This window comes from Streptomyces sp. NPDC052101 (assembly GCF_040680235.1).
GTDB lineage: Bacteria > Actinomycetota > Actinomycetes > Streptomycetales > Streptomycetaceae > Streptomyces.
This window is the reverse complement of record NZ_JBFAWH010000012.1, coordinates 1-54,642: the sequence shown is the minus strand read 5'-3', so window position 1 is coordinate 54,642 and position 54,642 is coordinate 1. Positions and strand designations below refer to the sequence as shown.

General features: G+C 67.4%; 64 protein-coding genes, 1 tRNA gene and 1 pseudogene (1 of these 66 only partly in view). 59 read left to right on the top strand and 7 right to left on the bottom strand.

Annotated elements, in window-relative coordinates; genetic code table 11:
- From AB0L75_RS21935 to AB0L75_RS21925, 3 genes are all read left to right on the top strand, one after another.
- Window positions 1-549 carry the final stretch of an MFS transporter gene (locus AB0L75_RS21935; RefSeq protein WP_365183240.1) on the top strand. Its footprint begins 1,035 nt before the window's first position, so 549 of the gene's 1,584 nt are visible here — the last part of the coding sequence; its start codon lies beyond the left edge, outside the window; its stop codon occupies window positions 547-549.
- A 75-nt stretch (window positions 550-624) separates the two neighbouring features.
- The gene (locus AB0L75_RS21930) at window positions 625-1,005 is read left to right on the top strand and encodes a DUF3291 domain-containing protein (protein WP_365183719.1); all 381 of its coding nucleotides are present in this window, start codon (window positions 625-627) and stop codon (window positions 1,003-1,005) included.
- Window positions 1,006-1,220: 215 nt separating this feature from the next.
- On the top strand, window positions 1,221-2,276 hold the full coding sequence (locus AB0L75_RS21925; protein ID WP_365183238.1) for a UDP-N-acetylmuramate dehydrogenase: 1,056 nt from the start codon (window positions 1,221-1,223) through the stop codon (window positions 2,274-2,276).
- 38 nt (window positions 2,277-2,314) lie between these two features.
- Here AB0L75_RS21925 and AB0L75_RS21920 read toward each other — a convergent pair whose 3' ends face one another.
- Window positions 2,315-2,947 (bottom strand): NAD(P)H-binding protein, encoded by a 633-nt coding sequence (locus tag AB0L75_RS21920; protein WP_365183236.1) that lies wholly within the window; start codon window positions 2,945-2,947, stop codon window positions 2,315-2,317.
- A 104-nt stretch (window positions 2,948-3,051) separates the two neighbouring features.
- Between AB0L75_RS21920 and AB0L75_RS21915 the strand changes: the two genes are divergently transcribed.
- Entirely contained in the window at window positions 3,052-3,663 is a 612-nt protein-coding gene (locus AB0L75_RS21915; protein ID WP_365183234.1) for a helix-turn-helix domain-containing protein, read from the top strand.
- A gap of 45 nt (window positions 3,664-3,708) precedes the next feature.
- Window positions 3,709-4,419, top strand: a complete 711-nt coding sequence (locus AB0L75_RS21910) for a hypothetical protein (RefSeq protein ID WP_365183232.1) — start codon at window positions 3,709-3,711, stop codon at window positions 4,417-4,419.
- Here AB0L75_RS21910 and AB0L75_RS21905 read toward each other — a convergent pair.
- Window positions 4,364-5,404, bottom strand: a complete 1,041-nt coding sequence (locus AB0L75_RS21905; protein WP_365183230.1) for an adenosine deaminase — start codon at window positions 5,402-5,404, stop codon at window positions 4,364-4,366. The genes AB0L75_RS21910 and AB0L75_RS21905 overlap by 56 nt on opposite strands.
- Window positions 5,405-5,539: 135 nt before the next feature.
- Window positions 5,540-6,766 (bottom strand): pyridoxal phosphate-dependent aminotransferase, encoded by a 1,227-nt coding sequence (locus tag AB0L75_RS21900; RefSeq protein ID WP_365183227.1) that lies wholly within the window; start codon window positions 6,764-6,766, stop codon window positions 5,540-5,542.
- 262 nt (window positions 6,767-7,028) lie between these two features.
- On the opposite strand from AB0L75_RS21900, the gene AB0L75_RS21895 reads away from it, so the two are divergent.
- From AB0L75_RS21895 to tuf, 15 genes are all read left to right on the top strand, one after another.
- A tRNA-Trp gene (locus AB0L75_RS21895) sits at window positions 7,029-7,101 on the top strand.
- A gap of 107 nt (window positions 7,102-7,208) precedes the next feature.
- Window positions 7,209-7,490, top strand: a complete 282-nt coding sequence (gene secE / locus AB0L75_RS21890) for a preprotein translocase subunit SecE (protein WP_365183224.1) — start codon at window positions 7,209-7,211, stop codon at window positions 7,488-7,490.
- Window positions 7,491-7,570: 80 nt separating this feature from the next.
- A complete protein-coding gene (nusG, locus tag AB0L75_RS21885; RefSeq protein ID WP_365183221.1) occupies window positions 7,571-8,446 on the top strand; it encodes a transcription termination/antitermination protein NusG in 876 nt (291 codons plus the stop codon).
- 170 nt (window positions 8,447-8,616) lie between these two features.
- Entirely contained in the window at window positions 8,617-9,051 is a 435-nt protein-coding gene (gene rplK / locus AB0L75_RS21880) for a 50S ribosomal protein L11 (RefSeq protein WP_037858373.1), read from the top strand.
- A gap of 103 nt (window positions 9,052-9,154) precedes the next feature.
- On the top strand, window positions 9,155-9,880 hold the full coding sequence (gene rplA / locus AB0L75_RS21875; protein ID WP_365183218.1) for a 50S ribosomal protein L1: 726 nt from the start codon (window positions 9,155-9,157) through the stop codon (window positions 9,878-9,880).
- Window positions 9,881-10,043: 163 nt separating this feature from the next.
- On the top strand, window positions 10,044-10,997 hold the full coding sequence (locus AB0L75_RS21870) for a hypothetical protein (protein ID WP_365183215.1): 954 nt from the start codon (window positions 10,044-10,046) through the stop codon (window positions 10,995-10,997).
- A gap of 299 nt (window positions 10,998-11,296) precedes the next feature.
- Window positions 11,297-11,827 carry a 50S ribosomal protein L10 gene (gene rplJ / locus AB0L75_RS21865; RefSeq protein ID WP_030641169.1) on the top strand — a complete coding sequence of 177 codons (531 nt, stop codon included), beginning with the start codon at window positions 11,297-11,299 and terminating at the stop codon, window positions 11,825-11,827.
- Window positions 11,828-11,938: 111 nt separating this feature from the next.
- Entirely contained in the window at window positions 11,939-12,328 is a 390-nt protein-coding gene (gene rplL, locus AB0L75_RS21860; protein ID WP_365183213.1) for a 50S ribosomal protein L7/L12, read from the top strand.
- A gap of 616 nt (window positions 12,329-12,944) precedes the next feature.
- Window positions 12,945-16,433, top strand: a complete 3,489-nt coding sequence (gene rpoB / locus AB0L75_RS21855) for a DNA-directed RNA polymerase subunit beta (protein ID WP_365183210.1) — start codon at window positions 12,945-12,947, stop codon at window positions 16,431-16,433.
- A gap of 96 nt (window positions 16,434-16,529) precedes the next feature.
- Entirely contained in the window at window positions 16,530-20,429 is a 3,900-nt protein-coding gene (locus AB0L75_RS21850) for a DNA-directed RNA polymerase subunit beta' (protein WP_365183208.1), read from the top strand.
- A 259-nt stretch (window positions 20,430-20,688) separates the two neighbouring features.
- Complete coding sequence (locus tag AB0L75_RS21845) at window positions 20,689-21,192, top strand: DUF1707 and DUF4190 domain-containing protein (protein ID WP_365183717.1); 504 nt, start codon at window positions 20,689-20,691, stop codon at window positions 21,190-21,192.
- A gap of 332 nt (window positions 21,193-21,524) precedes the next feature.
- Window positions 21,525-21,896, top strand: coding sequence for a 30S ribosomal protein S12 (rpsL, locus tag AB0L75_RS21840; RefSeq protein ID WP_003948652.1), 372 nt, complete (start codon window positions 21,525-21,527; stop codon window positions 21,894-21,896).
- 2 nt (window positions 21,897-21,898) lie between these two features.
- Window positions 21,899-22,369: a 30S ribosomal protein S7 gene (gene rpsG / locus AB0L75_RS21835; protein ID WP_003992340.1), complete on the top strand. Its 471-nt coding sequence runs from the start codon at window positions 21,899-21,901 to the stop codon at window positions 22,367-22,369.
- A gap of 39 nt (window positions 22,370-22,408) precedes the next feature.
- Entirely contained in the window at window positions 22,409-24,535 is a 2,127-nt protein-coding gene (fusA, locus tag AB0L75_RS21830) for an elongation factor G (protein ID WP_365183205.1), read from the top strand.
- Window positions 24,536-24,691: 156 nt separating this feature from the next.
- Window positions 24,692-25,885 carry an elongation factor Tu gene (gene tuf, locus AB0L75_RS21825; RefSeq protein ID WP_365183202.1) on the top strand — a complete coding sequence of 398 codons (1,194 nt, stop codon included), beginning with the start codon at window positions 24,692-24,694 and terminating at the stop codon, window positions 25,883-25,885.
- 108 nt (window positions 25,886-25,993) lie between these two features.
- Here tuf and AB0L75_RS21820 read toward each other — a convergent pair whose 3' ends face one another.
- The 3 genes from AB0L75_RS21820 to AB0L75_RS21810 form a co-directional block, all read right to left on the bottom strand.
- Window positions 25,994-26,914: a hypothetical protein gene (locus AB0L75_RS21820; protein WP_365183199.1), complete on the bottom strand. Its 921-nt coding sequence runs from the start codon at window positions 26,912-26,914 to the stop codon at window positions 25,994-25,996.
- Window positions 26,915-27,103: 189 nt separating this feature from the next.
- On the bottom strand, window positions 27,104-27,982 hold the full coding sequence (locus AB0L75_RS21815) for a helix-turn-helix domain-containing protein (RefSeq protein WP_365183196.1): 879 nt from the start codon (window positions 27,980-27,982) through the stop codon (window positions 27,104-27,106).
- 200 nt (window positions 27,983-28,182) lie between these two features.
- Entirely contained in the window at window positions 28,183-28,674 is a 492-nt protein-coding gene (locus tag AB0L75_RS21810; RefSeq protein WP_365183193.1) for an ATP-binding protein, read from the bottom strand.
- Window positions 28,675-28,812: 138 nt separating this feature from the next.
- Between AB0L75_RS21810 and AB0L75_RS21805 the strand changes: the two genes are divergently transcribed.
- The 10 genes from AB0L75_RS21805 to AB0L75_RS21760 all read left to right on the top strand — a co-directional run bounded on the left by AB0L75_RS21805 (window position 28,813) and on the right by AB0L75_RS21760 (window position 39,146).
- Entirely contained in the window at window positions 28,813-29,664 is an 852-nt protein-coding gene (locus AB0L75_RS21805) for a helix-turn-helix transcriptional regulator (protein WP_365183191.1), read from the top strand.
- Window positions 29,661-29,921 carry a DUF397 domain-containing protein gene (locus AB0L75_RS21800; RefSeq protein ID WP_365183188.1) on the top strand — a complete coding sequence of 87 codons (261 nt, stop codon included), beginning with the start codon at window positions 29,661-29,663 and terminating at the stop codon, window positions 29,919-29,921. Before AB0L75_RS21805 ends, AB0L75_RS21800 begins: the two co-directional genes overlap by 4 nt.
- 207 nt (window positions 29,922-30,128) lie before the next feature.
- Window positions 30,129-30,620 (top strand): hypothetical protein, encoded by a 492-nt coding sequence (locus AB0L75_RS21795; protein WP_365183185.1) that lies wholly within the window; start codon window positions 30,129-30,131, stop codon window positions 30,618-30,620.
- A 32-nt stretch (window positions 30,621-30,652) separates the two neighbouring features.
- A complete protein-coding gene (locus AB0L75_RS21790; RefSeq protein WP_365183182.1) occupies window positions 30,653-32,146 on the top strand; it encodes a translation initiation factor IF-2 in 1,494 nt (497 codons plus the stop codon).
- Between the two features lie 121 nt (window positions 32,147-32,267).
- A complete protein-coding gene (mycP, locus tag AB0L75_RS21785; protein ID WP_365183180.1) occupies window positions 32,268-33,410 on the top strand; it encodes a type VII secretion-associated serine protease mycosin in 1,143 nt (380 codons plus the stop codon).
- 125 nt (window positions 33,411-33,535) lie between these two features.
- The gene (locus AB0L75_RS21780) at window positions 33,536-33,925 is read left to right on the top strand and encodes a hypothetical protein (RefSeq protein WP_365183714.1); all 390 of its coding nucleotides are present in this window, start codon (window positions 33,536-33,538) and stop codon (window positions 33,923-33,925) included.
- A gap of 55 nt (window positions 33,926-33,980) precedes the next feature.
- Entirely contained in the window at window positions 33,981-36,263 is a 2,283-nt protein-coding gene (locus AB0L75_RS21775; protein WP_365183177.1) for a DUF6571 family protein, read from the top strand.
- 27 nt (window positions 36,264-36,290) lie between these two features.
- Complete coding sequence (locus tag AB0L75_RS21770) at window positions 36,291-37,292, top strand: hypothetical protein (protein WP_365183174.1); 1,002 nt, start codon at window positions 36,291-36,293, stop codon at window positions 37,290-37,292.
- Between the two features lie 124 nt (window positions 37,293-37,416).
- Window positions 37,417-38,007, top strand: a complete 591-nt coding sequence (locus AB0L75_RS21765; protein WP_365183172.1) for a hypothetical protein — start codon at window positions 37,417-37,419, stop codon at window positions 38,005-38,007.
- A gap of 290 nt (window positions 38,008-38,297) precedes the next feature.
- Window positions 38,298-39,146, top strand: a complete 849-nt coding sequence (locus AB0L75_RS21760; protein ID WP_365183169.1) for a hypothetical protein — start codon at window positions 38,298-38,300, stop codon at window positions 39,144-39,146.
- Here AB0L75_RS21760 and AB0L75_RS21755 read toward each other — a convergent pair.
- Window positions 39,143-39,307 carry a hypothetical protein gene (locus tag AB0L75_RS21755; protein WP_365183166.1) on the bottom strand — a complete coding sequence of 55 codons (165 nt, stop codon included), beginning with the start codon at window positions 39,305-39,307 and terminating at the stop codon, window positions 39,143-39,145. The two genes, AB0L75_RS21760 and AB0L75_RS21755, sit on opposite strands and share 4 nt — an antisense overlap.
- Window positions 39,308-39,793: 486 nt before the next feature.
- Between AB0L75_RS21755 and rpsJ the strand changes: the two genes are divergently transcribed.
- The 29 genes and pseudogenes from rpsJ to AB0L75_RS21610 form a co-directional block, all read left to right on the top strand.
- A complete protein-coding gene (gene rpsJ / locus AB0L75_RS21750) occupies window positions 39,794-40,102 on the top strand; it encodes a 30S ribosomal protein S10 (protein WP_003948644.1) in 309 nt (102 codons plus the stop codon).
- Window positions 40,103-40,118: 16 nt separating this feature from the next.
- Window positions 40,119-40,763 carry a 50S ribosomal protein L3 gene (gene rplC, locus AB0L75_RS21745; protein ID WP_014674369.1) on the top strand — a complete coding sequence of 215 codons (645 nt, stop codon included), beginning with the start codon at window positions 40,119-40,121 and terminating at the stop codon, window positions 40,761-40,763.
- Window positions 40,764-40,771: 8 nt separating this feature from the next.
- A complete protein-coding gene (gene rplD / locus AB0L75_RS21740) occupies window positions 40,772-41,428 on the top strand; it encodes a 50S ribosomal protein L4 (RefSeq protein WP_365183163.1) in 657 nt (218 codons plus the stop codon).
- A complete protein-coding gene (gene rplW, locus AB0L75_RS21735) occupies window positions 41,428-41,847 on the top strand; it encodes a 50S ribosomal protein L23 (protein ID WP_365183160.1) in 420 nt (139 codons plus the stop codon). Before rplD ends, rplW begins: the two co-directional genes overlap by 1 nt.
- A gap of 40 nt (window positions 41,848-41,887) precedes the next feature.
- Window positions 41,888-42,724, top strand: coding sequence for a 50S ribosomal protein L2 (gene rplB, locus AB0L75_RS21730; RefSeq protein WP_365183157.1), 837 nt, complete (start codon window positions 41,888-41,890; stop codon window positions 42,722-42,724).
- 12 nt (window positions 42,725-42,736) lie between these two features.
- Window positions 42,737-43,018 carry a 30S ribosomal protein S19 gene (rpsS, locus tag AB0L75_RS21725; protein ID WP_023547380.1) on the top strand — a complete coding sequence of 94 codons (282 nt, stop codon included), beginning with the start codon at window positions 42,737-42,739 and terminating at the stop codon, window positions 43,016-43,018.
- Window positions 43,019-43,061: 43 nt separating this feature from the next.
- Window positions 43,062-43,409 carry a 50S ribosomal protein L22 gene (gene rplV, locus AB0L75_RS21720; RefSeq protein WP_019329637.1) on the top strand — a complete coding sequence of 116 codons (348 nt, stop codon included), beginning with the start codon at window positions 43,062-43,064 and terminating at the stop codon, window positions 43,407-43,409.
- Window positions 43,409-44,227: a 30S ribosomal protein S3 gene (gene rpsC, locus AB0L75_RS21715; protein ID WP_055706471.1), complete on the top strand. Its 819-nt coding sequence runs from the start codon at window positions 43,409-43,411 to the stop codon at window positions 44,225-44,227. The genes rplV and rpsC overlap by 1 nt, the downstream gene beginning before the upstream one ends.
- A gap of 5 nt (window positions 44,228-44,232) precedes the next feature.
- A complete protein-coding gene (gene rplP / locus AB0L75_RS21710) occupies window positions 44,233-44,652 on the top strand; it encodes a 50S ribosomal protein L16 (protein WP_004927269.1) in 420 nt (139 codons plus the stop codon).
- Window positions 44,652-44,876 carry a 50S ribosomal protein L29 gene (gene rpmC / locus AB0L75_RS21705; RefSeq protein WP_023547377.1) on the top strand — a complete coding sequence of 75 codons (225 nt, stop codon included), beginning with the start codon at window positions 44,652-44,654 and terminating at the stop codon, window positions 44,874-44,876. Before rplP ends, rpmC begins: the two co-directional genes overlap by 1 nt.
- Window positions 44,876-45,160, top strand: coding sequence for a 30S ribosomal protein S17 (gene rpsQ, locus AB0L75_RS21700; protein WP_018543912.1), 285 nt, complete (start codon window positions 44,876-44,878; stop codon window positions 45,158-45,160). Before rpmC ends, rpsQ begins: the two co-directional genes overlap by 1 nt.
- Window positions 45,161-45,290: 130 nt before the next feature.
- A complete protein-coding gene (gene rplN, locus AB0L75_RS21695; protein WP_003998823.1) occupies window positions 45,291-45,659 on the top strand; it encodes a 50S ribosomal protein L14 in 369 nt (122 codons plus the stop codon).
- A 2-nt stretch (window positions 45,660-45,661) separates the two neighbouring features.
- Window positions 45,662-45,985 carry a 50S ribosomal protein L24 gene (gene rplX / locus AB0L75_RS21690; RefSeq protein ID WP_365183152.1) on the top strand — a complete coding sequence of 108 codons (324 nt, stop codon included), beginning with the start codon at window positions 45,662-45,664 and terminating at the stop codon, window positions 45,983-45,985.
- The gene (rplE, locus tag AB0L75_RS21685; RefSeq protein ID WP_015658460.1) at window positions 45,985-46,542 is read left to right on the top strand and encodes a 50S ribosomal protein L5; all 558 of its coding nucleotides are present in this window, start codon (window positions 45,985-45,987) and stop codon (window positions 46,540-46,542) included. The genes rplX and rplE overlap by 1 nt, the downstream gene beginning before the upstream one ends.
- Window positions 46,543-46,547: 5 nt before the next feature.
- Complete coding sequence (locus AB0L75_RS21680) at window positions 46,548-46,733, top strand: type Z 30S ribosomal protein S14 (RefSeq protein WP_003948630.1); 186 nt, start codon at window positions 46,548-46,550, stop codon at window positions 46,731-46,733.
- A 212-nt stretch (window positions 46,734-46,945) separates the two neighbouring features.
- On the top strand, window positions 46,946-47,344 hold the full coding sequence (rpsH, locus tag AB0L75_RS21675; RefSeq protein ID WP_007384075.1) for a 30S ribosomal protein S8: 399 nt from the start codon (window positions 46,946-46,948) through the stop codon (window positions 47,342-47,344).
- 24 nt (window positions 47,345-47,368) lie between these two features.
- Window positions 47,369-47,908 carry a 50S ribosomal protein L6 gene (rplF, locus tag AB0L75_RS21670; RefSeq protein WP_365183149.1) on the top strand — a complete coding sequence of 180 codons (540 nt, stop codon included), beginning with the start codon at window positions 47,369-47,371 and terminating at the stop codon, window positions 47,906-47,908.
- A 3-nt stretch (window positions 47,909-47,911) separates the two neighbouring features.
- A complete protein-coding gene (gene rplR, locus AB0L75_RS21665) occupies window positions 47,912-48,295 on the top strand; it encodes a 50S ribosomal protein L18 (protein WP_053661883.1) in 384 nt (127 codons plus the stop codon).
- 39 nt (window positions 48,296-48,334) lie between these two features.
- On the top strand, window positions 48,335-48,940 hold the full coding sequence (rpsE, locus tag AB0L75_RS21660) for a 30S ribosomal protein S5 (protein ID WP_009190144.1): 606 nt from the start codon (window positions 48,335-48,337) through the stop codon (window positions 48,938-48,940).
- Between the two features lie 2 nt (window positions 48,941-48,942).
- The gene (gene rpmD, locus AB0L75_RS21655) at window positions 48,943-49,125 is read left to right on the top strand and encodes a 50S ribosomal protein L30 (RefSeq protein WP_003974250.1); all 183 of its coding nucleotides are present in this window, start codon (window positions 48,943-48,945) and stop codon (window positions 49,123-49,125) included.
- A 2-nt stretch (window positions 49,126-49,127) separates the two neighbouring features.
- Window positions 49,128-49,583 (top strand): 50S ribosomal protein L15, encoded by a 456-nt coding sequence (gene rplO / locus AB0L75_RS21650; RefSeq protein ID WP_023547373.1) that lies wholly within the window; start codon window positions 49,128-49,130, stop codon window positions 49,581-49,583.
- 244 nt (window positions 49,584-49,827) lie between these two features.
- On the top strand, window positions 49,828-51,141 hold the full coding sequence (gene secY / locus AB0L75_RS21645) for a preprotein translocase subunit SecY (protein WP_365183145.1): 1,314 nt from the start codon (window positions 49,828-49,830) through the stop codon (window positions 51,139-51,141).
- Window positions 51,141-51,803, top strand: coding sequence for an adenylate kinase (locus AB0L75_RS21640; protein ID WP_365183142.1), 663 nt, complete (start codon window positions 51,141-51,143; stop codon window positions 51,801-51,803). Before secY ends, AB0L75_RS21640 begins: the two co-directional genes overlap by 1 nt.
- A 100-nt stretch (window positions 51,804-51,903) precedes the next feature.
- Window positions 51,904-52,740, top strand: a complete 837-nt coding sequence (gene map / locus AB0L75_RS21635) for a type I methionyl aminopeptidase (RefSeq protein ID WP_365183140.1) — start codon at window positions 51,904-51,906, stop codon at window positions 52,738-52,740.
- A gap of 217 nt (window positions 52,741-52,957) precedes the next feature.
- Window positions 52,958-53,179, top strand: a complete 222-nt coding sequence (infA, locus tag AB0L75_RS21630; RefSeq protein WP_003948620.1) for a translation initiation factor IF-1 — start codon at window positions 52,958-52,960, stop codon at window positions 53,177-53,179.
- Between the two features lie 59 nt (window positions 53,180-53,238).
- Window positions 53,239-53,352 (top strand): 50S ribosomal protein L36, encoded by a 114-nt coding sequence (gene rpmJ / locus AB0L75_RS21625; protein ID WP_003998809.1) that lies wholly within the window; start codon window positions 53,239-53,241, stop codon window positions 53,350-53,352.
- 191 nt (window positions 53,353-53,543) lie between these two features.
- Window positions 53,544-53,924: a 30S ribosomal protein S13 gene (gene rpsM / locus AB0L75_RS21620; RefSeq protein WP_031167100.1), complete on the top strand. Its 381-nt coding sequence runs from the start codon at window positions 53,544-53,546 to the stop codon at window positions 53,922-53,924.
- Between the two features lie 66 nt (window positions 53,925-53,990).
- On the top strand, window positions 53,991-54,395 hold the full coding sequence (rpsK, locus tag AB0L75_RS21615; protein WP_003956432.1) for a 30S ribosomal protein S11: 405 nt from the start codon (window positions 53,991-53,993) through the stop codon (window positions 54,393-54,395).
- A 128-nt stretch (window positions 54,396-54,523) separates the two neighbouring features.
- A pseudogene (locus AB0L75_RS21610) lies at window positions 54,524-54,642 on the top strand (DNA-directed RNA polymerase subunit alpha); the annotation flags it as partial.

The window sequence follows — 54,642 nt, the reverse complement described above, 5'->3', positions numbered from 1 at the left end:
ATAGGTCTCGGCTACATGGCCGCCGTCGCCACCGTGGATGCCTCCTACACCGTCCAGCTGCCCGCCCTGATCATCAGCGGGATCGGCATGGCCCTGTACTTCGCGCCGGCCGCCAATCTGGTCATGTCCAGCGTGAGTCCCCAGGAGCAGGGCATCGCCTCCGGGGCCAACAACGCGCTGCGCGAGGTGGGCGGTGCGCTCGGTATCGCGGTGATGTCGTCGATCTTCTCCGCGCAGGGCGGCTACGAGAGTGCGCAGAACTTCGTGGACGGCCTGCGGCCCGCCCTCGTCACCGGCTCGGCGGTGGTCGCCCTCGCCGCGGTCGCGGCCCTGGTGATCCCGGCCCGGCGCCGCAGCGCCGCCCACGCGACCGCCACGGCCACCGCCACTGCCGCTGAGGCTGCCGCCACTGATGCGCCTGCCACTGGGGCTCCCGCCACGGAAGCGCCTGCCATGGGTGCGCCGGCGGTTGAGGTTCCCGCCGCGGAGGCACCTGCCGCGGACGCGCCCGCCGTGGAGGCTCCCTCCTTGGAGCCCACCGTTCGCTGAAGCCCGCACGGGGCTCCGTGCCGCAACCCCATCCCTGCTCCCGGAACTCGCCACAAGGAGATCGCGATGCCCGGAATTCCCGCGCTTCCCTGGATCGTGCCGAACACCCCGCCGCAGGACACCGAGGTGCACGTCTTCGCCTCGCGCTTCGAGACCCGCTCCCTGTGGGGCGCCCTCCGTTTCCTCGTCCGCACCCCGGCCGTGTGGCGGCAGGTCGGCCGGGCGCCCGGAGCCTACGGGGCCTCCCTCAAGGCGCAGCCCCTGCGGAAGACCTTCTGGACGCTCTCGGCCTGGGAGTCCGCCGACGCGCTGCAGGCCTTCGCCCGCTCCGGCGCCCACCGGCCGACCTCGCGCGCCCTGGCCTCCCAGATGCGCGACGCGGCCTTCGCCACCTGGCAGACCTCGAGCGACCAGCTGCCGGTGAGCTGGGCGGAGGCGGAGCGGCGCCTTACATAGGCCGATGGCGGCCGGACCTCGCGTACGCGCGCGTGGGCTTCGAAAGGAGTCCACGCGCGCGTACGCGTGTGTCAGCCCGCGGGCGTCGGCGGGTGTGACCGGCCGGCCGTGTCTGTTCCGTCCGGCGAGGAGCCGCACCCGAGGCCGGTGTGGCGCGGAAGACCGCCGCCCGCGCGGGTGCGGGGCTGTCGGAGCCGTCTCGTAGTCTTGGGCCCGTGCAGGTACTCCACGACGCCCCTCTTGCCCCGCTGACCACCTTCCGGCTGGGCGGTCCCGCGACGCGGCTGGTCACCGCGGTGACCGACGCCGAGGTGATCGCCGTCGTCCGTGAAGCCGACGACAGCGGGACGCCGCTGCTGGTCATCGGCGGCGGATCGAACCTGGTCATCGGTGACAAGGGCTTCGACGGCACCGCCCTGCGCATCGCCACGCGCGGTGTCGAGCTGCGCGGTACGACGCTGGAGCTGGAGGCCGGCGAGGTGTGGACGGACGCCGTCGCCCGCACCGTCGAGGCCGGGCTCGCCGGAATCGAGTGCCTCGCCGGGATCCCCGGATCCGCGGGCGCCACACCGATCCAGAACGTGGGTGCCTACGGCCAGGAGGTCTCCTCCACCATCACCGAGGTGATCGCCTACGACCGGCGCGCCGGCGAGACCGTCGCGCTGACGAACGAGGAGTGCGCCTTCTCGTACCGCCACAGCCGCTTCAAGGCGGACCCCGAGCGGTATGTCGTGCTCCGCGTCCGCTTCGAGCTGGAGGACGCGGGCGGGCTGTCCGCGCCCCTCAAGTACGCCGAGACCGCCCGCGCGCTCGGCGTCGAGCCGGGAGACCGGGTGCCGCTGGCCGACGCCCGCACGACCGTGCTGAAGCTGCGGGCCGGGAAGGGCATGGTCCTCGATCCCGAGGACCACGACACCTGGTCCGCCGGATCCTTCTTCACCAACCCGATCCTCACCGACGCGCAGTTCGCCGCGTTCCACGCGCGCGTGCGCGAGCGGCTGGGCGACGGCGTGGAGCCGCCCGCCTACCCGGCGGGGGAGGGCCGTACGAAGACCTCCGCGGCCTGGCTGATCGACAAGGCGGGCTTCACCAAGGGCTACGGCACCGGCCCGGCCCGCATCTCCACCAAGCACACCCTCGCCCTCACCAACCGGGGCGGCGCCACCACCGAGGATCTGCTGGCGCTGGCCCGCGAGGTGGTCGCCGGCGTCCGCGACGCCTTCGGGGTCACGCTCGTCAACGAACCGGTGACGGTGGGCGCCAGCCTCTAGCCGACGGCTGAAGCGGGACCGGCTGAAGCGGGACCGGCTCAGTACGCCACCCCCACGCCCTGCTTCACCGTCCCCTCGTCGTCGATCATCGCCAGCATCGCGTGCGCGACGTCCGCGCGTGCGATGAAGCGGCCCTTGCGCGGGAAACCGCCGACGACGGTGCGATAGCGGCCGGTGAGCGGCTTGTCCTGCAGGCGCGGCGGCCGTACGGACGTCCAGTCCGTGCTGCTGCGGGCCAGCTCGGACTCCATCCCGCGCAGGTCGGCGTAGACGTCCTTCAGGACGGCCGACACCAGGCCGCGCATGGCACGGTCCAGGGCGCCGTCGTCCTCGGGGACGGGGCCGACGGGGCCGGCGCTGACCACGAGCAGCCGTTGCACGTCCTCCGCCTCCATGGCGCGCAGGACCGTGCGGGTGAGCCGGGTGGCGACCCCGGCGTCCTTGCGGCTGCGCGCGCCCAGGCCGGAGAGGACCGCGCCCCGGCCCCGGACGGCGGCCCGCAGTTCCTCGGGGTCGGCCAGGTCGGCGCGGACCACCTCCAGCGCGTCCCCCGTGACGTCGAGCCGGGCCGGATCGCGGACCACGGCGGTCACCCGGTGGCCGGCGTTCAGCGCCTGACGCACGATCTCCCGGCCGATGCCGCCGGTGGCGCCGAAAACGGTGAGGTTCATGAATGCTCCCGTGGTCGGGATTGGTGGGTGAGCATTCACTCACCCGCTGCTCCCCCTAGAGTGGGTAAGCACTCACCCACTCGTCAAGCCCGATTGGACGCCTCATGGAGCCGAAGCCGGCGCGTGTCCGCATCCTCGACGCCGCCCACGAGCTGATGCTCACCGTCGGGCTCGCCCGCGCCACCACCAAGGAGATCGCCCGCGCGGCCGGCTGCTCCGAAGCGGCCCTCTACAAGTACTTCGACAGCAAGGAGGAGCTGTTCGTGCGCGTGCTCGCCGAGCGGCTGCCCCGGCTCACCCCGCTGCTGGGCGGCCTTGCCGCCGAACCAGGGCAGGGCACCCTGGCGGACAACCTCACCGAGATCGCCCGCCAGGCCGCCCTCTTCTACGAGCAGAGCTTCCCGATCGCCGCCTCCCTGTACGCCGAGACCCAGCTGAAGCAGCGCCACTACGAAGCCCTGCGCAAGCTGGGATCGGGCCCGCACAAGCCGATCCAGGACCTCGACGCCTACCTCCGTGCCGAACAGGCCGCGGGCCGCGTCCGCGCCGACGCCGACACCTTCGCGGCCGCCTCCCTGCTGCTGGGCGCCTGTGCGCAGCGCGCGTTCGCCTACGACGCGGCCGGCGCGGGGCAGCGGCCGCCGGTCGACGACTTCGCCGCGCGGCTCGCGAGAACCCTGCTGGGCGGAATCTCCGTTGCGCCGTACTCCGCGTGAGCTTCACGCTGGGAGCATGACAAGCGCCTCCCGGACCAGGGCCATATGCGGCTGACACTGCGCGAGTTCCGGTTCAGAAGGGGCCCGTACGAGCATCGGGTCGTCCGGCCCTGGCAGCCGCTGCGCCACACCTCACTGCGCGCACCCGCGCCGATCGGCATGCTCATGGGCGACCACGACGGGCTCAACCGGCTCGCCGGGCTGTTCTCGTTCGCCGCGCATTCGCGGCACACGCTCGTCCATGTGCCGCTGCGGGAGGGCGTCCCGCCCGACGAGGGCCAGGGGCCGCTCGTCGACCTCGTCCTCGCCCACCACTCGCTGGGCCTGCGGGCCTCGCAGTGGCCCGAGCTGCGCCGACGGCTGAGGCAGGGCGGCTCCCCGCTCACGGTCCGCACCGACGAGGCGCGCACCGCACGGGACGCCGCCGCCTGGCGCGCGCGGGAGCAGCGCGCCGACCGCCGGGACGAGCTGCGGCACACCACCCACGCGAACACCTTCTTCCTGTTCGGCAGCCGTGACGTCTTCGCCGAGGCCGCCATGTCCCTGGCCTACGCCGCCGGCCGGGGGCCGCGCGAGAAGGATGTGGCCAGGGGACACGCGTCGCTGGTGTCCGGGCTGTGGGGGCTGCGGCAGCCGCCCGGCGGCGGGCATCCGGTCGAGGTCCTGGTCTGCTTCAAGGCGTACCCGCCCTACGCCCACTTCAGGCGGCCGGGTCAGCCAGCCAGTCGTCGACGCCGGCCAGCAGCCGCGCCCTGACCTCCTCCGGGGCGGCCGAGGCCCGTACCGACTGGCGGGCCAGTTCTGCGAGTTCGGCGTCGGAGAAGCCGTGGGCGTGCCGGGCGATCTCGTACTGGGCCGCCAGCCGGGAGCCGAACAGCAGCGGGTCGTCGGCGCCGAGGGCCATCGGGACGCCCGCCTCGAAGAGCCTGCGCAGCGGCACGTCCTCGGGCTTCTCGTACACACCGAGCGCCACGTTCGAGGCCGGGCACACCTCGCAGGTCACGCCCCGGTCGGCCAGCCGCTTCAGCAGCCGCGGGTCCTCCGCCGCGCGCACCCCGTGCCCGATCCGCGAGGCGTGCAGGTCGTCCAGGCAGTCCCGCACCGAGGCCGGGCCGGTCAGCTCGCCGCCGTGCGGAGCCGACAGCAGACCGCCCTCGCGCGCGATGTGGAAGGCCCGGTCGAATTCCCGCGCCATGCCCCGCCGCTCGTCGTTGGAGAGCCCGAAACCGACCACGCCCCGGTCCGCGTACCGCACCGCGAGGCGGGCCAGCGTGCGGGCGTCCAGCGGGTGCTTCATGCGGTTGGCGGCGACCAGCACGCGCATGCCGAGCCCGGTCTCCCTGGACGCCGTGTCCACCGCGTCCAGGATGATCTCCAGCGCCGGGATCAGCCCGCCCAGCCGGGGCGCGTACGACGTCGGGTCCACCTGGATCTCCAGCCAGCGCGAGCCGTCCTTCAGATCCTCCTCGGCGGCCTCCCGGACCAGGCGCTGGATGTCCTCCGGTGCGCGCAGGCAGGAGCGCGCCGCGTCGTACAGCCGCTGGAAACGGAACCAGCCCCGTTCGTCCGTGGCCCGCAGCTTGGGCGGTTCGCCGCTGGTCAGCGCTTCCGTCAGGGCCTCGGGCAGGCGTACGCCGTACTTGTCGGCCAGTTCCAGGACGGTCCCCGGTCGCATAGAACCGGTGAAGTGCAGGTGCAGATGGGCTTTCGGCAGCTCAGAGAGGTCACGTACACGCTCCATCCCAGGATCCTGCCGTACACACCCGTCACACCGGTAGCCGTTTCCCCGTACGTGGTCTTGCTCGCACACAGAAGCGGGCCGTCTCCCCGAGGGGAAACGGCCCGCACGCGCGCGTGGAGCACCGGGAACGGGAAACTAGTCCCGCGCCTCCGCGAGCAGCTTCTGGATGCGGCTCACGCCCTCGACGAGGTCCTCGTCGCCGAGCGCGTACGACAGCCGCAGGTAGCCCGGCGTGCCGAAGGCCTCGCCCGGGACGACCGCGACCTCGGCCTCCTCCAGGATCAGCGCGGCCAGCTCGACCGTGTCCTGCGGGCGCTTGCCGCGGATCTGCTTGCCGAGCAGGCCCTTGACCGACGGGTAGGCGTAGAAGGCGCCCTCGGGCTCGGGGCAGACCACGCCGTCGATCTCGTTGAGCATCGACACGATCTTCCTGCGGCGCCGGTCGAAGGCCTCGCGCATCTTCGCGACGGCCTCCAGGTCTCCGGAGACGGCGGCCAGGGCGGCCACCTGGGCCACGTTGGAGACGTTGGAGGTGGCGTGCGACTGCAGGTTGGTCGCGGCCTTGACGACGTCCTTCGGGCCGATGACCCAGCCCACGCGCCAGCCGGTCATGGCGTACGTCTTCGCCACACCGTTGACCACGATGCACTTGTCGCGCAGCTCGGGCAGCAGCGCCGGCAGGGACACGGCGGAGGCGTCGCCGTAGACCAGGTGCTCGTAGATCTCGTCGGTGAGCACCCACAGGCCGTGCTCCACGGCCCAGCGGCCGATCGCCTCGGTCTCGGCCTCGGAGTAGACCGCGCCGGTCGGGTTGGACGGGGAGACGAAGAGCACGACCTTCGTCCGCTCCGTGCGCGCCGCCTCCAGCTGCTCGACCGTGACGCGGTAGCCGGAGGTCTCGTCGGCCACGACGTCCACCGGGACACCGCCCGCGAGGCGGATCGACTCCGGGTACGTCGTCCAGTACGGCGCCGGGACGATGACCTCGTCGCCCGGGTCGAGGATCGCGGCGAACGCTTCGTAGATGGCCTGCTTGCCGCCGTTGGTGACGAGGATCTGCGAGACGTCGGGCTCCCAGCCGGAGTCGCGCAGCGTCTTCGCGGCGATCGCGGCCTTCAGCTCGGGCAGGCCGCCGGCCGGCGTGTAGCGGTGGTACTTGGGGTTCTTGCAGGCCTCGATGGCTGCCTCGACGATGTAGTCCGGGGTCGGGAAGTCGGGCTCACCGGCGCCGAAGCCGATCACCGGACGCCCGGCGGCCTTCAGGGCCTTGGCCTTGGCGTCCACGGCGAGGGTGGCGGACTCGGAGATCGCGCCGACTCGGGCGGAGACCCGGCGCTCGGTGGGAGGGATTGCAGCGCTCATGGAGCCCATCGTTCCAGACCGGAAACACCCCCGGCACGCGGGTTTCACGGACTGAACAGTCAGGGGTCGGGACATGAACACGGATCCGAATCCGGGCTCCGGCCAGGACGATCTTCGGTCACGCGGCTCCGGACGGGCGCTTTCTGTTCGACGCCGGGCCCTGGACCACGTACACTCTCACCTCGTTGGCCTTCAGCTGCCACCGCCGGAACCGGTGCACACCGCGCACCCGTCCGGATGCGGTACGTTGGGGGACACACAAAGGGTCGTAGCTCAATTGGTAGAGCACCGGTCTCCAAAACCGGCGGTTGGGGGTTCAAGTCCCTCCGGCCCTGCTACACACACCGCCAGGATGTGTGCGCATGTACGTACAGCAATGCACCGCCGTGCGGCTCAGGAACCGGGCGCGGCACGGCCACGACCCGGGATCAGGTGAGGACGAATGACGGACGCCGTGGGCTCCATCGACACGCCTGATGCCCAGGACGAGGTGCCGGAGAAGAAGGCCCGCAAGGGCGGGAAGCGCGCCAAGAAGGGCCCGCTGAAGCGCCTTGCCACCTTCTACCGCCAGATCATCGCGGAACTCCGCAAGGTCGTCTGGCCGACGCGTAACCAGCTGACGTCGTACACCACCGTGGTGATCTTCTTCGTGGCCATCATGATCGGGCTAGTGACCGTGATTGACTATGGGCTCAACCACGCGGCCAAGTACGTCTTCGGCTGAGCCAAGAGCGAAGGGCGCCGTGGTACCGGCGCCCGTTTTCGCATGTTCCACCCCTATGTATCCAGGAAGAAGCAGCCACCGTGTCTGACCCGAACCTGAACGACGACGCCACCGAGCCTCGCGGTACCGCCGCCGAGATGGTGGACGACGAGCTCGACATCGTCGAGGGCGCGGACGAGCAGGACGAGTTCGAGGCTGCCGAGGCCGAGGCGGGGGAGCCGGCCGAAGAGGCGGCCCTGCACGTCGAGGACGAGGACGAAGAGGCTGAGGAGGAGGCCGAGGAGGCCACCGCCGAGGCCGCCGAGGAGGAGTCGGCCGAGGAAGAGCCGGCCGAGCCCGTCGACCCCGTCCAGGCCCTGCGCGAGGAACTGCGCACCCTGCCCGGCGAGTGGTACGTCATCCACACCTACGCCGGCTACGAGAACCGCGTGAAGACCAACCTGGAGCAGCGCGCCGTCTCGCTGAACGTCGAGGACTACATCTTCCAGGCCGAGGTGCCGCAGGAAGAGGTCGTCCAGATCAAGAACGGCGACCGCAAGACGATCAAGCAGAACAAGCTGCCGGGTTACGTCCTGGTCCGCATGGACCTGACCAACGAGTCCTGGGGCGTCGTCCGCAACACCCCGGGTGTCACCGGCTTCGTCGGCAACGCCTACGACCCGTACCCGCTGACCCTGGACGAGATCGTCAAGATGCTCGCTCCGGAGGCCGAGGAGAAGGCCGCCCGCGAGGCCGCCGAGGCCGAGGGCAAGCCCGCCCCGCAGCGCAAGGTCGAGGTCCAGGTGCTGGACTTCGAGGTCGGCGACTCGGTCACCGTCACCGACGGCCCGTTCGCCACGCTGCAGGCGACCATCAACGAGATCAACCCCGACTCGAAGAAGGTCAAGGGTCTGGTGGAGATCTTCGGCCGCGAGACCCCGGTCGAGCTGTCCTTCGACCAGATCCAGAAGAACTAGTCCTTTTTTGGACTTCGTGCTTCCGCGCAGGTCAGGCAGGCCGTCACGGTCCGCCTGACCTGCACGGTTTTTAGCCGCGCATCCATACCCGTTATCGTTGTGCGGTATGCCTGCGTCAGGATCGCGATCCTCACGCGGGCATGGACCCGATTGAAAGGACCCGGAGAGCTATGCCTCCCAAGAAGAAGAAGGTCACGGGGCTCATCAAGCTCCAGATCAACGCCGGTGCGGCGAACCCGGCCCCGCCGGTCGGCCCCGCGCTGGGTCAGCACGGCGTCAACATCATGGAGTTCTGCAAGGCCTACAACGCCGCGACCGAGTCGCAGCGTGGCTGGGTCATCCCGGTGGAGATCACGGTCTACGAGGACCGTTCCTTCACCTTCGTGACCAAGACCCCGCCGGCCGCGAAGATGATCCTCAAGGCCGCTGGTGTCGAGAAGGGCTCCGGCGAGCCGCACAAGACCAAGGTCGCCAAGATCACCGAGGCGCAGGTCCGCGAGATCGCCCAGACGAAGCTTCCCGACCTCAACGCCAACGACCTGGACGCCGCGTCCAAGATCATCGCTGGCACCGCCCGCTCCATGGGCATCACGGTCGAGGGCTGACCTCAACCCCCCTCAGCAGTCATGCGGCCGTATCCGGTCGCACGTGGCAGGGCCTGCTCGGCCCAGGGACCACGACTCCTTTCAGAACACACAGGAGCAAGTTGTGAGCAAGCGCAGCAAGGCTCTCCGCGCTGCGGACGCCAAGATCGACCGGGAGAAGCTGTACGCCCCGCTCGAGGCCGTCCGTCTCGCCAAGGAGACCTCCACGACCAAGTTCGACTCCACCGTCGAGGTCGCCTTCCGTCTGGGTGTCGACCCGCGCAAGGCCGACCAGATGGTCCGTGGCACCGTGAACCTTCCGCACGGCACCGGTAAGACCGCCCGGGTCCTGGTCTTCGCGACCGGCGACCGTGCCGAGGCCGCGCGTGCCGCGGGCGCCGACATCGTCGGCGCCGACGAGCTGATCGACGAGGTGGCGAAGGGCCGTCTGGACTTCGACGCCGTCGTCGCCACCCCGGACCTCATGGGCAAGGTCGGCCGCCTCGGCCGCGTCCTCGGCCCGCGTGGTCTGATGCCGAACCCGAAGACCGGCACGGTCACCCCCGACACGGCCAAGGCCGTCACGGAGATCAAGGGCGGCAAGATCGAGTTCCGCGTCGACAAGCACTCGAACCTGCACTTCATCATCGGCAAGGCGTCCTTCGACGACGCCAAGCTGGTGGAGAACTACGGCGCCGCGCTGGAGGAGATCCTCCGTCTGAAGCCGTCCGCCGCCAAGGGTCGCTACATCAAGAAGGCCGCGGTCAGCACCACCATGGGCCCCGGCATCCCGGTCGACCCGAACCGCACCCGCAACCTCCTCGTCGAGGAGGACCCGGCCGCCGTCTGAGCCTTCCGCTCCCCCGGTAGCCGCGTCAGGTACGCGTAAGTAAGGGCGGGCCCTGCAACCTTCCAGGTGCAGGGCCCGTCCTTTCTTCGTACGACCTTTCGCACGACTGTCAGTGGCCTGAGCTAGCGTGCAGGCACACGACTCGCAATAGGGGTGGGAGCAGATGAAGAGCACGACCGTACGCCGGATGGGCCTCTCGATCGCGGTGGTCGCCGCGCTGACGGGCGTGGCCGCCTGCGGCTCCTCGGACTCCGGGAAGGGCGGCAAGGCGGCCGGCGGCGGCGCGATCCACGTCAGCCCCATCGCCGCGCTGCGCACCGCCGAGCAGTCCACCGACAAGGCGGACTCCGCGAAGGTGCGCTCCACCATGTCGATGGGCAACCTCCTGTCGGCGACCGGGACCGGCGCCCTCACCTGGGGCCACGGCCTCAAGGGCAACCTCACCATCACGTACACCGGCGGCCAGATGGCCGAGATGATGAAGAAGGCCGGCACCTCGTCGATGCAGGCCCGCTATCTGCCGGACGCCTACTACGCGAAGATGAGCGGCGCGTTCGCCCAGCAGACGGGCGGCAAGCACTGGATCAGGTACGGGTACGACGACCTCGCCAAGTTCGGCGGCGCATCCGGCTCGTACATGAAGGACCAGGTCCAGACCTCCACGCCGAACCAGGCCGTGAAGATGCTGCTCGCCTCCGGTGACGTGAAGAAGACCGGCGAGGAGACGGTCTCCGGCGTCCACACCACGCACTACGCGGGCACGGTGAACGTCGCCGACCTCGCGCGCAAGGGCAGCAACCTCAGCGCGGACCAGCTGTCGGCCCTGAAGAAGCAGCTCGACCAGTCGGGCATCACCACGGACACCATCGACATCTGGGTCAACGACCAGAACCTGCTGGTGAAGAAGACCGAGAAGGCCGACACGGCCAAGGGCGCCCTGACCACCACCGCCTACTACAGCGACTACGGCGTGCCGGTCTCCGCCGAGGCCCCGCCGGCCAGTGACACGATGGACTTCAAGGACCTGATGAAGTCCCTCGGAACCGCCGGCGCGGGGGGCACGGCGACCGGCTCCGGCACCGGCACTCCCGGCTCCGGCACCGGCATCACCTCCTGACCTCAGTCGGGGCCGGGGCCCGATTTGCTCGACGGCGCCCCGGTCCCGTATTCTCTTCCAGAAGCCAAAGACCGCTGGTCGTTGCCGCGTGCTCTGAACGAGGGCGCGGTGGCCGAAGGATCCGCTGAAAAGTGGGCGACCCGCGCAGGTGACAGTGGAAGAACTCCCGGAGTGCGCGCGCTGAGCGCGTGTGCGGCCGGTCGAGTCCGCCCCGTGCGCCTGCGCCGGGGCGTTTCGTTTTGCCCAGTCCTCCTTCGGGTCCGCGCGGTCCGAATCACCCGGAAGGAGGCCGAGGCTCTATGGCGAGGCCCGACAAGGCTGCCGCGGTTGCGGAGCTGACGGACAAGTTCCGCAGCTCCAACGCCGCCGTGCTGACCGAGTACCGCGGTCTCACCGTGGCGCAGCTCAAGACGCTGCGCCGGTCGCTCGGTGAGAACGCCCAGTACGCCGTGGTGAAGAACACGCTGACCAAGATTGCGGCCAACGAGGCCGGGATCACGCTCGACGACCAGCTCTTCGCTGGTCCGACGGCCGTCGCCTTCGTCACCGGTGACCCGGTGGAGTCGGCGAAGGGTCTGCGTGACTTCGCCAAGGACAACCCGAATCTCGTCATCAAGGGCGGTGTCCTTGACGGCAAGGCGCTGTCCGCCGACGAGATCAAGAAGCTTGCGGACCTCGAGTCCCGCGAGGTTCTGCTCAGCAAGCTGGCCGGTGCCTTCAAGGCGAAGCAGTCCCAGGCTGCCTCCGTCTTCCAGGCGCTGCCGTCGAAGCTCGTCCGCACCGTGGACGCGCTGCGCGCCAAGCAGGCCGAGCAGGGCGGTGCCGAGTAATTCGGCTCGCTTTCTGACCCGTACCAACCGGCGCGGGTCGCAGCGGGCCGACGTACGCCCGCCTTACCCAGTACATCCGGCACCTGCCGATTGAGTGGAAGGACCGCCATCATGGCGAAGCTCACCCAGGACGAGCTGCTTGCCCAGTTCGAGGAGATGACCCTCATCGAGCTCTCCGAGTTCGTGAAGGCCTTCGAGGACAAGTTCGACGTCACCGCTGCCGCTGCCGCCCCGGTCGTCATGGCCGGCGGTGTCGCCGGTGGCGCTGCCGCCGAGGCCGTCGAGGAGAAGGACGAGTTCGACGTCATCCTCACCGGCGCCGGCGACAAGAAGATCCAGGTCATCAAGGTCGTGCGTGAGCTGACCTCGCTGGGTCTGAAGGAGGCCAAGGACCTCGTCGACGGCACCCCGAAGCCGGTCCTCGAGAAGGTCAACAAGGAAGCCGCCGACAAGGCTGCCGAGGCCCTCAAGGGCGCCGGTGCCGCCGTCGAGGTCAAGTAAGACCTTTCCGGGTCCGCACGGACTCGAACGCGGGTCCAGACGGACTCGAACGCGCGCTGACCGCAGCCTCATGGCGGCCTGAAAATTGCCCCGCAGGGCTGTAACGCGAACGCGTCGAAGAGCGATCATCCATCCGGGTGGTCGCTCTTCGTCGTCTCCGGCGGGCCCGGCCACGGTTACCTTGCACTCGCGACGGCGGGGGGTAAGGTGATCTTCGTTCTGTCTCCGGTCGGCTCCGTTGGGGCTGGGGGGCCTTGACGAACCGCACGCAGCGCGCAATTCTCAGGACGCGTCGTCACAAGGATCCGAATCCGAGGCATGGATCGACGACGAAGAGGGCAGTATCAACGTGCGTTGAGGGCAGGCATGCCGAGGGCGTTGACAAGAGCGGTGAGCACAGCGAGGGTCTCGAAAAACCCGCACTGGACATCAGTGTGCCAAGTGGCTACACTGACCCTTTGCGCTGCCTGTTAGCTGTCCCCTGCCCGTCACCAGGGGTCTGCCCTCACTCGAGCATCGACGACAAAAGCTCCCCTGACCTGGGGTTTCTGTCTCTGTGTATGGGCGAGGGGCCGGCACGCGCGTAGTGAGTCCGAGCCCTCGGAAGGACCCCCTCTTGGCCGCCTCGCGCAATGCCTCGACCGCGAATACGAACAACGGCGCCAGCACCGCCCCGCTGCGCATCTCCTTTGCAAAGATCAAGGAGCCTCTCGAGGTTCCGAACCTGCTCGCGCTGCAGACCGAGAGCTTTGACTGGCTGCTCGGCAACACCGCCTGGCAGAGTCGGGTCGAGGAGGCTCTGGAGAACGGTCAGGACGTCCCCACCAAGTCCGGTCTGGAGGAGATCTTCGAGGAGATCTCCCCGATCGAGGACTTCTCCGGGTCGATGTCCCTGACGTTCCGGGACCACCGCTTCGAGCCGCCGAAGAACTCCATCGACGAGTGCAAGGAGCGCGACTTCACGTACGCCGCCCCGCTCTTCGTCACCGCCGAGTTCACCAACAACGAGACCGGTGAGATCAAGTCCCAGACGGTCTTCATGGGCGACTTCCCGCTCATGACGAACAAGGGCACCTTCGTCATCAACGGCACCGAGCGTGTCGTGGTGTCCCAGCTGGTCCGTTCCCCCGGTGTCTACTTCGACTCCACCATCGACAAGACGTCCGACAAGGACATCTTCTCCGCCAAGATCATCCCGTCCCGGGGTGCCTGGCTGGAGATGGAGATCGACAAGCGCGACATGGTCGGTGTCCGCATCGACCGCAAGCGCAAGCAGTCGGTCACCGTGCTGCTGAAGGCGCTCGGCTGGACGACCGAGCAGATCCTCGAGGAGTTCGGCGAGTACGAGTCCATGCGCGCCACCCTGGAGAAGGACCACACCCAGGGCCAGGACGACGCGCTGCTCGACATCTACCGCAAGCTGCGTCCGGGCGAGCCCCCCACGCGTGAGGCCGCGCAGACGCTGCTGGAGAACCTCTACTTCAACCCGAAGCGCTACGACCTCGCCAAGGTCGGCCGCTACAAGGTGAACAAGAAGCTCGGTGCGGACGAGCCGCTGGACGCCGGTGTGCTCACCACCGACGACGTCATCGCCACCATCAAGTACCTGGTGAAGCTGCACGCCGGCGAGACCGAGACGGTGGCCGAGTCCGGTCGCACGATCATGGTCGAGACCGACGACATCGACCACTTCGGCAACCGCCGCATCCGCAACGTCGGCGAGCTGATCCAGAACCAGGTCCGTACGGGTCTCGCCCGTATGGAGCGCGTCGTGCGCGAGCGCATGACCACCCAGGACGTCGAGGCGATCACGCCGCAGACCCTGATCAACATCCGCCCGGTCGTGGCGTCGATCAAGGAGTTCTTCGGTACGTCGCAGCTGTCCCAGTTCATGGACCAGAACAACCCGCTGTCGGGGCTGACGCACAAGCGTCGTCTGAACGCCCTCGGCCCGGGTGGTCTCTCCCGTGAGCGGGCCGGCTTCGAGGTCCGTGACGTGCACCCCTCGCACTACGGCCGCATGTGCCCGATCGAGACGCCCGAAGGCCCGAACATCGGTCTGATCGGCTCGCTCGCCTCCTACGGCCGGATCAACCCCTTCGGTTTCATCGAGACGCCGTACCGCAAGGTCGACGAGCACGGTGTGGTCACCGACGAGGTGGACTACCTGACCGCCGATGAGGAAGACCGCTTCGTCATCGCGCAGGCCAACGCGCCGCTGACCGAGGAGCTGCGCTTCGCCGAGGCCCGCGTGCTGGTCCGCCGCCGTGGCGGCGAGGTCGACTACGTCGCCCCCGAAGACGTGGACTACATGGACGTCTCGCCGCGCCAGATGGTGTCGGTCGCGACCGCCATGATCCCGTTCCTCGAGCACGACGACGCCAACCGTGCCCTCATGGGCGCGAACATGATGCGTCAGGCCGTGCCGCTGATTAAGTCCGAGGCCCCGCTCGTCGGCACCGGCATGGAGTACCGCTCCGCGGTCGACGCCGGCGACGTGGTCAAGGCCGAGAAGGACGGTGTGGTCCAGGAGGTCTCCGCGGACTACATCACCACCGCCAACGACGACGGCACGTACATCACGTACCGCCTGCACAAGTTCTCCCGGTCCAACCAGGGCACCTCGGTCAACCAGAAGGTCGTCGTCAACGAGGGCGACCGCATCATCGAGGGCCAGGTCCTCGCCGACGGCCCGGCCACCGAGAACGGTGAGATGGCCCTCGGCAAGAACCTGCTCGTGGCGTTCATGCCGTGGGAGGGTCACAACTACGAGGACGCGATCATCCTGTCGCAGCGCCTCGTGCAGGACGACGTCCTCTCCTCGATCCACATCGAGGAGCACGAGGTCGACGCCCGTGACACCAAGCTCGGCCCCGAGGAGATCACCCGGGACATCCCGAACGTCTCCGAGGAGGTCCTCGCCGACCTCGACGAGCGCGGCATCATCCGCATCGGTGCCGAGGTCATCGCCGGCGACATCCTCGTCGGCAAGGTGACCCCGAAGGGTGAGACCGAGCTGACCCCCGAGGAGCGCCTGCTGCGCGCGATCTTCGGTGAGAAGGCCCGTGAGGTCCGTGACACCTCGCTGAAGGTGCCGCACGGCGAGACCGGCAAGGTCATCGGCGTGCGCGTCTTCGACCGCGAGGAGGGCGACGAGCTGCCGCCGGGCGTGAACCAGCTGGTCCGCGTCTACGTCGCGCAGAAGCGCAAGATCACCGACGGTGACAAGCTCGCCGGCCGTCACGGCAACAAGGGTGTCATCTCGAAGATCCTGCCCATCGAGGACATGCCGTTCCTCGAGGACGGAACTCCGGTCGACATCATCCTGAACCCGCTCGGTGTCCCGTCCCGAATGAACCCGGGACAGGTCCTGGAGATCCACCTCGGCTGGCTCGCCAGCCGCGGCTGGGACGTCTCCGGTCTGGCCGACGAGTGGGCCCAGCGCCTGCAGGCCATCGGCGCCGACCAGGTCGCCCCGCGCACCAACGTCGCGACCCCGGTTTTCGACGGTGCCCGCGAGGACGAGCTGGCGGGTCTGCTGCAGCACACCATCCCGAACCGCGACGGCGAGCGCATGGTGCTCCCGTCCGGCAAGGCGCGGCTGTTCGACGGCCGTAGCGGTGAGCCGTTCCCGGACCCGATCTCGGTCGGCTACATGTACATCCTGAAGCTGCACCACCTGGTCGACGACAAGCTGCACGCCCGTTCGACCGGTCCGTACTCGATGATCACCCAGCAGCCGCTGGGTGGTAAGGCGCAGTTCGGTGGCCAGCGCTTCGGTGAGATGGAGGTGTGGGCCCTCGAGGCCTACGGCGCCGCGTACGCCCTCCAGGAGCTGCTGACCATCAAGTCCGACGACGTCACCGGCCGCGTGAAGGTCTACGAGGCCATCGTCAAGGGCGAGAACATCCCCGAGCCCGGCATCCCCGAGTCCTTCAAGGTGCTCATCAAGGAGATGCAGTCGCTCTGCCTGAACGTGGAGGTGCTGTCCAGCGACGGTATGTCCATCGAGATGCGTGACACCGACGAGGACGTCTTCCGCGCTGCGGAGGAGCTCGGAATCGACCTGTCCCGGCGTGAGCCGAGCAGCGTCGAAGAGGTCTGACGGGAGTCGGGCGGGCCTCCTGACCAGGAGGCCCGCCGACCCCCAGGCCCCCGTTTCAGACCACAGACTTACGACCCTGAGAGGGATTGACGCATAGTGCTCGACGTCAACTTCTTCGACGAGCTCCGGATCGGCCTGGCCACCGCGGACGACATCCGCCAGTGGAGCCACGGCGAGGTCAAGAAGCCCGAGACCATCAACTACCGCACCCTGAAGCCCGAAAAGGACGGACTCTTCTGCGAGAAGATCTTCGGTCCGACCCGGGACTGGGAGTGCTACTGCGGCAAGTACAAGCGCGTCCGCTTCAAGGGCATCATCTGCGAGCGCTGTGGCGTCGAGGTCACGCGCGCCAAGGTGCGCCGTGAGCGGATGGGCCACATCGAGCTGGCCGCGCCCGTCACGCACATCTGGTACTTCAAGGGTGTTCCTTCGCGCCTCGGCTACCTGCTGGACCTGGCGCCCAAGGACCTCGAGAAGGTCATCTACTTCGCGGCGTACATGATCACGTACGTCGACGAGGAGCGCCGTACCCGCGACCTGCCCTCCCTGGAGGCGCATGTCTCGGTCGAGCGCCAGCAGATCGAGAACCGCCGCGACGCCGACCTCGAGGCCCGCGCCAAGAAGCTCGAGACCGACCTGGCCGAGCTGGAGGCCGAGGGCGCCAAGGCCGATGTGCGCCGCAAGGTGCGCGAGGGTGCCGAGCGCGAGATGAAGCAGCTGCGCGACCGTGCGCAGCGCGAGATCGACCGCCTCGACGAGGTGTGGAACCGGTTCAAGAACCTCAAGGTCCAGGACCTGGAGGGCGACGAGCTGCTCTACCGTGAGCTGCGTGACCGCTTCGGCACGTACTTCGACGGCTCGATGGGTGCCGCGGCGCTGCAGAAGCGCCTGGAGTCCTTCGACCTGGAGGAGGAGGCCGAGCGGCTCCGCGAGATCATCCGTACCGGCAAGGGCCAGAAGAAGACCCGTGCCCTCAAGCGGCTGAAGGTCGTCTCCGCGTTCCTGCAGACGTCCAACAGCCCCAAGGGCATGGTCCTGGACTGCGTCCCGGTCATCCCGCCGGACCTGCGTCCGATGGTGCAGCTGGACGGTGGCCGCTTCGCGACCTCCGACCTGAACGACCTGTACCGCCGTGTGATCAACCGCAACAACCGTCTGAAGCGGCTCCTGGACCTCGGTGCCCCGGAGATCATCGTCAACAACGAGAAGCGCATGCTTCAGGAGGCTGTTGACGCCCTCTTCGACAACGGTCGTCGCGGCCGTCCGGTGACCGGCCCCGGCAACCGCCCGCTGAAGTCCCTCAGCGACATGCTGAAGGGCAAGCAGGGTCGATTCCGTCAGAACCTGCTCGGCAAGCGTGTCGACTACTCGGCGCGTTCCGTGATCGTCGTCGGCCCGCAGCTGAAGCTGCACCAGTGCGGTCTGCCGAAGGCGATGGCGCTGGAGCTGTTCAAGCCGTTCGTGATGAAGCGCCTGGTCGACCTGAACCACGCGCAGAACATCAAGTCGGCCAAGCGCATGGTGGAGCGCGGTCGCACCGTCGTGTACGACGTCCTCGAAGAGGTCATCGCCGAGCACCCGGTGCTGCTGAACCGTGCTCCCACCCTGCACCGCCTCGGCATCCAGGCCTTCGAGCCGCAGCTGGTCGAGGGCAAGGCCATCCAGATCCACCCGCTCGTCTGCACCGCGTTCAACGCGGACTTCGACGGTGACCAGATGGCCGTGCACCTGCCGCTGTCCGCGGAGGCGCAGGCCGAGGCCCGCATCCTGATGCTGTCCTCGAACAACATCCTCAAGCCGGCCGACGGCCGTCCGGTGACGATGCCGACCCAGGACATGGTCCTCGGTCTGTTCTTCCTCACCACCGACGGCGAGCTGCGTGACACCAAGGGCGAGGGCCGCGCGTTCGGCTCCACGGCCGAGGCGATCATGGCGTTCGACGCCGGCGAGCTGGCGCTGCAGTCGTCGGTCGACATCCGCTTCCCGGTGGGCACCATCCCGCCGCGCGGCTGGACCCCGCCGGCGCGCGAGGAGGGCGAGCCCGAGTGGCAGCAGGGTGACTCGTTCCGCCTGCGCACGACCCTGGGCCGCGCGCTCTTCAACGAGCTGCTGCCCGAGGACTACCCGTTCGTCGACTACTCGGTGGGCAAGAAGCAGCTCTCCGAGATCGTCAACGACCTGGCCGAGCGCTACCCGAAGGTCATCGTGGCGGCGACGCTCGACAACCTGAAGGCGTCCGGCTTCTACTGGGCGACCCGTTCCGGTGTCACCGTGGCCATCTCCGACGTCGTCGTTCCCGAGGCGAAGAAGGAGATCGTCCGCGGCTACGAGGCGCAGGACGAGAAGGTCCAGAAGCAGTACGAGCGCGGTCTGATCACCAAGGAAGAGCGCACTCAGGAACTCATCGCGATCTGGACCAAGGCGACCAACGAGGTCGCCGAGGCGATGAACGAGAACTTCCCCAAGACCAACCCCATCTTCATGATGGTTGACTCGGGTGCCCGAGGAAACATGATGCAGATGCGGCAGATCGCCGGTATGCGTGGTCTGGTGTCGAACGCGAAGAACGAGACCATCCCGCGTCCGATCAAGGCCTCGTTCCGTGAGGGCCTGTCCGTGCTGGAGTACTTCATCTCCACGCACGGTGCCCGTAAGGGTCTGGCGGACACCGCCCTGCGTACCGCCGACTCGGGTTACCTGACCCGTCGTCTGGTCGACGTCTCGCAGGACGTCATCATCCGCGAGGAGGACTGCGGCACCGAGCGCGGCCTCAAGCTGGCGATCGCCGAGCGCGGCGAGGACGGTGTCCTGCGCAAGACGGGCAACGTCGAGACGTCCGTGTACGCGCGCTGCCTCGCCGAGGACATCGTCGTCGACGGCAAGGTGCTGGCCCCGGCCGGTACCGACCTGGGCGACGTGCTCATCGACGAGCTGGTCAAGCACAGCGTCGAGGAGGTCAAGACCCGCTCGGTCCTGACCTGCGAGTCCGCTGTCGGCACCTGCGCGATGTGCTACGGCCGTTCGCTGGCCACCGGCAAGCTGGTCGACATCGGTGAGGCGGTCGGCATCATCGCCGCCCAGTCCATCGGTGAGCCCGGTACCCAGCTGACGATGCGTACCTTCCACACCGGTGGTGTGGCCGGTGACGACATCACCCAGGGTCTGCCGCGTGTCGTCGAGCTGTTCGAGGCCCGTACCCCGAAGGGTGTCGCCCCGATCTCCGAGGCGAGCGGCCGCGTCCGCATCGAGGAGACCGAGAAGACCAAGAAGCTCGTCGTCACCCCGGACGACGGCAGCGACGAGACGGCCTTCCCGATCTCGAAGCGTGCCAAGGTCCTGGTCAGCGAGGGCGAGCACGTCGAGGTGGGCCAGCAGCTCACCGTGGGTGCCACCAACCCGCACGACGTGCTGCGCATCCTGGGCCAGCGTGCCGTCCAGGTCCACCTGGTCGCCGAGGTCCAGAAGGTCTACAACTCGCAGGGTGTGTCGATCCACGACAAGCACATCGAGATCATCATCCGGCAGATGCTGCGCCGTGTGACGATCATCGAGTCGGGCGACGCCGAGCTGCTGCCCGGCGAGCTGGTCGAGCGCTCGAAGTTCGAGACCGAGAACCGTCGTGTGGTCCAGGAGGGCGGTCACCCGGCCTCCGGTCGTCCGCAGCTGATGGGTATCACCAAGGCCTCGCTGGCGACAGAGTCCTGGCTGTCGGCCGCCTCCTTCCAGGAGACGACCCGAGTCCTGACGGACGCGGCGATCAACGCCAAGTCCGACAGCCTCATCGGCCTCAAGGAGAACGTCATCATCGGTAAGCTCATCCCGGCCGGTACGGGTCTGTCCCGCTACCGCAACATCCGGGTCGAGCCGACCGAGGAGGCCAAGGCCGCGATGTACTCGGCCGTCGGCTACGACGACATCGACTACTCGCCGTTCGGCACCGGCTCCGGCCAGGCCGTCCCGCTGGAGGACTACGACTACGGTCCGTACAACCAGTAAGCGAGCAGCATGAGTTGAAGGGCGGTCACCCCACGGGGTGACCGCCCTTCGGCGTTTCACCACCGCGATGCCACGCCGTGTGGCCGAAGCCGGATGGCTGGGTCCGCTCGTCGGCCCGGATCGTCGAATTGGAGATCGCGTACCGTACAGGGGCAGGGCATCTGTGCCGGGGAGCGCGTCCGGCGCATCATGGAGGCATTCGGGGTACGGGGAGGCGCTGGTGTCCAGTCCGCAGCAGCCGTGGCAGCCCTGGCAGGGGATGGGCGCTCCGCAGCCCTGGGCGGGGCCGGGAGCGCCCTCGATGCTGGCCGCGCACGCAGACCGCGAGCGCGCCGTGGACGTGCTCAGAGCGGGGTACGCCGAGGGGCGGCTCGGGCAGGCCGAGTTCGAGAAGCGGGTGTCGCGGGCGTACACGGCCCGCACGGTGGGGGAGCTGGCCCTGCTGGTCGCCGACCTGCCCCAGGGCCCCGTGGCGTACCACCAGGCCGCTCCGCCCGTGCCGGTGACCTTTCTGCAGGCCCCGCCGCCCACGAACGGCAAGGCGGTCGCCTCCCTGGTCTGCGGGCTGCTCACCTTCGTGACCGCCGGTGTCACCGGCATCCCCGCGGTCATCCTCGGCCACTCCGCCCGCAGCGAACTGCGGCGCGGCGGCGAGCGCGGTGAGGGCTTCGCGGTGGCCGGGCTGGTCCTGGGCTGGCTGTCGGTGGCCGGCTGGACGCTGATCATCACCATCGCCCTGGTGGCGGGACTGTCCTCCGGCTGACCTGGGCGTACCGTGAGAAGCGAGGACCACCGACCGTGGATTCGATGATCACGTACGGTACGGGGGCTTGACATGCGACGCACGGCGATCCGGCCAGGTCCCATTTGTTTTGACCACAGCGAATGAGGTAGGTACGCTCAGACCTTGTGCCTGGGGTGTGCCCTGGCTCCCGTGCGTGCCTTCAGACCGCATGGCGAGCCGCGAGCGGCCACCGTAATCTGTGCTCTTTTCGCCCTGCGGCGAGATTCCGCCGGATTCGACACACCCGACCGCGTGGGTCGGCGACGTTTCAGGTTAGCTGTACCTATCGGCACACAGAAACCGGAGAAGTAGTGCCTACGATCCAGCAGCTGGTCCGCAAGGGCCGGCAGGACAAGGTCGAGAAGAACAAGACGCCCGCACTCGAGGGTTCCCCTCAGCGTCGTGGCGTCTGCACGCGTGTGTTCACGACCACCCCGAAGAAGCCGAACTCGGCCCTGCGTAAGGTCGCGCGTGTGCGTCTGACCAGCGGCATCGAGGTCACCGCTTACATTCCGGGTGAGGGACACAACCTGCAGGAGCACTCCATCGTGCTCGTGCGCGGCGGCCGTGTGAAGGACCTGCCGGGTGTTCGCTACAAGATCATCCGTGGCTCCCTCGACACCCAGGGTGTCAAGAACCGCAAGCAGGCCCGTTCCCGCTACGGCGCCAAGAAGGAGAAGTAAGAATGCCTCGTAAGGGCCCCGCCCCGAAGCGCCCGGTCATCATCGACCCGGTCTACGGTTCTCCTCTGGTCACGTCGCTCATCAACAAGGTGCTGCTGAACGGCAAGCGCTCCACCGCCGAGCGCATCGTCTACGGCGCCATGGAGGGCCTGCGTGAGAAGACGGGCAACGACCCGATCATCACGCTGAAGCGCGCGCTGGAGAACATCAAGCCGACCCTCGAGGTCAAGTCCCGCCGTGTCGGTGGTGCGACGTACCAGGTTCCGATCGAGGTCAAGCCCGGTCGCGCCAACACGCTCGCGCTGCGCTGGCTCGTCGGTTACTCCCGCGCCCGTCGCGAGAAGACCATGACCGAGCGTCTGCTCAACGAGCTTCTCGACGCCTCCAACGGCCTCGGTGCCGCTGTGAAGAAGCGCGAGGACACGCACAAGATGGCCGAGTCCAACAAGGCCTTCGCGCACTACCGCTGGTAGTCGCTACCCACATCGAGACCGAGAGAAGACTGAAGCCTTATGGCTACCACTTCACTTGACCTGGCCAAGGTCCGCAACATCGGGATCATGGCCCACATCGACGCGGGCAAGACGACCACCACCGAGCGGATCCTGTTCTACACCGGTGTGTCGTACAAGATCGGTGAGGTCCACGACGGCGCTGCCACCATGGACTGGATGGAGCAGGAGCAGGAGCGTGGCATCACGATCACCTCTGCTGCCACCACCTGCCACTGGCCGCTGGAAGACGTCGACCACACCATCAACATCATCGACACGCCGGGCCACGTCGACTTCACCGTCGAGGTGGAGCGTTCCCTGCGCGTGCTCGACGGTGCCGTGACGGTGTTCGACGGCGTCGCCGGCGTTGAGCCCCAGTCCGAGACGGTGTGGCGTCAGGCGGACCGCTACGGCGTTCCGCGTATCTGCTTCGTCAACAAGCTCGACCGGACCGGTGCCGAGTTCCACCGCTGCGTCGACATGATCTCTGACCGCCTGGGCGCTCAGCCGATCGTCATGCAGCTCCCGATCGGTGCCGAGGCCGACTTCAAGGGCGTCGTCGACCTCGTGACGATGAAGGCCCTGGTCTGGTCCGCCGAGGCCACCAAGGGCGAGATGTACGACGTCGTCGACATCCCGGACACCCACACCGAGGCTGCCGAGGAGTACCGCGGCAAGCTCATCGAGACGGTGGCCGAGAACGACGAAGAGATCATGGAGCTGTACCTGGAGGGCCAGGAGCCGTCCGTGGAGCAGCTGTACGCCGCGATCCGTCGCATCACCATCGCGTCCGGCAAGTCCAAGGACACCACGGTCACCCCGGTGTTCTGCGGCACCGCGTTCAAGAACAAGGGCGTCCAGCCCCTGCTCGACGCGGTCGTGCGCTACCTGCCGTCCCCGGTCGACATCGAGGCCATCGAGGGCCACGACGTCAAGGACGCCGAGGTCGTCGTCAAGCGCAAGCCGTCCGACGAGGAGCCCCTCTCGGCGCTGGCGTTCAAGATCATGAGCGACCCGCACCTCGGCAAGCTCACCTTCGTCCGGGTCTACTCGGGCCGCCTGGAGTCCGGCTCTTCGGTGCTGAACTCCGTCAAGGGCAAGAAGGAGCGCATCGGCAAGATCTACCGCATGCACGCCAACAAGCGTGAGGAGATCGAGTCGGTGGGCGCCGGCGACATCGTCGCCGTCATGGGCCTGAAGCAGACCACCACCGGTGAGACGCTGTCCGACGACAAGAACCCGGTCATCCTGGAGTCCATGGACTTCCCGGCGCCGGTCATCCAGGTCGCCATCGAGCCCAAGTCGAAGGGTGACCAGGAGAAGCTGGGCGTCGCGATCCAGCGCCTGGCCGAGGAGGACCCGTCCTTCCAGGTCCACTCGGACGAGGAGACCGGCCAGACCATCATCGGTGGTATGGGCGAGCTGCACCTCGAGGTGCTGGTCGACCGTATGCGCCGTGAGTTCAAGGTCGAGGCCAACGTCGGCAAGCCGCAGGTCGCGTACCGTGAGACGATCCGCAAGGCAGTCGAGCGCGTCGACTACACCCACAAGAAGCAGACCGGTGGTACCGGTCAGTTCGCCAAGGTGCAGATCGCGATCGAGCCCATCGAGGGCGGCGACGCCTCGTACGAGTTCGTGAACAAGGTGACCGGTGGCCGTATCCCGAAGGAGTACATCCCTTCGGTGGACGCCGGTGCGCAGGAGGCCATGCAGTTCGGCATCCTCGCCGGTTACGAGATGACCGGCGTGCGCGTCATCCTGATCGACGGTGGCTACCACGAGGTGGACTCCTCCGAGCTCGCGTTCAAGATCGCCGGTTCGCAGGCCTTCAAGGAGGCCGCGCGCAAGGCTTCGCCCGTGCTGCTCGAGCCGATGATGGCCGTCGAGGTCACCACGCCCGAGGACTACATGGGCGAGGTCATCGGCGACATCAACTCCCGCCGTGGCCAGATCCAGGCCATGGAGGAGCGGGCTGGTGCCCGCGTCGTGAAGGGCCTCGTGCCCCTGTCGGAGATGTTCGGCTACGTCGGCGACCTCCGCAGCAAGACGTCGGGTCGCGCAAGCTACTCGATGCAGTTCGACTCCTACGCCGAGGTTCCGCGGAACGTCGCCGAGGAGATCATCGCGAAGGCCAAGGGCGAGTAACGCACCGCGTTCACACGCTTTAGGCTTGACTCCGGAGCCTCACGGGTCATTCATCCGCGTTTGTGGCTGAATGACCCGGGGCCCGGGACTTAACAGCAAAGATCACCTGGCGCCGACGAACCAAGGCGTACAGAACCACTCCACAGGAGGACCCCAGTGGCGAAGGCGAAGTTCGAGCGGACTAAGCCGCACGTCAACATCGGCACCATCGGTCACATCGACCACGGTAAGACGACCCTCACGGCCGCCATTACCAAGGTGCTGCACGACGCGTACCCGGACCTGAACGAGGCCACCGCGTTCGACAACATCGACAAGGCGCCCGAGGAGCGCCAGCGCGGTATCACCATCTCCATCGCGCACGTCGAGTACCAGACCGATGCGCGTCACTACGCCCACGTCGACTGCCCGGGTCACGCGGACTACATCAAGAACATGATCACCGGTGCCGCCCAGATGGACGGCGCGATCCTGGTCGTGGCCGCCACCGACGGCCCGATGCCGCAGACCAAGGAGCACGTGCTCCTGGCCCGCCAGGTCGGCGTTCCGTACATCGTCGTCGCCCTGAACAAGGCCGACATGGTGGACGACGAGGAGATCCTGGAGCTCGTCGAGCTCGAGGTCCGTGAGCTCCTCTCCGAGTACGAGTTCCCGGGCGACGACGTTCCGGTCGTCAAGGTCTCCGCGCTCAAGGCTCTTGAGGGCGACCCGGAGTGGGCCCAGTCCGTCCTCGACCTGATGAAGGCCGTCGACGAGTCGATCCCGCAGCCCGAGCGCGACGTCGACAAGCCGTTCCTGATGCCGATCGAGGACGTCTTCACGATCACCGGTCGTGGCACCGTCGTCACCGGTCGTATCGAGCGTGGTGTCCTCAAGGTCAACGAGACCGTCGACATCATCGGCATCAAGACCGAGAAGACCACCACCACGGTCACCGGCATCGAGATGTTCCGCAAGCTGCTCGACGAGGGCCAGGCCGGTGAGAACGTCGGTCTGCTGCTCCGTGGCATCAAGCGCGAGGACGTCGAGCGCGGCCAGGTCATCATCAAGCCGGGCTCGGTCACCCCGCACACGGAGTTCGAGGCCCAGGCCTACATCCTGTCCAAGGACGAGGGTGGCCGCCACACGCCGTTCTTCAACAACTACCGTCCGCAGTTCTACTTCCGTACGACGGACGTGACGGGCGTTGTGACCCTCCCCGAGGGCACCGAGATGGTCATGCCGGGTGACAACACCGAGATGTCGGTGCAGCTCATCCAGCCCATCGCCATGGAAGAGGGCCTGAAGTTCGCCATCCGTGAGGGTGGCCGCACCGTGGGCGCCGGCCAGGTCACCAAGATCACCAAGTAAGTTCCGCTTGCTTGAGGGTCACTGACTGACCTAAGGGGAGGCCCGTACGACTTCGGTCGTACGGGCCTCTTCGGTGTTCGTGGCCTGTGCTGATCCGTCCGTCGGTGGCTACTCGTCTTCGAAGATCTCTTCGGCCGTCGAGGTGGTGACGGCGCGCCGGTGCCAGCGGCGCAGGGTCTCGGGGTCGCCGCAGCCGGTGATGCGCTCACGGGCCTCTTCCGGGACGTCGATGCCTCGTACTGCCAGGACTTCCAGGACGTCCTCGGCTGCGCGTCGTGTCTCACCTTCGGCACGGCCTTCGGCACGGCCTTCGGCACGGCCCTTGACTCGGCCTTCCTCCCGGATCTCTTCGGAGAGGGGCGACTTGTAGAAAGAGAGGTCCACGGCCACCAGTTTCCTCCAGAGTTCTGCGGCTGGGTGCTTGCCCAGGCCTTGTGCGATGAGTTCGATGATCGGGTTGGCGATGCTTTGCGGTGTGTCCCGCAGAACGGTTGTCACTGATTTGAGTATGGCCCCGGCGTTCGGGTGCGTGGCGTGTGTGATCGCCGCGAGCGTGGCGAGGGCGAGGTCCTTGCGGACCTGTGCCGGGTTGGTGATCACCGGCATGTTGTGTGGTCCGGCGACCAGTGGGCGCAGAGTGAGCAGGGGCCATTGGCGGGGGCCGAAGCTGACTTGTTGTGCAGCCCATTCGGCGGTGGCGCGGTCCTGGCAGACGACCAGCAGCATGGGTTGTAGTCGGTACTTCGTGAGCAGGTACGAGGCGTAGTACGCCCAGCTGGCGGGCTTGTTGGGGTCCTTCTTGCCCTGGGCTTCGATGGCGAGGAGGAACGGGCCGTCGTTCTCCGTCTCCAGCCGTAACAGGGTGTCGACGCGGCGTTCGACCGGGCTGGTCTCGGTGAGGTCGTTGGGCAGGACGGTGACCGTGGTGGGCGGAGGGAAGCCGACACCCAGCACCTCGGCGACCCCGGAGAAGAGGGTCGGGTACTCCTGGAAGATGCGGTGCATCGCCTCGTGGGGCGAACTGACCATAGGGGTTCCTGTGGGGGTGAGCCGACATGGGAAGGGTATTGCCTCTGGCACATGCCATCGATGTGCCTTGTGGATGAACATAGAGTCGTAACTCGTCGCAGAAACAAGCAGGTTGGTGAGATTCACCCGAAGGGGTGAGAGCGGTTGCGCGGCGGTCGCAGGTGGAGCATGGAGATCGGGGCGGCTCCTTCAGGCATCTGCGGTGGAGGCTTCCCGTAGCGTGCGGCAGGCGCCGCACAGGCCGGGCTCCGGGGCGCGGAAGGCGTGGTCGCAGCCATCGCAGTTCTGGAGCGGGTACCGAACGGCCGGCGGTGTGACCGGTGCCCGGAACGGGGGCGGTGGTGGCAAGTGGGCGCCCAGGCGGTGGGCCAGGAAGGCGGCCGGGCGGCACAGGGGTTCGTCCGGCAGGCCTGTGGTCAGGGCGTGGCGTACGGCGGTGGGGGTGAGGTCCCGCTCCAGCCAGGAGGCCACGCCGGGGGCCAGGTGCGCGGTGTCGCACTCGGAGAGGAGCAGGCGTGGGTCCCGGCGGCGCAGGCCCGCAAGCAGGTCCGTGGCCATCTGGAGGAGCGCGGGGGAGGGGTAGGCCGGGTGCGGTACCGGCGGTAACACCTTGCGGCGTTCCTGCTTCTTGCGGGGCGCGACCCCGGGCTCGTCAGCGCCCCTCCGGGCACCGGGTTGGTTGCAGGAGACCGTGCGGGTGACGATACGGCCGCCGGCTACGCGGGCCCGTTCGCGGCGCAGGTAGCCGTGCGTCTCCAGCTCGCGCAGGGCGGCGGCGATACGGGTGGCTCCCTCGGGGAAGCGGGCGGCGAGGGTCTTGATGTCGATCTGGGCACCCTTGGGCAGCGACTGGATGTGTGCGGCGAGCCCGATGGCGACGAGGGAGAGGTCCGGGTGCTGGGTGAGGTGGTTGCCGATCACCGTGAAGCGGGTGGTGTGGCGGGTGTGGTCGTGGATGAGTCCGCCGATGTGCCCGGAGTGCGCGGATTGGGGGCGCCGGTTCGGGTGCTTGTTGGCGGCAACGCGGGACTGGGCGTGCGGGGGCACGCTAGGGTTTTCAACGTCCATCGGGAAGTTTTGGCCTTCCTCGGTGGTCAGGCCCTCGCACTGGGATGCCAGTCCCGGCGAGGGCCGTCGCATGTCTGCGGTTATGTCGTGCCGAGCGTAAGGCAGGCAACCCGCCCGAAATCCAGCCGAGTTGGCGATGTTCACCCTCGTGGGTGAGTTTGCGGCGTGGGCGGGAGGGGTGGGGCTTGGTGGGGGTCCTTTCACCTTGGTTTTCTTCCTTGGGAAAGACCGCCCGTTGCACCGGAGCACGGTCCGCCGGGTTCCGGTGCGGGGAAGGAGACCTCGGCCCAGACGGTCTTGCGCGGGTGCCGCCCCTGGGCGACGCCCCAGCGGTCGGCGAGGGCTTCGACGAGGACGAGTCCGCGACCTGATTCACCTGCTGTGGGCGGGAGTTGGAGCCGGGGAAGGCGGTCACCCCGCGTGTCGGTGACCTCGATACGGAGCGTGCCGCCGACGACGTAGAGCAACAACTGGAAGTCACGGCCCGGGACGCGTCCGTGGGTGGCCGCGTTGGCGGCCAACTCGGCGACGATCTGTGTCCCCCTCTCCAACGGCAGCCCCCACGCCCGGAGTTGCTGCTCGGTGAGCAGCCGGGCGAGACGGGCGCCGCGTGGCGTGGGGGACAGGCGGACGCTGAAGTTGGGGATGCTGCCGCTGAGTTGGTTTTCAGGGGCAGCCACTTCTTGATTCATGTCACTGAGCGTGGCGGAACCTGCTTCCGTGAAGGGAGTGAGTACGCCTGCACGTACGGTGACTGTCCCCGCTTTGTCTCGGCTGTCTCGGCTGTCTCGGGCGTTGTACGGGTACGAGTGCGCGGCTGAGGAGGAGCCATGGGCGAGGGCGTGGACGAGGCCGGTTGGGACGTCGAGCCGGGGGATGAGATCGAGCCGGTGGTGCAGGCGGTGGGGCGGCTGCTCAGGGTGTGCAGGGAGGCGGCCGGGCTGACGGTGTCCGAGCTGGCCGAGGCCATGGGGTACGGCGAGGACATGATCCGCAAGATCGAGCGGGGCGCCCGTATCCCCCGGCCGGAGTTCCTGGACAGGGCGGACCAGCTCCTGAAGGCGCAGGGGCATCTGAGGGCCTTCATGGAGGACATGAAGAGGGCCCGGTATCCGAAGAAGGTGCGGGAGCTGGCGGAACTGGAGGGGCGGGCGGTGGAGATGCTGCTGTACAGCAACCACAACATTCATGGCCTCTTGCAGACGCCTGAGTACGCGCGAGCGATGTACGAGATGAGGCAGCCCGCACTCGACGAAGACGTTGTGGAGCGGGAAACCGCCGCGCGCATGGCTCGCAAGGCCGTCTTCGAGCGGCGGGAGCCCGCCCCGACGCTCAGTTTCGTCCAGGAACAGGTAACGCTCGAACGTCCCTACGGTGGGAAGATGGTCCTGCGCCGACAGCTCGAACACCTCTTGGAGGTGACCCAGTTGAGGAACGTAACGCTCCAGGTCATGCCGACCGACCGGGAGGAGAACGCTGGAGCGGCGTCGGGCCTGGTCGAGGTACTGAAGTTCGCCGACGGCACGGCGATCGGACGTTCCGACGGTGCGTTCAACGGCCGCCCGGTCTCAACCCCCAAGGATCTACGGATCCTTGAACTTCGCTATGGCATGATCCGGGCGCAGGCTCTCACGCCGAGGGAGTCGCAAGCCTTCATCGAGCAAGCGCTGGGGAGACTATGAGCACCACGGAACTCCACTGGTTCAAGACTAGCTACAGCAGCAGCAACGAACCCGGCGACTGTGTCGAGGTCGCGCTCCACTGGTTCAAGAGCAGCTACAGCAGCAGCGCAGAACCCGGCGACTGCGTCGAAGTCGCCCCCACCCCCACCACCATCCACATCCGCGACTCCAAGAACACCGAAGGCCCCCGCCTCACCGTCGTCTCAACTGCCTGGACTGCCTTCGTCACGTACGCCTCAGAGAGCCCTCTCGTCTGAGTACGGGTGCTCATGCGCATCCCCAGCCCTCAGAGTTGACTAGGACACGGCCGGTTCCGATCGTTCGCGGCACGAGACGAGTCGGGACTGTCACTGGTCGTAGCTAGGGTTGTTGGTGAGGTCTTGGCCTTTTGACCACACGGGGAGGGCGCTGTGCTGCCGGGTGACGACAGGGCGGGCGGGCAACCGCGATCGTGGATGTCCCGCATGTTCGATGAGGCGAGGGACGCCGCCGGTGCCGCCGCCGACCTGGCCACAGAGCTGTCGTCGTTCACGAACTTCCAGAAGCGGGTCGACGAGCTGATTCGCGATTTGAAGGGTTCGGCGGCGGGACCGGGCAAGGTCGGGCAGGAACAACTCGCACGCCACCAGTTCGGCGGCGGGGGCGCGGGGTGGGCAGAGGCGACCGGCCTGTTCACCAAGTACGAGACCGTCATCAAGGACCTGGAGACCCTGTCGAAACTGCTCTCCGACTCGATGGAGGGCATGAACATCGCGGTCCAGGCCTCGCACAAGGGCTACCAGAACATCGACCTGGGCATCCGTGACCGCATGGCCGCGATCAGCACGGAGACGACGCAACACTACGGCGGGAGCTACGACCCCTCCGCCCCGCAGAAGACGCACACGAGCGGCCATGGCGGTGGCGGCGAAACCAAGCCAAGCAGCGGCGGTGGCGACGCGGGAGGCACCATCTGATGCGGCGCGGTGAGGGCACCCCTTTCGAGGACATGAGCCACGAGCAGATGCTCGCCTGGCTGGACCAGGCGGACCCCGGCACGGTGGAGTCCGCGGCCGACCGGCTAGCCGCAGCGGCCAGAGAGATCCACAAGATCGCCGACGAACTCAAGGTCCGCCCGCAGTGGGTGCAGTGGAAGGGCGAGGGCGCGGACGCCTTCCGCACATGGGCGGGAGACTTGGCCAACTCCACCCTCCGTCTGGGCGACTTCAGCGACGGCGCGGCGAAGTGGCTGCGGGAGGCATCCGCGGCGATCGGGAACGCGCAGGTGTCGATCCCCCGCGACACCCACAGCGCACAGACGAACCTGGACGCGGCGACGACCGCGCACAACGACCCCGATGCCGCCAACGTCAGCGCCAAGTCCAAGGCCGAGCTGCAGGCATTGGCGGTGTATAAGGAGAGGGAGCGTCTGCAGGCCGCGGCGGAGATGCGGAAGCTGGCCCAGACGTACTCGCATGCGGGCACGCAGATGGATGCGCTGGAGAGGCCCAAGTTTCCGCCGCCGCCGGAGGCGCTTCAGCCGGATGGTGGGCAGGACTGGAACGAAAACGAAGTTGTGGGAAGCGGTGGAAGCGGCGCCGGGACGTCCACATCTGGGGGACAGGCCGGGCCGACGGTCACGACGGGAACACACCGGACGGTGCGCGAAGCGGCGCGGGACAACGGAGCTGCCACAGCCGGTGTTTCCGAGGTGCGAAACCATGCCGGTGCGACGGCCCACCAGCCGTTGCCTGAGGCCCCAGCCCACGTAGGCACGAAAATCGACGAAACGACGATTTCGCCACCGGCACCGACCACGCACACCACACATACGGCTCCGGGCCCGGTCGACGTGCCGACAGGGAGCCGGGCTGGAGGCGGAACGCCGCCGCCTGTGGGCCCTCTTCCGCTGCCCTCAGGCCGCGGCCTCGGCCTCCCAGTGAGCCCTGGAGGCACGGGGCGTACGGTGACGGGCGGCCGTCCGATGCCCGTGCCACAACAGGAGATCTCGGAACCAACACCGACACGTGGACCAGCCACTGGCGGTACGACCACGCCCAGGGGCCCTGTGGGCCCGGCGCAGCCGGTGACGGGCGGCCGTGCGACTGCGATGCCGGGGCGAGCGGTCGCCGGTGACACACCCGGTCGTGCGCCAGTCAGCAAGGGCATCGTCGGTGGTCGCCCGGCCGCATCCACCACGGGCCAGCCGGCCGGCAGGCTGCCACAGGGTACGGTCGTGGGCGGCGAGACGCCCGTGTCCGGCACGACCGGGCGTGGGTCTGCCGGTCGGACCATGGGCGCTGCTCCCAGAGCGGCGAACCCCGCCCAGAGGCCAGTCCCGGCCGAGCGACTAGGTGGGTTTCCGCCTGCCGAGAAGGGCATCGTGGGAGGTCGCCCACAGCAGCAGGCGCGTTCGACCGGCAAACTGACCCGCAAGCGCGCCGAGCGTCGGAAGAACGGGCGCCCGGAAGACCCCCGATCAGCGCCCCGCGCCACCGACTGATGTCCTCAGCCAGAGCAGCCCAGAATCACGAGAACCTTCCGAACTAACCAGAACCAAGAGGAAGCGGATGCCTGCCGACAGGTTGAGGAACGGCCGTCTTGGGAGCGTTGTCTCCGGAGCCGTGGGCTTGCTGTTGGTGGGCCTGACCGCCGCACCCGCCCAGGCGGAGACCATCCGCGAACAGCAGTGGTACCTCACGGCCATGAAGGCCGACCAGATGTGGCGGATGAGCACGGGCAAGGGCGTCACAGTCGCGGTCATCGACTCGGGCGTTGACGGCAACATTCCTGATCTGGAGGGACAGGTGCTTCCCGGCCTGGACGAGGCACCGGGGTCGCCAGCGGACAAACAGGCGAGCCATTTCGGCCACGGGACCACGATGGGCCTTCTCATCGCGGGCACCGGCAAGGCGAATGGCGGCAACGGAACCTTCGGTCTCGCACCGGGCGCCAAGATCCTGCCCGTCCGCGTACCAGACCACTCCGTTGAGTTCAGCAAAGCAGTGAGCCGGGGAATTCGGTACGCCGTCGACTCCGGCGCTCGGGTCATCAACATTTCCATGGGCGCGTCCGTGGGATCGGATGAATTCACCGCCGCCGTGAAGTACGCCCTGAACAAGGGAACACTGATCTTCGCGGCAACAGGTAACAAGGCCACCTCGGAAGTCCAATACCCCGCAGGGACTCCCGGGGTGGTGGGGGTGGGCGCCGTAGGCCGCGACCTCCGCAAGACCAAGGAATCCCAGTACGGCCCACAGGTCGACATCGCCGCCCCCGGCGACGAGATGTACCACGCCTGCCCGAACGGCAGGGACCTCTGCCGCTCCCACGGCACCAGCGACGCCACCGCCCTCGCCTCCGCCAGCGCCGCCCTCATCTGGTCCAAGCACCCGAGCTGGACCAACAACCAGGTCCTCCGCGTCATGCTCAACACCGCCGGCGCCCCCACGGACGGCGCCAAGCGCAACGACTCCATCGGCTACGGCATCGTCCGGCCGCGCATCGCCCTGCAGAACCCCGGTGATCCCGGGCCGGCCGATGTCTACCCGCTGCCGGACTTCTCAGCCGCCTCCTCCGCGTCGCCCTCTCCTGGCACTGCCGGTTCCTCGGACCCCGCTTCGCAGGCGAAGAACAGCAAAGCGGCAGCCGAAGCTTCCTCCGACAAGGGCGGTGGCGACACTCTGTGGGTCGCACTGGGCATCGGAACTGCGGTACTCGTCGGCGGAGTTGTCGTGGCTGTTGCCACAAGGAAGCGTCGCTACTGAGAGGCAAGAGTGCAGTTGCTAACCTGGCAGGCACACGCCAGCCGGGCGGTGCGGGGAGAGAGCTTATGTCCGAGTCGGCAGAGGAACGGCACATGGCGCATGGTCATGCCGCACACCCGGTGGGGATGCGGCTCAATCACCTGCAGGACATCCCGGGCGGCGGCGGGTCCGATCTCGCGCACTCTCCTGACGAGAAGCAGGCTGCGGCGAACGCCCTCCAAAACCACATTGAGCGGGACACCAAGACGGCGGGGGAGTGGGCGGACGACGAGACGGGCGCCGTAGTGAAGGCGTTCGATGCGAAGGACGGGCACGGCTGGCTCACATCCACCGCCGTGAGCAAGGCTCACAAGACCTGGGGCGAACAGGTCCAGAACTTTCTGAACCGGCTGGTGGGGGATGAATCGGCCCTCCGGTACAACAACACCGTGTTGACCGGAACGGACGCCGGAGTGGCCAGTACGGCGCGCAAGGTGTCCGTACTGGACACGTACTCACCGCCGCCGAAGCACTGACAGACAGCCGAGCCCTCTCGCGCGCCGCCGAATTCACTGCTTTCAACGGGGACCCATGCCGACCTACCACGAGATCCTGACGACCGACCTGTCCACGCTCACCACGGCCGCCGAACGCTGGGACGGCATGGCGAAGGAACTCAACAAGCAGGAGACCGCGTACCGGCGGGACGTGCACGGCATCACCCTGCGCCCGACGTTCGCGGGTGAGAGCCGGCAAGCCGCCAACGCGCGCTTCGGCGTCAGGCTCACGGAGTTCCAGAGCGCCCAGACCGAGGCCAAGGCGATCGCCTCGCTCCTCCGCGATGCACACACCCAGTTCGTGGACCTCCGCAAGAAGCTGGAGTCGGCCCGCGACGACGCCATTGCCAAGGGCATGAAGGTGTCGGACCAGGGCGTGGTCTCGTACGACACCGAGAAGCTCAGCCCGGGGGACCGGCAGGAGCTGGCGCACGACCCCGACTCTCAGGAGAGCGTCCGTAAGTCCGTCGCCTCCTGGCAGGCTCGCATCGACCAGTGCGTGAAGGACGTGGACGACGCCGACAAGGGCGTCGAGGTAGCTTTCACCGCCGTCGTGAAAGGCCCCGACATGGGCGACGGCACGACGCCCGGCTTCAACGGCAAGGCGCAGGGCGACATCGAGAAGTACGAGGCCCAGGAAGCGGACGACATCGCCCGGCGGGTCGCCAAGGGCGAGAGGGTCTCCGCCGCCGACCTCGCCGAACTGCGCCGCGCGTTCCGGGACAACAAGGGGGACAATGCCTTCAGCCAGACCTTCCTGGTCGGGCTGGGGCCGGACAGCACGATCAAGTTCACCAATGAGCTGAACCACCTCGCCTACTCGTCTGACAAGAGCCACGAGAACGTGTACATGGACCTGCAGAGCGCGCTGGCCGATACGGTCGCCAGCGCCACACAGGTGCCGGGCTCGGTCGCCGACATGCCGCCGGGATCACCGAAGTTCAAGGCGTGGCTGGACAGCGCCGATGGCGCGTTCTACCGCCAGTGGATGCAGGGCCTGGAGAAGTACGGCACCAAGAACTACGGCTCCAATTCGAATCCGCTGCATGGTTACCAGTCGTTCGTCAGCATGATGCAGCAAAGCGACACCAAGTACGACGACCAGTTCCTGTACCAGATGGCCGACGACCTGATCACAGCCGAGAAGAATCACCCGGGCTTCTTCACCGAATGGGGAACGGGCCACGACGGCATCCGTGCCGACGCCCTCGACGGACTTCTCGGTGTGATGAGCCGGAACCCAGATGCCGCGACCCATTTCTTCGATCCGGCCGGCAACGGCAGCGGCGCCGACCATGTCGGCAATGATCACCTGCACTACCTGCTCAATGCTCGGGACTGGCCGAAGGACGTACTCGACCGCACGGGCTTTTCGGTCATTGACGACCCCTTGAACCGGGCGGGGTTGGGCTTGGCGCTCGAAGCCGCAGCGACCGGGCATCTTCCGCTCCAGGGCAACCAGGAACCCCTGCCCACCTACACGCACGAGACCGACCAGACGAGGGTCATGAACGGTATCCTCGGCGAGTTGGACCAAGGCTCGAGCACCTCGGTGCCCGACAATCTGCGGAAGCCCATAGCCTGGGCACTCGGCGAGTACGCCCCGGACACCCACGAGATCCTTGGCGGGCTGAACGGGGACGACGCCACGCACATGAAGGACGGCTACTTCCCCGACACCAAGGACCCCGGGCGCGCCCATCTGTCCACCCGTCCGGACACCCTTGTCCATGTCATGCGGGGGCTGTCCGACGACCCTGATGCCTACGCGACGCTGCACAAGGCCGAGTCCCGCTACATCGATGCGGAGCTGGACAAGCTCCCCAAGGGGGCCACCGGTTACGACCAGAGCAATCCTCTCGCCAAGTCCGGTGCGGCCCTCGGCACCTTCACTGCCATTCGTGAGGACGTACTGAACGACGGCCGGATGGACGCGTACTCCAAGGCCGACTGGAAGGCGAAGGTCGCCTATCACATCATCGGCGGAGCGTTGACGCCGCTGTATGTCACCACGGCCGGCGGCACGACGATCGCCGTCGGCGACGCCCTGCAGCGCGGCGTCGACACATGGGCCTGGGACTGGGACAACAACATGAAGGCGCACGCGGACGCCAAAGCCAACGAAGGCATCAACGACCAGTTCCTCAAGTCCAACACCGAGATGAGGATCCTGGTCCAGGAGTGGGGCCGCGATCGTTTCGACATCAACACCACGCACGGCAAGAACCAGGTGGAAGGCCTGACGAACGAGATGCTGCTCGGTCACACCCGAGGGCTGACAGATGCCAGAGGCTACCTTACGGACACCAGCAACTAGCCACGCGCGCACCCGAGAAGGATCCTCATGCCCTCGCTCTCCCCTCGTCGTAAGCGGATCGGTGTGCTGGCCGCTGGCGCCGCCGTGCTTGTCGGTGTCGTAGCCGGGGCCTGGGCCTGGATGGGGCGAGACGACGGGGGTGATAACTGCGCCGTGCTCGGCAAGGACGCGCGGATTCGCAGCGCGCTGGGTGCCTCGTACAGAGCAGACCTGTCCTGTGCCGAGCTGGGGCGCGGCATGAAGACGGCCGTCCTCGGCGACAAAGCGGGGGTGCACACCGTTCGCCAGGCCCAGGCCATGCGGGAGATCCTGTCGGCGACGTACGACACGATCGACCGTTACGGGTACCAGTCGATCGATCGGAGCCTCGCGCTGCCGATGGCCCAGCTGCTGGCGGACTACACCCCGGACACGCACGAGATCCTCGAGGATCTCGACGCGGATTACGTGACGCATCTGAACGACAAGCAGCCATGGCGGGACGGGTTCGGCGTCCATATGACCGTGCCCCATGACGAGCTGGTGCAGGTCATGCGTGCTGTCTCTGTCAACCCCTCCGCCTACGCAACGATCAGACGTGCTGAGAGCCGGCACGCGGCTGCGCAGCTTGCCGGCGTTCCGGCCGGGGCCACGGGGTACGACCTCTCGACCCCTCCGGTGGGGGATGCCCTGGCGCTGGGGGCTCTCGACGGCATCGCGTCGGATGTGGTCCCGCACCTTTCGAAGCAGGACAGCATCGGGTGGGCGAGCCAGGTGAAGAGCGCTCTGGCAGAGACGACCAGGGGTAAGGCACCGGTCTACAAGACCGATCCCGTGGGGTACCTGACGGAATCCTGGAGCAGGAGTCTGCGGAACGACCCCGAGCCAGTGTTGACCGCCCTTCGCGGACAGAGCGCCGCGTATCTCCGGCTCTGGGCTGAAGGCCGCGGGGCCGCGCTCCCTGAAGATGTCGTGTCCAAGTGCCAGGCGAGCTGGGACCGCGAATACCAGGAGACAGTCGCGCTGCTGAAAAAGGGTGGTCGGTCATGACCACCCGCATCGTGGACGCGTGCAGCCTCCGCGCCGACGCCGTCGATGCGGACGAGGCGATCACGAGCCCGACTTCCCGCCCTTGATCACGCTCCGCGCCCGCGCCGGGCAGAAACGGATTCTCATGCCCTCACTCTCCTCGCACCGCAAGCGGATCATGCTGTTGTCCGCGAGCGCCACCCTCCCCGACGCGACCCTGCTGCGCTCCGGCTCCCGCGGAGAGCCTGGTCCGACCGGAACCGAGAACGATTCACCCGTCCCCGTCACGACAGCTGCCCCGGCCGGCGGCGACATGTACTGCAAGGACGGCGTCACGCACATGAGCGCGGGTCTGCTCGCCGCGAGCCTCAAGGCCAACGGGACCGAGATCACCGTCCCGGACCGGCTCTCCGGCGTCGACATGACCACGGAGAGCAGGCCGGGGTGCGACGGCTACTTCTCCCGGACGCCTTCCGGCCCCTTCGCGCCCGACAAGGACACGAACGTCATGGGCGTCCAGGCGAGGGCGATCGTGGCGGCGGCCGGGACCACCTCGGACACCTACTTCGTCAGCGCGAAGGACCCCGCCAGGCTCCTGAAGCTGGAGTCCGTCCGGGACGGGCGCACCAGCAGCACGACGTACGTCGACTTCGCCAAGAAGAAGGACGTCACCCTCCCGAGCCCGGACGAGGCCATGACCATGGAGCAGTTCCGCACGGCGGTCGACGCGGAATGACGACAAGCAACAGGGGCGCGGCTCTGCGGGGCCGTCTGGGGCGTGGTGGCCGTCGCCGTCTGCTCGGCGCGCTCGCAGCGGCGGTCAGCGGCGTCCTCCTTGGCGCGGGCGTAGTCGCCTGGCAGACCGATGCATGGCCTTTCTCCGACTCTCCCTGCTGGAACTCCGTGTCGAACCAGGATCTCGACGCGCTCTTCGGCGATCGGCACACCGACGCGACGGAGATGCGTCCGTCATGGACCCCGGAAGGTGCGGAGGGGCCTGGGTCGCTGGACGGCCGGTGCCGCGTCATGAGCGCAACGAAGCCACATGGCCGTCAGATCGACATCCACGTCCACCGGCTCACCGGCGACCTGCGGAGGGACAACGTCCCCTGGTCCGACGAGTTCCTGTCCGCCACGCTGACTCCCCTCGGCGGCGGTGTGCTGGGCATGGCCTCCGACACCCGGGCCTGGGTGGCACTGCCCTCCGACTGCGTCGATCCCAGCGACTTTGCGGGCTACGCCGTCGTCGACGTCAGCCTGGGCGACGACGGGTTCTGGAAGAACGGCTCATCGGACAAGAGGGCCGCGCTCCAGAAGGCGCTCGCGCGTACCGCTGTCCATGTCGGGAACGGCACGATGGCCGCACTCGGATGCTCCGGCTCGCTGCCCGAGCCCGGCACGCCGGCTGCGATGCCGGCTCCCCGCCCGGTGCGTGCCGGCGGCGCGGTGTGCGGTGTAGAAGGAGTCCGGCTGCCGGAGGAGGTCGGATCCCATCCCTACATGCGGACGTCCGTCGGGGAGAACCGCCCCGTCCGTACCTGCGAGATCGTCACCGGCGGCGACGCCCACCCCCAGTACCGGCTCCAGACGACCCAGGACCCGAACCTTGCCCACGCCTTCAGCGCCGGGCTCCACAACGGCCTCGGCATCACCGCTAAAGGCGAGCGGGGAGCAGTCGGGACCTATTCCCCCGCCATCGCGAATGTGCGCACCGAGTGTCGGGGGCGCCTCGTCATCTTTATCGCCCAGCAGAGCGACGGCACCTATGGCTACACCTTCATCCGCCGAGCCTTCCCGGCCTACGTCGCCGCCGAGGCGAAACGGCTGGGGTGCGGCCCGCTGGAGATCCGGATCCCCGTCGGCGACTCCGCCTAGGACCGGGCTCTCGTCTGGCGCAGGTGGTGGTCGCCGCAGACGTTGTTCGTCGGGGGAGGGCCGATCAGCGGGCACCGGCACGCGCCACAGGTGCCGTCGTACGACGAGTACTCGGGGCCGTAGTCCGCGAGCAGCAGGTAGGCGAAGCCCCCAACCAGCACACCTCGCGCCAGCCGTGAGACCCGTACCGGCGCCTGAGGCGCCGCCCCAGCCGCCCTCACCCCCCGGTTTGACCTACGTCACCCTCGGGGTATTCTCTCCGGCTCGATTGGCGGACCCCCCGCCCCATATGGCAGACTGTCCGAGTTGCTCGGTCGAGTGTTGATGCTGCGCGCCTCCCGCCGGGAGGACCGGAAGCGAGTCCCACAGTACTCGTCGCCCTAACTGCCACCACGGCAGCACTGGGGCGGACGTACGGGAATCTTCCGGGAAGTGTGGGCGCGGCACCGGCCAGGCGCCCGGTGGGCCTGAGGTCCCCGGTCCGCGGTTCCGGAAGGGCCGTCGCATTCCCCGCAGGGATGTTCGAACAAGGGGCATCTGTGTCAGCGGGAGCGCGACACGCCCGACCGCGTGGGTCGGAGAAACGAAGGCAGCAGAAGGAATCCGCCGGGTTCCAGAGCGAAGAGAGACAGGACTACTGAGTAGCCATGGCGGGACAGAAGATCCGCATCCGGCTCAAGGCCTACGACCACGAGGTCATCGACTCCTCGGCGAAGAAGATCGTCGAGACGGTGACCCGCACTGGTGCGTCGGTCGCGGGCCCGGTGCCGCTGCCCACTGAGAAGAACGTGTACTGCGTCATCAAGTCGCCGCACAAGTACAAGGACTCGCGCGAGCACTTCGAGATGCGCACGCACAAGCGCCTGATCGACATTCTCGACCCGACCCCCAAGACCGTTGACTCTCTGATGCGACTCGACCTCCCGGCCGGTGTCGACATCGAGATCAAGCTCTGAGGCTGGTGGGCTGAGAATGGCTAAGCAGATCAAGGGCATCCTGGGCGAGAAGCTCGGCATGACGCAGGTGTGGGACGAGAACAACCGTGTTGTTCCGGTCACCGTCGTCAAGGCCGGCCCGAACGTCGTCACCCAGGTCCGTACGAATGACGTGGACGGCTACGAGTCCGTTCAGATCGCCTTCGGCGAGATCGACCCGCGCAAGGTGAACAAGCCCCTCAAGGGCCACTTCGCCAAGGCCGACGTCACCCCCCGTCGCCACCTCGTCGAGATCCGCACCGCGGACGCCTCCGAGTACACGCTGGGCCAGGAGATCACCGCTGAGGTGTTCGAGGCCGGCGTGAAGGTCGACGTGACCGGCAAGAGCAAGGGCAAGGGCTTCGCCGGTGTCATGAAGCGCCACAACTTCCGTGGCCTCGGCGCCGGACACGGCACCCAGCGCAAGCACCGCTCGCCCGGTTCCATCGGTGGCTGCGCCACCCCGGGCCGTGTGTTCAAGGGCCTCCGCATGGCGGGTCGCATGGGCAACGAGCGGGTCACCACCCAGAACCTGACCGTCCACGCCGTTGACGCGGAGAAGGGTCTGCTGCTCATCAAGGGCGCGGTTCCCGGTCCGAACGGCGGCCTCGTCCTGGTCCGCACCGCGGCCAAGGGGGCCTGAGGTAACCGATGAGCACTGTTGACATCCTTTCGCCGGCGGGCGACAAGGCCGGTTCCGTCGAGCTCCCCGCGGAGATCTTCGGCGTAGAGAAGATCAGCGTTCCGCTGCTTCACCAGGTCGTCGTCGCGCAGCTGGCCGCTGCCCGCCAGGGCACGCACAAGACCAAGACCCGTGGCGAGGTCCGTGGTGGCGGCAAGAAGCCGTACCGCCAGAAGGGCACCGGCCGCGCCCGTCAGGGCTCGACCCGTGCGCCGCAGTTCGCCGGCGGTGGCGTCGTCCACGGCCCGCAGCCGCGTGACTACTCGCAGCGGACCCCGAAGAAGATGAAGGCCGCGGCCCTGCGCCACGCCCTCACCGACCGGGCCCGCCACAACCGCATCCACGTCGTCTCCGGCGTGGTCGAGGGCGCGAACCCCAGCACCAAGGCCGCCAAGTCGCTGTTCGGCAAGATCTCGGAGCGCAAGAACCTGCTCCTGGTCGTCGACCGCGCCGACGAGGCCGCGTGGCTGTCCGCCCGCAACCTGCCCCAGGTCCACATCCTGGAGCCGGGCCAGCTGAACACGTACGACGTTCTCGTCTCGGACGACGTGGTCTTCACCCAGGCCGCTTTCGAGTCCTTCGTGTCTGGCCCCAAGGCCGCTGACACCGAAGGGAGCGAGGCCTGATGGCTACGCGTCACCCGAGCATTGCCTCGAAGGCCGCCAAGGCCGCCAAGGCCGCGCGCGTCGCCAAGGCGCGTCGCCACGCCGCCGAAGGCAAGAACACCGTCGAGACGCCGCTGAGCAAGTCCTTCACGGACCCCCGTGACGTGCTGGTCAAGCCGGTCGTCTCCGAGAAGAGCTACGCGCTCCTCGACGAGAACAAGTACACGTTCGTCGTCGCCCCGGGCGCCAACAAGACCCAGATCAAGCAGGCCGTCCAGGCGGTCTTCGACGTCAAGGTCACCGGGGTCAACACGATCAACCGCCAGGGCAAGCGCAAGCGCACGAAGACCGGCTTCGGTCAGCGTGCCGCCACCAAGCGCGCGATCGTGACCCTCGCCGAGGGCGACCGTATCGACATCTTCGGCGGTCCGACCGCCTAAGGGCGGTCCGGATCGTCCGATATCGGACGAGGACTGAGAAATGGGAATCCGCAAGTACAAGCCGACTACGCCGGGCCGTCGTGGCGCCAGCGTCGCCGACTTCGTCGAGGTCACGCGGTCCACGCCGGAGAAGTCGCTGGTCCGCCCCCTGCACAGCAAGGGCGGCCGTAACAACGCCGGTCGTGTGACCGTTCGCCACCAGGGTGGCGGACACAAGCGCGCCTACCGTGTGATCGACTTCCGTCGTCACGACAAGGACGGCGTGCCGGCGAAGGTCGCGCACATCGAGTACGACCCCAACCGCACCGCGCGCATCGCGCTGCTGCACTACGCCGACGGCGAGAAGCGCTACATCCTCGCCCCGCGCAACCTGCAGCAGGGCGACTCCGTGGAGAACGGTCCCGGGGCCGACATCAAGCCGGGCAACAACCTGGCCCTCCGCAACATCCCGGTCGGTACCACGATCCACGCGATCGAGCTCCGTCCCGGTGGCGGTGCCAAGTTCGCCCGCTCCGCCGGTGCCTCCGTGCAGCTGCTCGCGAAGGAGGGCGCCTACGCCCACCTGCGCATGCCGTCCGGTGAGATCCGCCTGGTCGACGTCCGCTGCCGCGCCACCATCGGTGAGGTCGGCAACGCCGAGCAGTCCAACATCAACTGGGGTAAGGCCGGCCGTAAGCGGTGGCTGGGCGTTCGCCCGACCGTCCGTGGTGTCGTGATGAACCCGGTTGACCACCCGCACGGTGGTGGTGAGGGCCGGACCTCCGGTGGCCGCCACCCTGTGTCCCCGTGGGGCAAGAAGGAAGGCCGTACTCGTTCGCCCAAGAAGGCGTCGAACAAGTACATCGTCCGCCGCCGCAAGACGAACAAGAAGCGCTAAGGACGGGTTGAGATGCCTCGTAGCCTGAAGAAGGGGCCCTTCGTCGACGACCACCTGATCAAGAAGGTGGACGCCCAGAACGAAGCCGGCACCAAGAACGTCATCAAGACCTGGTCCCGCCGCTCGATGATCGTCCCGGCCATGCTGGGCCACACGCTCGCGGTGCACAACGGCAAGACCCACATCCCGGTGTTCGTCACCGAGTCGATGGTCGGCCACAAGCTCGGCGAGTTCTCGCCGACGCGCACCTTCCGGGGTCACGTCAAGGAAGACCGGAAGTCGAAGCGCCGCTAGTAGCGGATCGCATTCAGACACGTAAGTAACTGAAGGGACAACCATGGAAGCCAGGGCCCAGGCGCGGTACATCCGCGTCACGCCCATGAAGGCCCGCCGCGTGGTGGACCTCATCCGTGGCATGGACGCCACGGAGGCCCAGGCTGTTCTGCGATTCGCTCCGCAGGCAGCCTCCGTGCCGGTCGGCAAGGTGCTCGACAGCGCCATTGCCAACGCCGCGCACAACTACGACCACACCGACGCCGACAGCCTCTACATCTCCGAGGCGTACGTCGACGAGGGTCCGACCCTGAAGCGGTTCCGGCCGCGTGCCCAGGGCCGTGCCTACCGGATCCGCAAGCGGACCAGCCACATCACCGTGGTCGTCAGCAGCAAGGAAGGAACCCGGTAATGGGCCAGAAGGTAAACCCGCATGGGTTCCGGCTCGGTGTCACGACCGACTTCAAGTCGCGTTGGTACGCCGACAAGCTGTACAAGGACTACGTCAAGGAAGACGTCGCCATCCGTCGGATGATGACGTCCGGCATGGAGCGCGCCGGTATCTCGAAGGTTGAGATCGAGCGCACCCGTGACCGCGTCCGTGTGGACATCCACACCGCTCGCCCGGGCATCGTCATCGGCCGCCGCGGCGCCGAGGCCGACCGCATCCGCGGTGACCTGGAGAAGCTGACCGGCAAGCAGGTCCAGCTGAACATCCTCGAGGTCAAGAACCCGGAGACGGACGCTCAGCTGGTGGCCCAGGCCGTCGCCGAGCAGCTGTCCTCCCGCGTCTCCTTCCGCCGTGCCATGCGTAAGAGCATGCAGTCGGCGATGAAGGCGGGCGCCAAGGGCATCAAGATCCAGTGCGGTGGCCGCCTCGGCGGCGCCGAGATGTCCCGCTCGGAGTTCTACCGCGAGGGCCGTGTGCCCCTGCACACGCTCCGCGCGAACGTGGACTACGGCTTCTTCGAGGCCAAGACGACCTTCGGCCGCATCGGTGTGAAGGTCTGGATCTACAAGGGCGACGTCAAGAACATCGCCGAGGTCCGCGCCGAGAACGCTGCCGCCCGTGCGGGTAACCGCCCGGCCCGCGGTGGCGCCGACCGCCCGGCCCGTGGTGGCCGCGGTGGCGAGCGGCGCGGTCGCAAGCCGCAGCAGGCTGCCGGCGCCGAGGCCCCCAAGGCCGAGGCCCCCGCCGCTCCGGCTGAGAGCACCGGAACGGAGGCCTGACCGACATGCTGATCCCCCGTAGGGTCAAGCACCGCAAGCAGCACCACCCGAAGCGCCGTGGTCAGGCCAAGGGCGGTACGACGGTCGCGTTCGGCGAGTACGGCATTCAGGCCCTCACGCCGGCGTACGTGACCAACCGCCAGATCGAGGCGGCCCGTATCGCGATGACCCGCCACATCAAGCGTGGCGGCAAGGTCTGGATCAACATCTACCCGGACCGCCCGCTCACGAAGAAGCCTGCCGAGACCCGCATGGGTTCCGGTAAGGGTTCGCCGGAGTGGTGGATCGCGAACGTTCACCCGGGCCGGGTGATGTTCGAGCTGTCCTACCCGAACGAGAAGATTGCGCGTGAGGCTCTCACTCGTGCGGCTCACAAGCTGCCGATGAAGTGCCGCATCGTCAAGCGCGAGGCAGGTGAAGCGTGATGTCGGTCGGTACCAAGGCGTCCGAGCTGCGCGAGCTGGGCAACGAGGAGCTTCTGGCGAAGCTCCGCGAGGCCAAGGAAGAGCTGTTCAACCTCCGTTTCCAGGCGGCGACGGGGCAGCTCGAGAACCACGGCCGTCTGAAGGCGGTCCGCAAGGACATCGCGCGGATCTACACCCTGATGCGCGAGCGTGAGCTGGGCATCGAAACGGTGGAGAACGCCTGATGAGCGAGAAGAACGTGACTGAGAACGCAGAAGCGCGCGGCTTCCGCAAGACCCGTGAGGGTCTCGTCGTCAGCGACAAGATGGACAAGACCGTCGTCGTCGCCGTCGAGGACCGCGTCAAGCATGCGCTGTACGGCAAGGTCATCCGCCGTACCAACAAGCTCAAGGCGCACGACGAGCAGAACGCCGCGGGTGTCGGCGACCGCGTCCTCCTGATGGAGACCCGGCCGCTGTCCGCGACGAAGCGCTGGCGCGTCGTCGAGATCCTCGAGAAGGCCAAGTAGGTAATTCCCGTAAGGGAATTCCAAAAAGTACGTTCCTGCGGGGCATTCCTCGCAGGACAGTTCCGCCAGGCTCCGGGAGCCGCTCAGCTGAGCGGCTCCCGGGGAACCGGCAGACAAACAGGAGATAGACGTGATCCAGCAGGAGTCGCGACTGCGCGTCGCCGACAACACTGGTGCGAAGGAAATCCTTTGCATCCGTGTGCTCGGTGGCTCCGGTCGCCGCTACGCGGGCATCGGTGACGTCATCGTCGCCACCGTCAAGGACGCGATCCCCGGTGGCAACGTGAAGAAGGGTGACGTCGTCAAGGCGGTCATCGTTCGCACCGTCAAGGAGCGCCGCCGTCCGGACGGCTCGTACATCCGCTTCGACGAGAACGCCGCCGTCATTCTGAAGAACGATGGCGACCCTCGCGGCACCCGCATCTTCGGCCCGGTCGGCCGTGAGCTGCGCGAGAAGAAGTTCATGAAGATCATCTCGCTCGCGCCGGAGGTGCTGTAAGCATGAAGATCAAGAAGGGCGACCTGGTCCAGGTCATCACCGGCAAGGACAAGGGCAAGCAGGGCAAGGTCATTGCCGCTTTCCCGCGCGAGGAGCGCGTCCTGGTCGAGGGTGTCAACCGGGTCAAGAAGCACACCAAGGCCGGTCCGACCGCCGGCGGTTCGCAGGCCGGCGGCATCGTCACGACCGAGGCGCCGATCCACGTCTCCAACGTCCAGCTGGTCGTTGAGAAGGACGGCAACAAGGTCGTCACGCGTGTCGGCTACCGCTTCGACGACGAAGGCAACAAGATCCGCGTTGCCAAGCGGACGGGTGAGGACATCTGATGGCTACCACCACCACTCCGCGTCTGAAGACGAAGTACCGCGAGGAGATCGCGGGCAAGCTGCGTGACGAGTTCAAGTACGAGAACGTCATGCAGGTTCCCGGCCTCGTCAAGATCGTGGTCAACATGGGTGTGGGCGACGCCGCCCGCGACTCCAAGCTGATCGAGGGCGCCATCCGCGACCTCACCACGATCACCGGTCAGAAGCCGGCCGTCACCAAGGCCCGCAAGTCCATCGCGCAGTTCAAGCTGCGTGAGGGTCAGCCGATCGGTGCCCACGTCACGCTCCGTGGCGACCGCATGTGGGAGTTCCTGGACCGCACCCTGTCGCTCGCGCTGCCGCGCATCCGCGACTTCCGCGGCCTGTCCCCCAAGCAGTTCGACGGCCGTGGCAACTACACCTTCGGTCTCACGGAGCAGGTCATGTTCCACGAGATCGACCAGGACAAGATCGACCGTACCCGGGGTATGGACATCACCGTGGTCACCACGGCGACCAACGACGCTGAGGGCCGCGCGCTCCTTCGTCACCTCGGCTTCCCGTTCAAGGAGGCGTGAGCGAGATGGCGAAGAAGGCTCTGATTGCCAAGGCTGCTCGCAAGCCCAAGTTCGGTGTGCGTGGCTACACCCGCTGCCAGCGCTGCGGCCGTCCGCACTCCGTGTACCGCAAGTTCGGCCTCTGCCGCGTGTGCCTTCGTGAGATGGCTCACCGTGGCGAGCTGCCGGGCGTGACCAAGAGCTCCTGGTAATCCCGCTTTTTAGGGATTCCTGAAGCTCTCGGTAAGCATCTGGGTCGGCAGGGGCCCTTCTCCACATGCCGTAGGCTTGTGGGGTTGGGCGTCTGCCGCGCCCGTACGACTTACTACGCCGTAGGTCCACCGCGCCGCACCCGTCCCGTCTCGGATCGGGGAGAGGGATGGCGCACCAGGAAACCCCGGCGAGAGAGGCCGAAGGCCAATTCATGACCATGACTGATCCGATCGCAGACATGCTTACGCGTCTGCGGAACGCGAACTCGGCATACCACGACTCCGTGACGATGCCGGCATCGAAGATCAAGTCGCACATCGCGGAGATCCTCCAGCAGGAGGGCTTCATCACGGGCTGGAAGGTCGAGGACGCCGAGGTCGGCAAGAACCTCGTTCTCGAGCTGAAGTTCGGCCCGAACCGTGAGCGCTCCATCGCGGGCATCAAGCGGATCTCCAAGCCCGGTCTCCGGGTGTACGCGAAGTCCACCAACCTGCCGAAGGTGCTCGGCGGCCTCGGCGTGGCGATCATCTCCACGTCCCACGGGCTCCTCACCGACAAGCAGGCCGGCAAGAAGGGCGTGGGTGGGGAAGTCCTCGCCTACGTCTGGTAGCAGAAGGGAACGGAGGAAACAGCTATGTCGCGTATTGGCAAGCTCCCCATCACGGTTCCCGCCGGCGTGGACGTCACCATCGACGGCCGTACGGTCTCGGTCAAGGGCCCCAAGGGCTCGCTGACCCACACCGTCGCGGCTCCGATCGACATCGCTAAGGGCGAGGACGGCACCCTCCAGGTGACCCGCCCGAACGACGAGCGTCAGAGCAAGGCCCTGCACGGCCTCTCCCGCACGCTGGTGGCGAACATGATCACCGGCGTGACCCAGGGTTACGTGAAGAAGCTCGAGATCAGCGGTGTCGGTTACCGAGTGACCGCCAAGGGTTCGAACCTGGAGTTCGCTCTCGGTTACAGCCACCCGATCGTGGTCGAGGCCCCCGAGGGCATCACCTTCAAGGTGGAGGCTCCGACCCGTTTCTCGGTCGAGGGCATCGACAAGCAGAAGGTCGGCGAGGTTGCGGCCAACATCCGCAAGCTGCGCAAGCCCGACCCGTACAAGGCCAAGGGCGTCAAGTACGAGGGCGAAGTCATCCGCCGCAAGGTCGGAAAGGCGGGTAAGTAAGCCATGGCATACGGGCAGAAGATCCTGAAGGGCGACGCCTACAAGCGCGCCGCGATCAAGCGCCGTCACATCCGGATTCGCAAGAACCTTTCCGGTACGGCGGAGCGTCCCCGTCTGGTCGTTACCCGCTCCAACCGCCACATCGTGGCGCAGGTGATCGACGACCTCAAGGGCCACACCCTGGCGTCCGCGTCCACCCTGGACGCGTCGGTCCGCGGTGGCGAGGGCGACAAGTCCGCGCAGGCCAAGCAGGTCGGCGCCCTGGTCGCCGAGCGTGCCAAGGCCGCCGGTGTCGAAGCTGTCGTGTTCGACCGTGGTGGCAACCAGTACGCCGGGCGCATCGCCGCTCTGGCGGACGCCGCCCGCGAAGCCGGGCTCAAGTTCTGAGCCTGCCGTAGCTAGCGGAAACAGAGAGAGGTAATTCCAATGGCTGGACCCCAGCGCCGCGGTGGCGGTGCCGGTGGCGGCGAGCGGCGGGACCGGAAGGGCCGTGACGGCGGCGCTGCTGCCGCCGAGAAGACCGCGTACGTTGAGCGCGTTGTCGCGATCAACCGCGTCGCCAAGGTTGTGAAGGGTGGTCGTCGCTTCAGCTTCACCGCGCTGGTCGTGGTGGGCGACGGTGACGGCACCGTGGGTGTCGGTTACGGCAAGGCCAAGGAGGTGCCGGCCGCCATCGCCAAGGGCGTTGAGGAGGCCAAGAAGCACTTCTTCAAGGTCCCCCGGATCCAGGGCACCATCCCGCACCCGATCCAGGGTGAGAAGGCTGCCGGCGTCGTCCTGCTCAAGCCCGCGTCCCCCGGTACCGGTGTTATCGCCGGTGGTCCGGTGCGCGCCGTGCTCGAGTGCGCCGGTATCCACGACGTGCTGTCGAAGTCGCTCGGCTCCGACAACGCGATCAACATCGTGCACGCGACCGTGGAGGCCCTGAAGGGTCTGCAGCGTCCCGAGGAGATCGCGGCCCGCCGTGGTCTGCCGCTCGAGGACGTCGCCCCCGCGGCTCTTCTCCGTGCACGTGCCGGGGCGGGTGCGTAATCATGGCGCAGCTCAAGATCACGCAGGTCAAGTCCTACATCGGCAGCAAGCAGAACCACCGTGACACCCTGCGCTCCCTTGGTCTCAAGGGCATCAACACGCAGGTCGTCAAGGAGGACCGCCCCGAGTTCCGCGGCATGGTGCACACCGTCCGCCACCTCGTGACGGTCGAGGAGGTCGACTGATCATGGCGGAGCAGAACCCGCTCAAGATCCACAACCTCCGTCCCGCCCCGGGCGCCAAGACCGCCAAGACCCGTGTCGGTCGTGGTGAGGCGTCGAAGGGTAAGACGGCCGGTCGTGGTACCAAGGGTACGAAGGCCCGTTACCAGGTTCCGGAGCGCTTCGAGGGTGGCCAGATGCCGCTCCACATGCGCCTCCCGAAGCTGAAGGGCTTCAAGAACCCGTTCAAGACCGAGTTCCAGGTCGTGAACCTCGACAAGCTGGCCGCGCTCTACCCCGAGGGTGGCGAGGTCACCGTCGAGGGTCTGGTGGCCAAGGGTGCCGTTCGCAAGAACAGCCTCGTCAAGGTCCTCGGCCAGGGCGAGATCTCCGTGGCGCTGCAGGTGACGGTCGACGCCGTCTCCGGCTCCGCCAAGGAGAAGATCACCGCCGCCGGCGGTACGGTCACCGAGCTGGTCTGAGTCTCTCAGGTCCCTCGATGACGTGAACGATCCCGACCGGGGATACCCCACAAATGGGGTATCCCCGGTTGGTCGTTCCTAGGGCGGTGCTCTCGCCGGTAAGGTGGCCAGCACTGCCTACTTTCAATGGGTGCTTCCCATGGGGCACCCTGAGCGGCAGTTGACCGTTAGCTATTCGTCTGTATCCGTCGAACCTCAAGACCGTCACCCTTGACGCAGTTGCGCGGGGGTCGCAGGAGGCACCGTGCTCACCGCGTTCGCCCGGGCGTTCAGGACGCCCGACCTGCGCAAGAAGCTGCTGTTCACGCTGGGCATCATCGTGGTCTACCGGGTCGGTACCCACATTCCGATCCCGGGTGTGGACTACGCGTCCGTACAGCAATGCGTAAAGGAAGCCTCTGGCAACCAGGGGCTCTTCGGCATGATCAACATGTTCAGCGGAGGCGCGCTGCTGCAGATCACGGTCTTCGCGCTCGGCATCATGCCGTACATCACGGCCAGCATCATCCTTCAGCTGCTGACCGTGGTCATTCCGCGCCTGGAAGCCCTGAAGAAGGAGGGCCAGGCCGGCACGGCGAAGGTCACCCAGTACACCCGGTATCTGACCGTGGCCCTCGCCATCCTGCAGGGCACCGGCCTCGTCGCCACCGCCCGCAGCGGCGCGCTCTTCAACGGCTGCTCGGTCGCCGCGGGCATCGTCCCGGACCGGTCGATCTTCACGACGATCACGATGGTCATCTGCATGACCGCCGGTACGGCCGTCGTGATGTGGCTCGGTGAGCTGATCACCGACCGCGGCATCGGCAACGGCATGTCGATCCTGATGTTCATCTCGATCGCCGCGACCTTCCCGTCCGCGCTGTGGGCCATCAAGAAGCAGGGCACCCTGGCCGGCGGCTGGATCGAGTTCAGCACCGTGATCCTGGTCGGCCTGGTGATGGTCGCGCTCGTGGTCTTCGTCGAGCAGGCCCAGCGCCGCATCCCGGTGCAGTACGCGAAGCGCATGATCGGCCGCCGTTCCTACGGCGGTACGTCCACGTACATCCCGCTCAAGGTGAACCAGGCGGGTGTGATTCCGGTCATCTTCGCGTCGTCGCTGCTCTACATCCCGGCGTTGGTCGCGCAGTTCGCCGGTGGCAATTCGGGCTGGAAGCAGTGGGTTCAGCAGAACCTGACCAAGGGCGACCACCCGATTTACATCACTCTGTACTTCTTGCTCATCGTTTTCTTCGCGTTCTTCTATGTGGCGATCTCCTTCAACCCCGAGGAAGTCGCCGACAACATGAAGAAGTATGGTGGCTTCATCCCGGGCATCCGGGCTGGCCGACCGACCGCTGAGTACCTCAGCTACGTGCTCAACCGGATCACCTGGCCGGGTTCGCTGTATCTGGGTCTGATCGCTCTCGTACCGACAATGGCGTTGGTGGGCTTCGGGGCAAGCCAGAACTTCCCGTTCGGCGGGACGAGCATCCTGATCATCGTGGGTGTCGGTCTCGAGACGGTGAAGCAGATCGAGAGCCAGCTCCAGCAGCGCAATTACGAAGGGTTCCTCCGCTGATGCGTATCGTCCTCGTCGGGCCGCCGGGTGCCGGTAAGGGAACGCAAGCCGTCCGCCTCGCCGAGAAGCTGTCGATCCCGCACATCTCCACGGGTGACCTGTTCCGGGCCAACATCAGCCAGCAGACCGAGCTGGGCAAGCTCGCGAAGTCCTACATGGACGCCGGCAACCTCGTCCCGGACGAGGTCACCATCGCGATGGCCAAGGACCGCATGGAGCAGCCGGACGCCGTGGGCGGCTTCCTGCTGGACGGCTTCCCGCGCAATGTGTCGCAGGCCGAGGCCCTGGATGAGCTGCTGACCACGGAGAGCATCAAGCTGGACGCCGTCCTGGACCTGGAGGTCCCGGAGGACGAGGTCGTCAAGCGGATCGCCGGCCGGCGCATCTGCCGCAACGACTCCTCGCACGTCTTCCACGTGACGTACAGCCAGCCGCAGAAGGAGGGCGTCTGCGACGTCTGCGGCGGTGAGCTGTACCAGCGCGACGACGACTCCGAGGACACCGTCCGCAAGCGGCTCGAGGTCTACCACACGCAGACCGAGCCGATCATCGACTACTACAAGGCGCAGGGCCTGGTCGTGACGATCTCCTCCCTGGGCCCCGTGGACGAGATCACGCAGCGGGCCCTGGAGGCCCTCAAGCGCGAGAAGGCCGAGCAGTAGAGCCCGGCCCCTCCGGCCGCGGTGCCCCTCCCGGGGCGCCGCGGCCGTAGTGTTGTGTACGTAACCCAGTCGACGTGAGTGACGGAGAGCGCAGGCCCCCATGGTGCAGATCAAGACCCCCGAGCAGATCGCCAAGATGCGTGCGGCGGGCCTGGTCGTAGCCGCCATCCACGCGGCCACCCGTGAGGCCGCGGTGCCCGGCGCCAGCACGAAGGACCTGGACGACGTCGCCCGCAAGGTGCTCGCCGAGCACGGCGCGAAGTCGAACTTCCTGGGCTACGGCGGCTTCCCCGCCACCATCTGCACCTCCGTGAACGACGTGGTCGTCCACGGCATCCCCGCCGACGACGTCGTCCTCAAGGACGGCGACATCATCTCCATCGACTGCGGCGCGATCATCGACGGCTGGCACGGCGACGCCGCCTACACGGCCTTCGTGGGCTCCGGTCACGCTCCGGAGCTGATCGAACTCTCCCGGGTGACGGAGGAGTCGATGTGGGCCGGTATCGCGGCGATGAAGCAGGGCAACCGCCTGGTCGACATCTCCCGCGCGGTCGAGACGTACATCCGCCGCCAGCCCAAGCCGGGCGGCGGCAAGTACGGGATCATCGAGGACTACGGCGGCCACGGCATCGGCACCGAGATGCACATGGACCCGCATCTGCTGAACTACGTCGACCGCCGCCGCGGCAAGGGCCCCAAGCTGGTGCCCGGCTTCTGCCTCGCGATCGAGCCGATGGTCTCGCTCGGCACCCCGCGCACCGAGGTCCTCTCCGACGACTGGACGGTCATCACGACGGACGGCACCTGGTCCTCCCACTGGGAGCACTCGGTCGCCCTGACCGCCGAGGGCCCGCTGGTGCTGACGGCGCCCGACGGCGGCAAGGCGAAGCTGGCGGAGTACGGGATCGTGGCGGCGCCGGACCCGCTGGGCTGAGGCCCTCCCGGCCGGACCGCACAGCCTCCCGGCTGCTGGCCCCGTCTGTCGCGCATATCGTGCCGATGGGCGGGGCATCGTCATGACAAGGCGTAGTGCACGGGTGAATTCGTCTTTTTGGGCACGCTGACGTAGACTGACTCGTCGGCTCTCGTGCACCCGCATGTCCGCATGCCCCTCGTGAGCCGATCAAGGTAGTCGATTCGAAGGGCGAAGCGTGGCCAAGAAGCAAGGTGCCATCGAGATCGAGGGCACTGTCGTTGAGTCTCTGCCGAACGCTATGTTCAAGGTCGAGCTCCAGAACGGCCACCAGGTCCTGGCACACATCAGCGGCAAGATGCGTATGCACTACATCCGCATCCTCCCTGACGACCGGGTCGTGGTGGAGTTGTCTCCTTACGACCTGACGCGTGGCCGGATCGTCTACCGGTACAAGTAGATCTTGCCCGCATCCCGTTTCGGCGGGGTGGTGGCACTGACCCGGAGAACCTCAATCCCATGAAGGTCAAGCCGAGCGTCAAGAAGATCTGCGACAAGTGCAGGGTGATCCGCCGTCACGGTCGGGTCATGGTCATCTGCGAAAACCCGCGCCACAAGCAGCGCCAGGGCTGACGCACGACCATCACCCTCTGCACCTCTATCGCAGAGTTTCGCGCGACGCGAGCTGAATATGTTCATACGCAGAACCCGAGCCCACCAGCTCGACACCCCCGGTCCGGAGGCCGGGGACCCGGTTCGTACCTGGTACGGCGGCCGGGAACCGGTTCTGCGGAAGACCTCCGAAGATCACCAGGAGCCATTGAATGGCACGCGTTTCCGGTGTTGACATCCCGCGCGAAAAGCGCGTGGAGGTCGCCCTCACCTACGTGTTCGGCATCGGCCGGACGCTTTCCCAGCAGACGCTGGCCGAGACCGGTATCGACCCGAACACCCGCGTTCGTGACCTGACCGAAGAGCAGCTGGTCGCGATCCGCGAGTACGTCGACAACAACATCAAGACCGAGGGTGACCTCCGTCGCGAGATCCAGGCCGACATCCGCCGCAAGGTCGAGATCGGCTGCTACCAGGGTCTCCGTCACCGTCGCGGCCTGCCCGTCCGCGGTCAGCGCACCAGCACCAACGCCCGCACCCGCAAGGGCCCGCGTCGCGCCATCGCCGGTAAGAAGAAGCCGGGCAAGAAGTAGTCCGCAGCGGACTCGCCGTCCAGCGGTCTTCGCTGTAGGACCGACCACCTCCCGTAGGAGTTATAGATGCCCCCCAAGGGTCGTCAGGGCGCTGCCAAGAAGGTGCGCCGCAAGGAAAAGAAGAACGTCGCTCACGGCCACGCGCACATCAAGAGCACGTTCAACAACACGATCGTCTCGATCACGGACCCGTCCGGCAACGTGATCTCCTGGGCCTCCGCCGGCCACGTCGGCTTCAAGGGCTCCCGGAAGTCCACGCCGTTCGCCGCGCAGATGGCCGCCGAGTCGGCTGCCCGCCGCGCTCAGGAGCACGGCATGCGCAAGGTCGACGTGTTCGTCAAGGGCCCGGGCTCCGGTCGTGAGACCGCGATCCGCTCCCTGCAGGCCACGGGCCTCGAGGTCGGCTCCATCCAGGACGTCACCCCGACCCCGCACAATGGCTGCCGCCCGCCGAAGCGCCGTCGCGTCTGACGCACAGCGCTCCGCAGGTTCCGGGGTTTCGGGCGGTACGGCCTCTGTGAGGAAGCCGTACCGCCCGTGCCCTTGCAGTACAGAGTCGGGCGTCAAATAGCGGGCGCCCCTGACTGAAGGATTCATCCATGCTGATCGCTCAGCGTCCCTCGCTGACCGAAGAGGTCGTCGACGAGTTCCGCTCCCGGTTCGTCATCGAGCCGCTGGAGCCGGGCTTCGGCTACACCCTCGGCAACTCCCTCCGTCG

Bases quoted from the DNA above. Each gene is read 5' to 3' on its own strand.
- AB0L75_RS21920 (WP_365183236.1), bottom strand. From the start codon at position 2,947: ATGAACCTCACCGTTTTCGGCGCCACCGGCGGCATCGGCCGGGAGATC.
- AB0L75_RS21915 (WP_365183234.1), top strand. From the start codon at position 3,052: ATGGAGCCGAAGCCGGCGCGTGTCCGCATCCTCGACGCCGCCCACGAG.
- AB0L75_RS21910 (WP_365183232.1), top strand. From the start codon at position 3,709: ATGCGGCTGACACTGCGCGAGTTCCGGTTCAGAAGGGGCCCGTACGAG.
- AB0L75_RS21905 (WP_365183230.1), bottom strand. From the start codon at position 5,404: ATGGAGCGTGTACGTGACCTCTCTGAGCTGCCGAAAGCCCATCTGCAC.
- AB0L75_RS21900 (WP_365183227.1), bottom strand. From the start codon at position 6,766: ATGAGCGCTGCAATCCCTCCCACCGAGCGCCGGGTCTCCGCCCGAGTC.
- secE (WP_365183224.1), top strand. From the start codon at position 7,209: ATGACGGACGCCGTGGGCTCCATCGACACGCCTGATGCCCAGGACGAG.
- rplK (WP_037858373.1), top strand. From the start codon at position 8,617: ATGCCTCCCAAGAAGAAGAAGGTCACGGGGCTCATCAAGCTCCAGATC.
- AB0L75_RS21870 (WP_365183215.1), top strand. From the start codon at position 10,044: ATGAAGAGCACGACCGTACGCCGGATGGGCCTCTCGATCGCGGTGGTC.
- rplJ (WP_030641169.1), top strand. From the start codon at position 11,297: ATGGCGAGGCCCGACAAGGCTGCCGCGGTTGCGGAGCTGACGGACAAG.
- rplL (WP_365183213.1), top strand. From the start codon at position 11,939: ATGGCGAAGCTCACCCAGGACGAGCTGCTTGCCCAGTTCGAGGAGATG.
- AB0L75_RS21845 (WP_365183717.1), top strand. From the start codon at position 20,689: ATGGGCGCTCCGCAGCCCTGGGCGGGGCCGGGAGCGCCCTCGATGCTG.
- rpsG (WP_003992340.1), top strand. From the start codon at position 21,899: ATGCCTCGTAAGGGCCCCGCCCCGAAGCGCCCGGTCATCATCGACCCG.
- fusA (WP_365183205.1), top strand. From the start codon at position 22,409: ATGGCTACCACTTCACTTGACCTGGCCAAGGTCCGCAACATCGGGATC.
- AB0L75_RS21820 (WP_365183199.1), bottom strand. From the start codon at position 26,914: ATGGTCAGTTCGCCCCACGAGGCGATGCACCGCATCTTCCAGGAGTAC.
- AB0L75_RS21815 (WP_365183196.1), bottom strand. From the start codon at position 27,982: ATGGACGTTGAAAACCCTAGCGTGCCCCCGCACGCCCAGTCCCGCGTT.
- AB0L75_RS21810 (WP_365183193.1), bottom strand. From the start codon at position 28,674: ATGAATCAAGAAGTGGCTGCCCCTGAAAACCAACTCAGCGGCAGCATC.
- AB0L75_RS21805 (WP_365183191.1), top strand. From the start codon at position 28,813: ATGGGCGAGGGCGTGGACGAGGCCGGTTGGGACGTCGAGCCGGGGGAT.
- AB0L75_RS21800 (WP_365183188.1), top strand. From the start codon at position 29,661: ATGAGCACCACGGAACTCCACTGGTTCAAGACTAGCTACAGCAGCAGC.
- AB0L75_RS21795 (WP_365183185.1), top strand. From the start codon at position 30,129: ATGTTCGATGAGGCGAGGGACGCCGCCGGTGCCGCCGCCGACCTGGCC.
- AB0L75_RS21790 (WP_365183182.1), top strand. From the start codon at position 30,653: ATGAGCCACGAGCAGATGCTCGCCTGGCTGGACCAGGCGGACCCCGGC.
- AB0L75_RS21780 (WP_365183714.1), top strand. From the start codon at position 33,536: ATGCGGCTCAATCACCTGCAGGACATCCCGGGCGGCGGCGGGTCCGAT.
- AB0L75_RS21775 (WP_365183177.1), top strand. From the start codon at position 33,981: ATGCCGACCTACCACGAGATCCTGACGACCGACCTGTCCACGCTCACC.
- AB0L75_RS21770 (WP_365183174.1), top strand. From the start codon at position 36,291: ATGCCCTCGCTCTCCCCTCGTCGTAAGCGGATCGGTGTGCTGGCCGCT.
- AB0L75_RS21765 (WP_365183172.1), top strand. From the start codon at position 37,417: ATGCCCTCACTCTCCTCGCACCGCAAGCGGATCATGCTGTTGTCCGCG.
- AB0L75_RS21760 (WP_365183169.1), top strand. From the start codon at position 38,298: ATGAGCGCAACGAAGCCACATGGCCGTCAGATCGACATCCACGTCCAC.
- rpsJ (WP_003948644.1), top strand. From the start codon at position 39,794: ATGGCGGGACAGAAGATCCGCATCCGGCTCAAGGCCTACGACCACGAG.
- rplC (WP_014674369.1), top strand. From the start codon at position 40,119: ATGGCTAAGCAGATCAAGGGCATCCTGGGCGAGAAGCTCGGCATGACG.
- rplD (WP_365183163.1), top strand. From the start codon at position 40,772: ATGAGCACTGTTGACATCCTTTCGCCGGCGGGCGACAAGGCCGGTTCC.
- rplW (WP_365183160.1), top strand. From the start codon at position 41,428: ATGGCTACGCGTCACCCGAGCATTGCCTCGAAGGCCGCCAAGGCCGCC.
- rplB (WP_365183157.1), top strand. From the start codon at position 41,888: ATGGGAATCCGCAAGTACAAGCCGACTACGCCGGGCCGTCGTGGCGCC.
- rpsS (WP_023547380.1), top strand. From the start codon at position 42,737: ATGCCTCGTAGCCTGAAGAAGGGGCCCTTCGTCGACGACCACCTGATC.
- rplV (WP_019329637.1), top strand. From the start codon at position 43,062: ATGGAAGCCAGGGCCCAGGCGCGGTACATCCGCGTCACGCCCATGAAG.
- rpsC (WP_055706471.1), top strand. From the start codon at position 43,409: ATGGGCCAGAAGGTAAACCCGCATGGGTTCCGGCTCGGTGTCACGACC.
- rplP (WP_004927269.1), top strand. From the start codon at position 44,233: ATGCTGATCCCCCGTAGGGTCAAGCACCGCAAGCAGCACCACCCGAAG.
- rpmC (WP_023547377.1), top strand. From the start codon at position 44,652: ATGTCGGTCGGTACCAAGGCGTCCGAGCTGCGCGAGCTGGGCAACGAG.
- rpsQ (WP_018543912.1), top strand. From the start codon at position 44,876: ATGAGCGAGAAGAACGTGACTGAGAACGCAGAAGCGCGCGGCTTCCGC.
- rplX (WP_365183152.1), top strand. From the start codon at position 45,662: ATGAAGATCAAGAAGGGCGACCTGGTCCAGGTCATCACCGGCAAGGAC.
- rplE (WP_015658460.1), top strand. From the start codon at position 45,985: ATGGCTACCACCACCACTCCGCGTCTGAAGACGAAGTACCGCGAGGAG.
- AB0L75_RS21680 (WP_003948630.1), top strand. From the start codon at position 46,548: ATGGCGAAGAAGGCTCTGATTGCCAAGGCTGCTCGCAAGCCCAAGTTC.
- rpsH (WP_007384075.1), top strand. From the start codon at position 46,946: ATGACCATGACTGATCCGATCGCAGACATGCTTACGCGTCTGCGGAAC.
- rplF (WP_365183149.1), top strand. From the start codon at position 47,369: ATGTCGCGTATTGGCAAGCTCCCCATCACGGTTCCCGCCGGCGTGGAC.
- rplR (WP_053661883.1), top strand. From the start codon at position 47,912: ATGGCATACGGGCAGAAGATCCTGAAGGGCGACGCCTACAAGCGCGCC.
- rpsE (WP_009190144.1), top strand. From the start codon at position 48,335: ATGGCTGGACCCCAGCGCCGCGGTGGCGGTGCCGGTGGCGGCGAGCGG.
- rpmD (WP_003974250.1), top strand. From the start codon at position 48,943: ATGGCGCAGCTCAAGATCACGCAGGTCAAGTCCTACATCGGCAGCAAG.
- rplO (WP_023547373.1), top strand. From the start codon at position 49,128: ATGGCGGAGCAGAACCCGCTCAAGATCCACAACCTCCGTCCCGCCCCG.
- AB0L75_RS21640 (WP_365183142.1), top strand. From the start codon at position 51,141: ATGCGTATCGTCCTCGTCGGGCCGCCGGGTGCCGGTAAGGGAACGCAA.
- map (WP_365183140.1), top strand. From the start codon at position 51,904: ATGGTGCAGATCAAGACCCCCGAGCAGATCGCCAAGATGCGTGCGGCG.
- rpmJ (WP_003998809.1), top strand. From the start codon at position 53,239: ATGAAGGTCAAGCCGAGCGTCAAGAAGATCTGCGACAAGTGCAGGGTG.
- rpsM (WP_031167100.1), top strand. From the start codon at position 53,544: ATGGCACGCGTTTCCGGTGTTGACATCCCGCGCGAAAAGCGCGTGGAG.
- rpsK (WP_003956432.1), top strand. From the start codon at position 53,991: ATGCCCCCCAAGGGTCGTCAGGGCGCTGCCAAGAAGGTGCGCCGCAAG.